Annotated in this window: 51 protein-coding genes and 1 other RNA gene (2 of these 52 running past the window's edge); 32 read left to right on the plus strand and 20 right to left on the minus strand. The window is 64.6% G+C overall.

Annotation, left to right across the window (positions count from 1 at the left end; translation table 11 throughout):
* Window positions 1-460: the 5' portion of a class I SAM-dependent methyltransferase gene (locus tag OSH05_RS20680; RefSeq protein WP_104217780.1), read on the minus strand. 293 nt of this gene lie to the left of the window's left edge; 460 of the gene's 753 nt are visible here — the first part of the coding sequence; its start codon is at window positions 458-460; its stop codon lies beyond the left edge, outside the window.
* A 319-nt stretch (window positions 461-779) separates the two neighbouring features.
* Here OSH05_RS20680 and OSH05_RS20685 point away from each other — a divergent pair, with 319 nt between their 5' ends.
* Window positions 780-2045, plus strand: a complete 1266-nt coding sequence (locus tag OSH05_RS20685) for a multidrug effflux MFS transporter (RefSeq protein ID WP_104217779.1) — start codon at window positions 780-782, stop codon at window positions 2043-2045.
* Window positions 2046-2051: 6 nt separating this feature from the next.
* Here OSH05_RS20685 and OSH05_RS20690 read toward each other — a convergent pair whose 3' ends face one another.
* The gene (locus tag OSH05_RS20690) at window positions 2052-3476 is read right to left on the minus strand and encodes a helix-turn-helix domain-containing protein (protein WP_104217778.1); all 1425 of its coding nucleotides are present in this window, start codon (window positions 3474-3476) and stop codon (window positions 2052-2054) included.
* A 161-nt stretch (window positions 3477-3637) separates the two neighbouring features.
* Between OSH05_RS20690 and aceA the strand changes: the two genes are divergently transcribed.
* From aceA to ligA, 3 genes are all read left to right on the plus strand, one after another.
* On the plus strand, window positions 3638-4927 hold the full coding sequence (aceA, locus tag OSH05_RS20695) for an isocitrate lyase (protein WP_104217777.1): 1290 nt from the start codon (window positions 3638-3640) through the stop codon (window positions 4925-4927).
* Between the two features lie 14 nt (window positions 4928-4941).
* Window positions 4942-5136, plus strand: a complete 195-nt coding sequence (locus OSH05_RS20700; protein ID WP_104217776.1) for a DUF4170 domain-containing protein — start codon at window positions 4942-4944, stop codon at window positions 5134-5136.
* An 89-nt stretch (window positions 5137-5225) separates the two neighbouring features.
* Window positions 5226-7664: an NAD-dependent DNA ligase LigA gene (ligA, locus tag OSH05_RS20705; protein WP_407660450.1), complete on the plus strand. Its 2439-nt coding sequence runs from the start codon at window positions 5226-5228 to the stop codon at window positions 7662-7664.
* Window positions 7665-7748: 84 nt separating this feature from the next.
* On the opposite strand, the gene OSH05_RS20710 is transcribed toward ligA, so the two are convergent.
* Window positions 7749-8258, minus strand: coding sequence for a PRC-barrel domain-containing protein (locus tag OSH05_RS20710; RefSeq protein ID WP_104217775.1), 510 nt, complete (start codon window positions 8256-8258; stop codon window positions 7749-7751).
* Between the two features lie 127 nt (window positions 8259-8385).
* Complete coding sequence (locus OSH05_RS20715; protein ID WP_104217774.1) at window positions 8386-10221, minus strand: aminopeptidase P family protein; 1836 nt, start codon at window positions 10219-10221, stop codon at window positions 8386-8388.
* 229 nt (window positions 10222-10450) lie between these two features.
* Here OSH05_RS20715 and OSH05_RS20720 point away from each other — a divergent pair, with 229 nt between their 5' ends.
* Window positions 10451-10669, plus strand: coding sequence for a hypothetical protein (locus OSH05_RS20720; RefSeq protein WP_207778704.1), 219 nt, complete (start codon window positions 10451-10453; stop codon window positions 10667-10669).
* A gap of 120 nt (window positions 10670-10789) precedes the next feature.
* Window positions 10790-12280, plus strand: coding sequence for an acetyl-CoA hydrolase/transferase family protein (locus OSH05_RS20725; protein WP_104217773.1), 1491 nt, complete (start codon window positions 10790-10792; stop codon window positions 12278-12280).
* 111 nt (window positions 12281-12391) lie between these two features.
* Here OSH05_RS20725 and OSH05_RS20730 read toward each other — a convergent pair whose 3' ends face one another.
* The 3 genes from OSH05_RS20730 to OSH05_RS20740 all read right to left on the minus strand — a co-directional run bounded on the left by OSH05_RS20730 (window position 12392) and on the right by OSH05_RS20740 (window position 17728).
* Window positions 12392-13258: a 50S ribosomal protein L11 methyltransferase gene (locus OSH05_RS20730; RefSeq protein ID WP_104217772.1), complete on the minus strand. Its 867-nt coding sequence runs from the start codon at window positions 13256-13258 to the stop codon at window positions 12392-12394.
* Window positions 13259-13381: 123 nt separating this feature from the next.
* Window positions 13382-15166, minus strand: coding sequence for a sulfatase-like hydrolase/transferase (locus OSH05_RS20735; protein ID WP_104217771.1), 1785 nt, complete (start codon window positions 15164-15166; stop codon window positions 13382-13384).
* A gap of 201 nt (window positions 15167-15367) precedes the next feature.
* The gene (locus OSH05_RS20740; protein WP_104217770.1) at window positions 15368-17728 is read right to left on the minus strand and encodes an ATP-dependent helicase; all 2361 of its coding nucleotides are present in this window, start codon (window positions 17726-17728) and stop codon (window positions 15368-15370) included.
* A 210-nt stretch (window positions 17729-17938) separates the two neighbouring features.
* On the opposite strand from OSH05_RS20740, the gene OSH05_RS20745 reads away from it, so the two are divergent.
* The 4 genes from OSH05_RS20745 to OSH05_RS20760 all read left to right on the plus strand — a co-directional run bounded on the left by OSH05_RS20745 (window position 17939) and on the right by OSH05_RS20760 (window position 24823).
* Window positions 17939-18196 (plus strand): GlsB/YeaQ/YmgE family stress response membrane protein, encoded by a 258-nt coding sequence (locus tag OSH05_RS20745; protein WP_104217769.1) that lies wholly within the window; start codon window positions 17939-17941, stop codon window positions 18194-18196.
* A 164-nt stretch (window positions 18197-18360) separates the two neighbouring features.
* On the plus strand, window positions 18361-19776 hold the full coding sequence (locus tag OSH05_RS20750; protein WP_104217768.1) for an FAD-binding oxidoreductase: 1416 nt from the start codon (window positions 18361-18363) through the stop codon (window positions 19774-19776).
* A gap of 63 nt (window positions 19777-19839) precedes the next feature.
* The gene (locus OSH05_RS20755; protein ID WP_266352982.1) at window positions 19840-23559 is read left to right on the plus strand and encodes an AsmA family protein; all 3720 of its coding nucleotides are present in this window, start codon (window positions 19840-19842) and stop codon (window positions 23557-23559) included.
* Window positions 23560-23638: 79 nt separating this feature from the next.
* On the plus strand, window positions 23639-24823 hold the full coding sequence (locus OSH05_RS20760; RefSeq protein ID WP_104217766.1) for an acyltransferase family protein: 1185 nt from the start codon (window positions 23639-23641) through the stop codon (window positions 24821-24823).
* Here the strand turns inward: OSH05_RS20760 and OSH05_RS20765 are convergent.
* The 5 genes from OSH05_RS20765 to fumC form a co-directional block, all read right to left on the minus strand.
* Window positions 24799-25014 (minus strand): ribbon-helix-helix domain-containing protein, encoded by a 216-nt coding sequence (locus OSH05_RS20765; RefSeq protein ID WP_104217765.1) that lies wholly within the window; start codon window positions 25012-25014, stop codon window positions 24799-24801. The genes OSH05_RS20760 and OSH05_RS20765 overlap by 25 nt on opposite strands.
* Entirely contained in the window at window positions 25011-25196 is a 186-nt protein-coding gene (locus tag OSH05_RS20770; RefSeq protein ID WP_104218199.1) for a DUF4169 family protein, read from the minus strand. The genes OSH05_RS20765 and OSH05_RS20770 overlap by 4 nt, the downstream gene beginning before the upstream one ends.
* A gap of 143 nt (window positions 25197-25339) precedes the next feature.
* Window positions 25340-25498 carry a hypothetical protein gene (locus OSH05_RS20775; protein WP_165801484.1) on the minus strand — a complete coding sequence of 53 codons (159 nt, stop codon included), beginning with the start codon at window positions 25496-25498 and terminating at the stop codon, window positions 25340-25342.
* Window positions 25498-25761 carry a type II toxin-antitoxin system CcdA family antitoxin gene (locus OSH05_RS20780; protein ID WP_104218198.1) on the minus strand — a complete coding sequence of 88 codons (264 nt, stop codon included), beginning with the start codon at window positions 25759-25761 and terminating at the stop codon, window positions 25498-25500. The genes OSH05_RS20775 and OSH05_RS20780 overlap by 1 nt, the downstream gene beginning before the upstream one ends.
* Window positions 25762-25823: 62 nt before the next feature.
* Window positions 25824-27212 (minus strand): class II fumarate hydratase, encoded by a 1389-nt coding sequence (gene fumC, locus OSH05_RS20785; protein WP_104217764.1) that lies wholly within the window; start codon window positions 27210-27212, stop codon window positions 25824-25826.
* Between the two features lie 211 nt (window positions 27213-27423).
* On the opposite strand from fumC, the gene OSH05_RS20790 reads away from it, so the two are divergent.
* Complete coding sequence (locus OSH05_RS20790) at window positions 27424-28314, plus strand: glycosyltransferase family protein (RefSeq protein ID WP_104217763.1); 891 nt, start codon at window positions 27424-27426, stop codon at window positions 28312-28314.
* 73 nt (window positions 28315-28387) lie between these two features.
* Here the strand turns inward: OSH05_RS20790 and OSH05_RS20795 are convergent, their stop codons facing one another.
* From OSH05_RS20795 to ssrA, 3 genes are all read right to left on the minus strand, one after another.
* The gene (locus OSH05_RS20795; protein WP_165801483.1) at window positions 28388-30055 is read right to left on the minus strand and encodes a Na/Pi symporter; all 1668 of its coding nucleotides are present in this window, start codon (window positions 30053-30055) and stop codon (window positions 28388-28390) included.
* A 158-nt stretch (window positions 30056-30213) separates the two neighbouring features.
* Window positions 30214-30738: an SspB family protein gene (locus OSH05_RS20800; protein WP_104218197.1), complete on the minus strand. Its 525-nt coding sequence runs from the start codon at window positions 30736-30738 to the stop codon at window positions 30214-30216.
* Window positions 30739-30783: 45 nt separating this feature from the next.
* Window positions 30784-31151, minus strand: a transfer-messenger RNA (tmRNA) gene (ssrA, locus tag OSH05_RS20805).
* A gap of 199 nt (window positions 31152-31350) precedes the next feature.
* On the opposite strand from ssrA, the gene OSH05_RS20810 reads away from it, so the two are divergent.
* On the plus strand, window positions 31351-32385 hold the full coding sequence (locus tag OSH05_RS20810; RefSeq protein WP_104217761.1) for a MerR family transcriptional regulator: 1035 nt from the start codon (window positions 31351-31353) through the stop codon (window positions 32383-32385).
* A gap of 13 nt (window positions 32386-32398) precedes the next feature.
* Here OSH05_RS20810 and OSH05_RS20815 read toward each other — a convergent pair whose 3' ends face one another.
* Window positions 32399-33040, minus strand: coding sequence for a TetR/AcrR family transcriptional regulator (locus OSH05_RS20815; RefSeq protein WP_407660434.1), 642 nt, complete (start codon window positions 33038-33040; stop codon window positions 32399-32401).
* A gap of 248 nt (window positions 33041-33288) precedes the next feature.
* On the opposite strand from OSH05_RS20815, the gene OSH05_RS20820 reads away from it, so the two are divergent.
* The 10 genes from OSH05_RS20820 (at window position 33289) to OSH05_RS20865 (ending at window position 42148) form a co-directional block, all read left to right on the plus strand.
* Window positions 33289-34506 (plus strand): multidrug effflux MFS transporter, encoded by a 1218-nt coding sequence (locus tag OSH05_RS20820; protein WP_104217759.1) that lies wholly within the window; start codon window positions 33289-33291, stop codon window positions 34504-34506.
* 113 nt (window positions 34507-34619) lie between these two features.
* Window positions 34620-35414: a thymidylate synthase gene (locus tag OSH05_RS20825; RefSeq protein ID WP_104217758.1), complete on the plus strand. Its 795-nt coding sequence runs from the start codon at window positions 34620-34622 to the stop codon at window positions 35412-35414.
* 84 nt (window positions 35415-35498) lie between these two features.
* Window positions 35499-36500, plus strand: a complete 1002-nt coding sequence (locus OSH05_RS20830) for a DUF4424 domain-containing protein (protein WP_104217757.1) — start codon at window positions 35499-35501, stop codon at window positions 36498-36500.
* A complete protein-coding gene (locus tag OSH05_RS20835; protein WP_266352892.1) occupies window positions 36497-37000 on the plus strand; it encodes a GNAT family N-acetyltransferase in 504 nt (167 codons plus the stop codon). Before OSH05_RS20830 ends, OSH05_RS20835 begins: the two co-directional genes overlap by 4 nt.
* A gap of 56 nt (window positions 37001-37056) precedes the next feature.
* On the plus strand, window positions 37057-37569 hold the full coding sequence (locus OSH05_RS20840; protein WP_104217756.1) for a TIGR00645 family protein: 513 nt from the start codon (window positions 37057-37059) through the stop codon (window positions 37567-37569).
* The gene (locus OSH05_RS20845; RefSeq protein WP_165801482.1) at window positions 37556-38080 is read left to right on the plus strand and encodes a dihydrofolate reductase; all 525 of its coding nucleotides are present in this window, start codon (window positions 37556-37558) and stop codon (window positions 38078-38080) included. The genes OSH05_RS20840 and OSH05_RS20845 overlap by 14 nt, the downstream gene beginning before the upstream one ends.
* Window positions 38081-38213: 133 nt before the next feature.
* On the plus strand, window positions 38214-39350 hold the full coding sequence (hflK, locus tag OSH05_RS20850) for an FtsH protease activity modulator HflK (protein WP_104217755.1): 1137 nt from the start codon (window positions 38214-38216) through the stop codon (window positions 39348-39350).
* A complete protein-coding gene (gene hflC, locus OSH05_RS20855; RefSeq protein WP_104217754.1) occupies window positions 39347-40279 on the plus strand; it encodes a protease modulator HflC in 933 nt (310 codons plus the stop codon). Before hflK ends, hflC begins: the two co-directional genes overlap by 4 nt.
* The gene (locus tag OSH05_RS20860; protein ID WP_104217753.1) at window positions 40276-40467 is read left to right on the plus strand and encodes a DUF2065 domain-containing protein; all 192 of its coding nucleotides are present in this window, start codon (window positions 40276-40278) and stop codon (window positions 40465-40467) included. The genes hflC and OSH05_RS20860 overlap by 4 nt, the downstream gene beginning before the upstream one ends.
* Window positions 40468-40600: 133 nt before the next feature.
* Window positions 40601-42148 carry a DegQ family serine endoprotease gene (locus OSH05_RS20865; protein ID WP_407660435.1) on the plus strand — a complete coding sequence of 516 codons (1548 nt, stop codon included), beginning with the start codon at window positions 40601-40603 and terminating at the stop codon, window positions 42146-42148.
* A gap of 149 nt (window positions 42149-42297) precedes the next feature.
* Here OSH05_RS20865 and OSH05_RS20870 read toward each other — a convergent pair whose 3' ends face one another.
* Entirely contained in the window at window positions 42298-43068 is a 771-nt protein-coding gene (locus OSH05_RS20870; RefSeq protein ID WP_104217752.1) for an alpha/beta fold hydrolase, read from the minus strand.
* 228 nt (window positions 43069-43296) lie between these two features.
* Between OSH05_RS20870 and OSH05_RS20875 the strand changes: the two genes are divergently transcribed.
* On the plus strand, window positions 43297-44259 hold the full coding sequence (locus OSH05_RS20875; protein WP_266352894.1) for an AraC family transcriptional regulator: 963 nt from the start codon (window positions 43297-43299) through the stop codon (window positions 44257-44259).
* Between the two features lie 195 nt (window positions 44260-44454).
* Window positions 44455-45582 carry an N-methyl-L-tryptophan oxidase gene (solA, locus tag OSH05_RS20880; protein ID WP_104217750.1) on the plus strand — a complete coding sequence of 376 codons (1128 nt, stop codon included), beginning with the start codon at window positions 44455-44457 and terminating at the stop codon, window positions 45580-45582.
* Here the strand turns inward: solA and OSH05_RS20885 are convergent.
* A complete protein-coding gene (locus OSH05_RS20885; protein WP_104217749.1) occupies window positions 45579-46121 on the minus strand; it encodes a GNAT family N-acetyltransferase in 543 nt (180 codons plus the stop codon). The two genes, solA and OSH05_RS20885, sit on opposite strands and share 4 nt — an antisense overlap.
* Window positions 46118-47017: a phosphoserine phosphatase SerB gene (gene serB, locus OSH05_RS20890; RefSeq protein WP_104217748.1), complete on the minus strand. Its 900-nt coding sequence runs from the start codon at window positions 47015-47017 to the stop codon at window positions 46118-46120. Before serB ends, OSH05_RS20885 begins: the two co-directional genes overlap by 4 nt.
* Between serB and miaA the strand changes: the two genes are divergently transcribed.
* The 5 genes from miaA (at window position 47016) to ilvC (ending at window position 52804) form a co-directional block, all read left to right on the plus strand.
* Window positions 47016-47930, plus strand: a complete 915-nt coding sequence (gene miaA / locus OSH05_RS20895) for a tRNA (adenosine(37)-N6)-dimethylallyltransferase MiaA (RefSeq protein WP_266352895.1) — start codon at window positions 47016-47018, stop codon at window positions 47928-47930. The genes serB and miaA overlap by 2 nt on opposite strands.
* 324 nt (window positions 47931-48254) lie before the next feature.
* Window positions 48255-50021 (plus strand): acetolactate synthase 3 large subunit, encoded by a 1767-nt coding sequence (locus tag OSH05_RS20900; protein WP_104217746.1) that lies wholly within the window; start codon window positions 48255-48257, stop codon window positions 50019-50021.
* 26 nt (window positions 50022-50047) lie between these two features.
* Window positions 50048-50587 carry an acetolactate synthase small subunit gene (gene ilvN / locus OSH05_RS20905; protein WP_104217745.1) on the plus strand — a complete coding sequence of 180 codons (540 nt, stop codon included), beginning with the start codon at window positions 50048-50050 and terminating at the stop codon, window positions 50585-50587.
* Window positions 50588-51085: 498 nt separating this feature from the next.
* Window positions 51086-51772 (plus strand): TetR/AcrR family transcriptional regulator, encoded by a 687-nt coding sequence (locus tag OSH05_RS20910; protein ID WP_104217744.1) that lies wholly within the window; start codon window positions 51086-51088, stop codon window positions 51770-51772.
* A gap of 12 nt (window positions 51773-51784) precedes the next feature.
* Entirely contained in the window at window positions 51785-52804 is a 1020-nt protein-coding gene (gene ilvC / locus OSH05_RS20915; RefSeq protein ID WP_104217743.1) for a ketol-acid reductoisomerase, read from the plus strand.
* A 77-nt stretch (window positions 52805-52881) separates the two neighbouring features.
* On the opposite strand, the gene OSH05_RS20920 is transcribed toward ilvC, so the two are convergent.
* Window positions 52882-53385 (minus strand): BA14K family protein, encoded by a 504-nt coding sequence (locus OSH05_RS20920; protein ID WP_104217742.1) that lies wholly within the window; start codon window positions 53383-53385, stop codon window positions 52882-52884.
* A 328-nt stretch (window positions 53386-53713) separates the two neighbouring features.
* On the opposite strand from OSH05_RS20920, the gene OSH05_RS20925 reads away from it, so the two are divergent.
* From OSH05_RS20925 to OSH05_RS20935, 3 genes are all read left to right on the plus strand, one after another.
* Window positions 53714-54619, plus strand: coding sequence for a PhzF family phenazine biosynthesis protein (locus OSH05_RS20925; RefSeq protein WP_104217741.1), 906 nt, complete (start codon window positions 53714-53716; stop codon window positions 54617-54619).
* Between the two features lie 47 nt (window positions 54620-54666).
* Window positions 54667-55089: a hypothetical protein gene (locus OSH05_RS20930; protein ID WP_104217740.1), complete on the plus strand. Its 423-nt coding sequence runs from the start codon at window positions 54667-54669 to the stop codon at window positions 55087-55089.
* Window positions 55090-55448: 359 nt separating this feature from the next.
* On the plus strand, window positions 55449-56395 hold the 5' portion of the coding sequence (locus tag OSH05_RS20935; protein WP_104217739.1) for a 2-isopropylmalate synthase. The gene runs 631 nt beyond the window's last position; the window shows 947 of its 1578 coding nt (coding positions 1-947); its start codon is at window positions 55449-55451; its stop codon lies off the right edge, out of view.

Below are 56395 nucleotides of genomic sequence, written 5' to 3' on the forward strand. Positions count from 1 at the left end.
CGATCCTTTCGAGGATATCGAGCCAGGGATTGCTGCCATCCTTCGCCGGCGAGCAGCCGCAGACCAGGATCGCGCCGTCGGGGAGCAGCAGTCGGTCGAGGACGGGCAGGCTCGTGGCCTTGTCCATCCAGTGCAGCGCGCGTCCGATGGTCACGAGATCGAAGCGACCGATATCTGCCGGAAGGTCTTCCGTCCGGCCGGCGAACAGTGGAAATTCCACATGCGCAGCCGTCGCGGCCTCGCGCGCGGCCGCCAGCATGGCCGGTTCCGGATCGACGCCGAGGATCGAGGCGACAAAAGGCCGGAAGCCCAGGGCGAGCATTCCCGGTCCCGTACCGAGGTCGATGAGCGCCTCGGAGCCCTGGAAGCCCAGTTGTCTGGCCACCGCGACAAAGAAGTTCGGCGGATAGGGTTCGCGATAAAGCGCGTAGGTCTCCGCCGTCGTTTCGAACCGTCCCATTGTCGCGTCCTTATCTCCATCTGGGACAGTCCTGGCTCAGGCCCGCGACCAAAGCGTGACGGCGCGGCGGATCTCGAGGATTTCATGATTCATCACGAAATATACGTCGCCAAAGATAACGTCGGTTGATCATAAGGCGGCCGTGTAATATCAACTGGTCTGATTGACATCGCTTTCTTCCTCGTTGTGATAGCCGTCACGGAACCGTCCGGTTTTTCGGCGTAGGAAGGACTTGGTACCGTGGGAGGCGGCGCCGTTGCGCCCGGTCGGTCCAGGACGAAGGGCCATTCTGCCATTCGTGAGAAAATTGAGAGCGTTGATGTCCATCCTCACCGCGGGCTCCACCGAGCGCGAAGCCCCGTCGCCGTCCTTCTTCGAATTTGTGCTGATGATCGCCTTCATGATGGCGCTCGGCTCGATGTCGATCGACAATCTGCTGCCGGCCTTCGACCCGATCGCTGCCGACTATGGCCTCTCGTCCGTGAATGAGGTGCAGCTCATTCTGACGGTCTACATGGTCGGCTTCGGTGTGATGCAGCTGTTCTACGGGCCGATTTCGGACGTCATCGGCCGGCGCCCGACGCTGATGATCGGGCTGGTCATCTTCGCCATCGGCAGTTTCATCGCGCTGTTCGCGCCCACCTTCGAGGTCCTGCTGTTCGCCCGGGCTATCCAGGGGATGGGAGCGGCGGCGACGCGCATCCTTTCCGTTGCCATCGTGCGAGACCGCTTCCATGGCCGTGAGATGGCGCGGGTCATGTCGATCGTCATGATGATCTTCCTGATCGTGCCGGTGTTCGCTCCCTCGATCGGCAGCTTCTTCCTGCTGTTCGGAAGCTGGCATGTCATCTTCGTCTCGATGCTCGTCATGGCGCTGGCGCTCGCCATCTGGTTCGGCCGCCGCATGCCGGAGACGCTGCATCCCGAATATCGCATGCCATTTTCTTTGAAGCGCATTGGCGCTGGCGCTATGCGCTGTGTCACGCTCAGGGCAACGTTCGGCTATGCCACCGCCATGGCGCTCATGTATGGCGCGCTCATGGGATATATCGCCTCCTCGCAGCAGATCTTCGAGACGGATGTCTATGGTCTCGGGCTGCTCTTTCCGGCCGTCTTCGGATCGATCGCGGCCGTGATGGGCGTGGCCGCCTATATGAATTCTAAGCTTGTCCGCCGGCTGGGCATGCGGCGTCTGTCGCATGCCGGTGTCTGCGGCTATCTCGTCTTTGCGTTCGCGCTGGTGGCGATGGCTGTTGTCTATGACGGCAAGCCGCCGCTGTTCCTCTTCATCCTTGGATTGGCTGGCTGCCAGTTCCTGTTCAGCCTTGCGATGCCGAATTTCAACACGATGGCGATGGAACCGCTCGGTGACGTCGCCGGCACGGCCTCGTCCGTCATCGGCGCTTATACGACGCTCGGCGGTTCCCTGATCGGCATGGTGATCAGCCAGAGCTTCAACGGTACGGTATTGCCCTTGTCGATCGGCTTCCTCGTCATGGGACTATTGGCATTCGCCCTTGTGCTCTGGACCGAGAAGGGGCGTCTTTTCCGCCCGCACAATCCCGACCCGCTGCCCGTCAAGTAGCGGAATTCAGGCCTCGGCCTCGCGCCGGCGCCTGGGGTCGAAACGGAACGGGACATTGCCGCGGATCCATTCGTCGATAAGGATCGGCCGCGCCGCCGGAGGCTCTGCCCGCTGCACGCAATCGGTGCGCTCGCAGAGCCGGCAGTTCGTCCCGATTGGAATCGGCTCGTCGGCGTGACCGTCCGCATAGGCAAGGCGCGCGGCATATTTCATCTCGCAAACGAGTCCTATGGCGAAGCGCGCCTCCCTCCTCGGCAGGGGTTGCGGCGTGCCGGCAACCGCCGAGGCGACCGAAAAGAAGCGGCTCCCATCCGGCATTTCCAGTTGCTGCGTCAGGATCGTGCTCGGCGTGCGGAACGTCTCGTGCAGATTCCAGAGCGGACAGGTGCCGCCATAGCGCGAGAGATGGAAGCGTCCGGAAGCGTGGCGCTTCGAGACATTGCCGGCGTCGTCGACCCGGATCATGAAGAAGGGCACGCCCTTGGCGCTCGGCCGTTGCAGCGTCGTCAGCCGGTGGCAGACCTGTTCGAAGCTGGCGCCAAATCGGCGCCCGAGCATGGCGATGTCGTAGCGCGACGATTCGGCCGCCGCGAAGAAACGGCCATAGGGCATCAGCACGGCCCCGGCGAAATAATTCGCGAGGAAGACGCGGAACATGCGCCGCGCGGTCGGGTCGATAAGCGCGCTTGCCTCCACGGCCGCGTCCAGCGCCGCCGCCTGTTCCAACGTGGCGAGTTGGAACGCCGCGCCGAAGGTGCGGCCCGAGGCTCCCAGCATTTCGGAAAGCAGCAGATGGCGGCGGTGGCGGTCGAAGCGGCGTAGCGCCCCGGTCATCACTTCGGACGGAACCACGCGGACGCGCACGCCATGCCGCGCCTGGAGGCGGGCGGCAAGGGCGGCGAAGAGGTCGGCGCCGGGCTCGCCCAATTCGGCGGCGAGCGTCTCGGCGGCCTCGTCGAGTTCGGGGAAATAGTTGCGGGCCGTCTCGATGGCGCTTCGGACCGCTTCCACCGGTTCGAAGGCCGGCACGGCCACGATGCCGTCCTCCGGGCCGCGCTGCGTCTGCTGATAGGCCTGGTAGAGCCGCTGCATGGCTAGCGCCAGGGAAGGACAGGTCTCGACGAGGTCGCGCATTTCCTGCGCTGGCACGGCGAGATCCTGGAAGATCGGATCGCGCATCAACTCGCTGACCTCGGCCAGGCTGCGGTCGTCCTCGCCGGTGGCCAGCATCTTGACGTCGAGGTCGTAGACATCGGCGAGGCGGATGAGGATCTGCGCCGAGACGGGGCGCTGGTTGCGTTCCATCAGATTGACGTAGCTCGGCGAGATGCCGAGGTCCTCGGCCATCTTGGTCTGGTTAAGGCCAAGATCGCGACGGAGCCGCCGTAGCTTCGGGCCTATGAACAGCTTCTTCTCGATGTCGTTTGTCATGATTTTACAATTCAACTGGTCTGACGGTCACAGCCTGACATCGCATCCCGAATTGCCGAGAAACTCATTGTTTCAGCGTCGTCTATTCGGCTAATTGATCCTGTCAACGGCATTACAGAGGCATTGCGAGGCAATGTCAAACGTTGACACGGAGAGGACCCATGTCACGGAATTTCGCAGAACTCGTCCCCAACCAGGCGCCTGGCCGCTTCGACGGCATCCGCCGCCCCTATGCCGCCGCCGATGTGGCGAAGCTGCGGGGTTCCGTCGTGGTCGCCCACACGCTGGCCGAGCGCGGCGCCGATCGCCTGTGGCGGCAGCTGCACGAGACGCCCTACGTCCATGCGCTAGGCGCCGTCACGGGCAACCAGGCCATGCAGATGGTCCGCGCCGGCCTGCAGGCGATCTATCTCTCGGGCTGGCAGGTCGCGGCCGACGCCAATACGGCTGGCGCGATGTATCCGGACCAGAGCCTCTATCCGGCCAATGCCGGTCCGGAACTCTGCCGGCGCATCAACAGGACGCTGCAGCGCGCCGACCAGATCGAACAGGCCGAGGGCAAGGTCTCGCGTGACTGGTTCGCGCCGATCGTCGCCGATGCCGAGGCCGGCTTTGGCGGGCCGCTCAACGCCTTCGAAATTATGAAGGCCTATATCGAGGCTGGCGCGGCGGCGGTTCATTTCGAGGACCAACTCGCCTCGGAGAAGAAGTGCGGCCATCTCGGCGGCAAGGTGCTGATCCCGACGGCGGCGCATGAGCGCAACCTCGTCGCCGCCCGGCTCGCGGCCGATGTCATGGGGGTTTCGACGCTGGTCGTCGCCCGCACGGACGCCGAATCGGCGCGGCTGATCACCTCGGATATCGACGAGCGCGACCGGCCCTTCATCGTGCCCGGTGAGCGGACGGCGGAGGGCTTCTTCCGCCTGAAGGAGGGAACCGGGCTCGATCACTGCATCGCGCGCGGGCTCGCCTTCGCGCCGCACGCCGATCTGCTGTGGTGGGAGACGTCGCATCCCGATCTCGGCGATGCGCGCGCCTTCGCCGAGGCGATCCATGCGAAATATCCGGGCAAGCTGCTCGCCTATAATTGCTCGCCCTCGTTCAACTGGCGGGCGAAGCTGGATCCGGCGACGATCGAGACGTTCCAGCGCGAGCTGGGCGCCATGGGCTACAAATTCCAGTTCGTGACGCTGGCGGGCTTCCATGCGCTCAACCACTCCATGTTCGAGCTCGCGAGCGGCTATCGCGACCGCGGCATGGGCGCCTATAGCGAGCTGCAGCAAGCCGAATTCGCCGCCGAGGCGACCGGCTACACCGCGACGCGACATCAGCGCGAAGTCGGCACTGGCTATTTCGACCAGGTGTCACTGGCGATCACCGGCGGCCTCTCCTCGACGACGGCCATGGCCGAGTCGACCGAGGCCGAGCAGTTCCTGACCGCAGCCGAATGAGAGGAGGCTTTGAAATGAACACGTCCCGTTTCTGGATCGTCGGCGGCGAATATGCCTCGATGACGTTCGACCGGCTGATCGAGGGCACGCAGCGCGTGCTCGGACCCTTCGGTGAACGCCGCGCCGCGGAGGATGCCTGGCGCCGGCTCTCCGAGGAGAATCGCAGCCAATGCCTGATGCGGTTCACCATCGCATCGGAACGTACCTGAACTCTGCACGAGCCGGGGATCCCCCGCACAATTCCACCGGCTCTTGCGAGGCGCCCGGTGGCACGGCATAGCTTTTCGACAGAGGAGCTATCGCCATGCTGCCGGATACGCCTATGGATCCAGACGTCGCCGCCTTGAGCGAAGCGGAGGCCGCTGCCGAGCATGCCGCGCTTTCGGCGCAGATCGCCGACGCCGATATCCGCTATCATCAGGAAGATGCGCCGACGATCTCGGACGCTGCCTATGACGCGCTCCGCCGTCGACTCAATGCGATCGAAGCGCGCTTCCCGGCGTTGAAATCCGCTGTCAGCACTTCGGTCGGCGCGGCACCGGCGGCGAAATTCGCCAAGGTTCAGCACGTCGTCCCGATGCTCTCGCTCGACAATGCCTTTGCCGACAAGGACGTCACCGATTTCATCGAGCGTGCCCGCCGCTTCCTGGGCTTTGACGCCGAACGGTCCTTGCCATTCACCGCTGAGCCGAAGATCGACGGCCTGTCGCTGTCGCTGCGCTATGAGGGCGGTAAGCTTGTCGTCGCGGCTACTCGTGGCGATGGCTATGAGGGCGAGAATGTAACCGCCAACGCGAGGACGATCGCTGACATTCCGAATGAACTGCCGGCCGGCGTGCCGGAGATCGTCGAGATCCGGGGCGAATGCTACATGGCGCATTCCGATTTCCAGGCGATGAACGAGCGCATGCTGGAGGAGGGCGGCAAGGTCTTCGCCAATCCGCGCAATGCCGCCGCCGGCTCGCTGCGCCAACTCGACTCGAAGATTACTGCCTCGCGCCCGCTGCGCTTTTTTGCCTATGCCTGGGGCGAGACGAGCGACATGCCGGCGGAGACGCAGATGGGCATGGTCGAAGCCTTCGCAGCCTGGGGCCTGCCGACCAATCCGCGCATGGTAATCTGCGCCGGGGCCGAGGACGCGCTCGCCTTCTATCACGCCCTCGAAGAGGATCGCGCCGGGCTTGGCTATGACATTGACGGCGTCGTCTACAAGGTCAACGATCTGGAACTGCAGCGGCGCCTCGGCTTCGTCTCGCGCTCGCCGCGCTGGGCGATCGCGCATAAATTCCCGGCTGAGCAGGCCTTCACGGTGCTGGAAGGCATCGATATCCAGGTCGGCCGTACAGGCGCGCTGACGCCGGTCGCCCGGCTGACGCCCGTCACGGTCGGCGGCGTTGTCGTATCCAACGCGACGCTGCACAATGAGGACTACATCAAGGGCATTGGCGCCGACGGGCTGCCGATCCGTGACGGCGTCGACATCCGTGTCGGCGATACCGTGATCATCCAGCGCGCTGGCGACGTCATTCCGCAGGTCGTATCGGTTGATCTCGCCAAGCGCCCGGCGAGCGCGGTTCCCTATGCGTTCCCGACCCGCTGCCCGGCCTGCGGGAGCCATGCGGTGCGCGAGGAGGGGGGAGCCGTTCGCCGCTGTACCGGCGGGCTGATCTGCCCGGCGCAGGCGGTGGAGCGCATCCGGCATTTCGTCTCGCGCCTCGCCTTCGACATTGAGGGGCTGGGCGACGAGAATGTTCAGCTGTTCTTCGAAGCCGGGCTGTTGAAGAACCCGGTCGACATCTTTCATCTGCACGAGAGGCGCGACGCGGCGCAGGCGGCGCTTGCCGAATATCGCGCCCGCCAGTCGGAGGAACGGCGCCAGCAGAAGGGCGCCGACGCCAAGGCGAGCAAGATCACCGAGAAGCGCTCCTTCGATGGCCTCGAGAAGCTCTTCGTCGCGATCGACGAGCGGCGCGCCGTTGCCCTCGACCGCTTCCTCTACGCCCTCGGCATCCGCAATGTCGGCGAATCGACGGCAAAGGCGCTCGCCAAGCGCTTTGTCGGTATCGGAGCCTTCCGCGAGGCCGTGGCCAATGCCATAGCCGGGTTGCCCAGCGATGCATGGCAGCGGCTGACCGAAATCCCGCGCGTTGGCGGGCTGACGCGGGACAGGCTCATCCAGGTGGCTGTCGAACTGCCCGAAGGGGAGCCGTCGCCGCTCGATGCCGAGGCCGCGCTCACCCGTGCCCGGCTCAACAAACCGGCGCGCGACAATCTCATCGCCCATTTTGGCGATGCGGTCGCAGTGATGCGCGCGGCATCCGAAGCGGCGGCGGGCCAGCCAGGCGAGGCCTTCCGCGATCTCGCCGCATTGGGCGATGTCGGCGAGGTTGCAGCCACCTCGATCGTCGAATTCTTCGCCGAGCCTCATAATGAGGCCGTCGTTTCCGGACTGCTCGAGCAGATCACCGTCACGGATGTCGCCCCGGCTGCGACCGGCGGCACGTTCGCCGGCAAGATCATGGTCTTCACCGGCAATCTGGAGAAGATGACGCGCAATGAGGCCAAGGCGACGGCCGAACGGCTCGGCGCCAAGGTTTCCGGCTCGGTATCGAAAAAGACGGATCTGGTCGTGGCCGGGCCGGGCGCCGGTTCGAAGCTGGACGAGGCGACCAAGCTCGGCGTTCGTGTCCTGACGGAAGATGAATGGCTGGCGATGCTCGCCGAGGCAGGCCCATAGCCGCCCGCCACGCTGGGCAATGTCCGCCCGTCACGAAAAGAGCCCCGCCAGGGCGGGGCTCTCCTTCGGGATGGTGACCTGGATTTACTGCGCCGGGGTTGCCGGGGTCGGCGCCGGGTCCATCGGTGCCGGTGTCGTCGAGCCGGTCGTCGAGACGTCGGCCGCGTCGAGCGGCTTGAATTCCGGTGCCGCGGTCAGCTCTTCCTTGGTCGTCGCGAGGCGGTACTTGACCGTGTTGCCGTCGGCGACCCGTTCCAGCGCCGTCGGGTTGATCGCGACGTTCTTCTCGCCGATGCCGAGGAAGCCGCCGACGCCGATCACAACTGCCTTCACCGTGCCATTGCTGGCGACGACGAGGTCGTTGATGTCGCCGAGATTGTCATCGGCGGGGCTGTAGACGGTCGAACCGATCAACCTGGCAGCCAACCAGTCGTCCGGCGCCTGAAGGGTGATGAAGCGCTCTGTCATCGCTGTGGTGGCGCTCATATCGGTGGTTGCAGCCGGCGCGGGTGCCGGGGTGGTCGCATCCTGGGCGAACGCGGGACCGGCCGCGAGGAAGCCGGCCAACGCAGTGGCCGCGAGTATCTTCTTCATGGTCGTAACTCCGTGTTTTGTCGTCACTATCGAGCGATTGCTCAGACAGGAAACGGAGTCGGATAAGCTCCGTTCCATCACGGAATATTTCTACATTTCTCCAAGCGTGATGGAACGGCAGTCGCCCTCATGCAACGACGGATTGCGTCGAGGCGAGCAAAAACTGGAGCGCCCGCCCGGTCAGCCGGGGCGCCAGAGCCTCCCGCACGCGCGCATGATAGGCGTCGAGCCACGCGATTTCGGCCGCGTTCAACAGCGCGGGCTCGACCAGCTTGCGGTCGATGGGAGCAAGCGTCAGCGTCTCGAACCCGAGCATCGGCCGCTCGCCGCCCTCGATCGGCTCCGGCGGATGGACGAGGATCAGGTTCTCGATGCGGATGCCATAGGCGCCGGTCTTGTAATAGCCTGGCTCGTTGGAAAGGATCATGCCCGGCTCCAGCGCGAAGGTGCCCGTCTTGGAGATCCGGGCCGGCCCCTCATGGACGGAAAGGAAAGCGCCGACGCCATGGCCCGTGCCATGGTCGTAGTCGAGACCCTTCTGCCAAAGCGCGATCCGCGCCAGCGTATCGAGCTGCGCGCCGTTGGTGCCGGCGGGAAAGCGCGCGGTGGCCAGCGCGATATGGCCTTTCAGCACCAGCGTGAAGCGCTGGCGCATCTCGGCGGTCGGCTCGCCGATAGCGATGGTGCGGGTGATATCGGTTGTGCCGTCGCGGAACTGCGCGCCGGAATCGACGAGATAGAGCGAGCCCGGCTCGATCTTGCGATTGGTCGCCTCGTTGACGCGGTAGTGAACAATGGCGCCGTCCGAACCGGCGCCGGAGATGGTATCGAACGAGATGTCGGCGAGCGGCATGCCGTCCTCTTCGCCGATCTCGGCACGGAAGGCTTCCAGCCGGCGCGCGGCGGCGATCTCGTCGAGTTCACCCGTCGGCGCTTCTTCGTCGAGCCAGGCGAGAAAGCGGGTCATCGCGACGCCGTCGCGATGATGGGCCCGGCGGCTGCCATCGAGTTCGATAGCGTTCTTGCGCGCCTTTGGCAGCGTCACCGGATCGCTGCCTTCGATCAGCGTGCCTTCGGCGGCGATGAGCGCGCGCAGCAACGCTGCCGGGGTCGTGTTCGGATCGGCGAGCACGCGGGCACCGGAGCCGCCGAGCCGCTCCAGATCGCCCAGGATAGCAGTTTCCTCGCGGATGTCGGCGAGATCGGCGAGCGCGTCGCGCACGGCGTTGGAGAGCTTGCGGCTGTCAATATAGAGCGTCGGCGGGCCGTCACGGGAGAGAATGGCGTAGGAGAGGGCGACCGGATTGTGCGGCACGTCGGTGCCGCGGATGTTGAAGGTCCAGGCGATCGAATCCGACTGCGCGATTACGGCCGCGTCGGCGCCCTTTTCGGCGAGGACAGCCTGCAATCGCTCGATCTTGGCGCGGGCGCTTTCGCCCGCCAGATCGTCGCCCTGTAGTGAAACGGCGCCGACCGGCGGGGCAGGGCGGTCGGCCCAGATCCGGTCGATCGGGTTTTCGTCGACGGGGACCAGTCCCGCGCCCGTGCCTGCGGCGGCATGCTCGAAACGGCGGAGCTCGGCAAGCGTCAGCAGCCTCGGATCATAGCCGATGCGGTCGCCCTGCTTCAGGCGGGGACGAATCCAGGCATGGGGCGGCGTTTCGATCAGGTGTTCCGGCGTGAAATCCGCGATTTCGATCTGCTCGCGCACTTGGAGCGTATAGCGACCATCGACAAAGATAGCCGCCTCGCCGGCCAGCACGATCGCCATGCCGGCCGAGCCGGTGAAGCCCGTGAGCCAGGCAAGCCGCTCGGCCGAGGCCGGCGTGTATTCGCCTTGATATTCATCGGAATGCGGGACGAGAAAGCCGGAAAGGCCGTGTTTCCCAAGCTCTGCACGCAGCGATACGAGGCGTCCGCCGATCGGCTGGGAGCGGGCCGGGGCGTCGAAGTTCTGGAACATGAGCTGGTCTTTCGGTCGCGAATCTTAACGAAACCTATCGGCACGCCTCTCCAGCGGCAATCGCGTCAACATCCTTGTTTGCAACGCGGCATGAATGTGGCCGTATCTTGTGCGATGCAAAAACCGCATGCCAGTCATTCCATTTGAGGCGGTGCTGGTAAGCGATTGGAGAGGCTATGTTGGTTCTCGGAAGGGGAGGGCGACAGCGCTCCGGCAAAAGGAATTCGAAATGATGGCTCGAGCATATGGCGAAATCGGCGTTGCAGCGGCGGGAAGCCGTGGCCACGGCGTCGTCCGGCGCGCCGTCGCTCGGATGAACCACGTTCGCGAGCGCTCCATGCCGCGCTATGTGAACGGGTACCAGCTCTCGCTCGACGATGCGAGCCTCGCGACCTTCGGCTTCGATCGCGAGACCCACGAGCGCGCGGCGTTCAGCAGCCCGCTCTGAGACAAATGCGGTTCTGGCCTCGGCGCGACAGCCCGTCGCGCCCGGCATCACGCTTCTGGCGTGCTTATCACCCTGGCTTGGTACTATGGTCCGGCAGTCTTATCGTCTGGCTGGACCGTCATGCTTCAGGATCGTATCCGCCTCGCCTCGCTGCGCGACAAGGTCATGTCGGCGGCCGAGGCCTCCCGCTTCATAAAGGACGGGATGACCGTCGGCATGAGTGGCTTCACCCGTGCGGGTGATGCCAAGGCCGTGCCGCTGGCACTGGCCGAGAGGGCGAAGACCGAGCCGCTCGGCATTACGCTGATGACCGGCGCCTCGCTCGGCAGCGGCGTCGACAAGGTGCTGACCGAAGCCCATGTGCTGAAGCGCCGCCTGCCGTTCCAGTCCGACCCCGTGCTGCGCGCCGCGATCAATCGCGGCGAAGTGATGTTCATCGACCAGCATTTGTCCGAGACGGTCGAACTCGTCCGCTCGCACCAGATGGGTCCGATCGACGTCGCCGTGGTCGAGGCGGCGGCGATCACCCGCGAGGGCGCGATCGTGCCGACGACCTCCGTCGGCAACACGGCGACCTTCGCGATTCTCGCCAAACAAGTGATCGTCGAGATCAATCTCGGCCAGCACACCGATTTCGAGGGCATACACGACATCTATATCCCGACGCGGCGCCCCTATCGCGAGCCTATCCCCGTCGTCGCGCCAGAGAGCCGCATCGGCCTGCCCTTCATTCCGATCGATCCGGCCAAAATCGTCGCCATCGTTGTCACCGACCAGCAGGACAGCTCCGCCGAGACAACGCCGCCAGATGACGACACACGGGCGATTGCCGGGCATCTGACCGAGTTTCTCTCCTCCGAGGTCAGGAAGGGACGGCTCACCAACCGGCTCGGGCCGCTGCAGGCGGGCATCGGCTCGATCGCCAATGCCGTTCTGACTGGGCTGATCGATAGTCCGTTCCATGACCTGACCATGTATAGCGAGGTTCTGCAGGACAGCACCTTCGACCTCTTTGATTCCGGCAAGCTCGTCTTTGCCTCCGGCTCGTCGATCACGCTGTCATCAGCCTGCCAGGCGCGGGTCTTCCCGAATATCGGCCAATACAAGAGCCGGCTGATCCTGCGGCCGCAGGAGATCTCGAACCATCCCGAGGTCATCCGCCGCCTCGGCATCATCGGTATCAACACCGCGCTCGAATGCGACATCTATGGCAATGTCAATTCGACCCATGTCGGCGGTACGCACATGATGAACGGCATCGGCGGCTCGGGCGATTTCGCCCGCAACGCCTATCTCGCCGTCTTCGTCACCAAGTCGCTGGCCAAGGGCGGCACGATCTCGCGCGTCGTTCCGATGGTGCCGCATGTCGACCACAATGAGCACGATGTCGACGTGGTCGTGACGGAGAACGGCCTTGCGGATCTGCGCGGTCTCGCCCCGCGCGAGCGCGCGGAGCTGATCATCGCCAATTGCATGCACGCTGATTTCCGCAACCAGGCGCGCGACTACTTCACCCGCGCGCTGAAGCGCGGCGGCCAGACGCCGCACCTGCTCAACGAGGCGTTCGAGTGGTACGACCGGCTCGAGAAGACGGGATCGATGAAGGGGTAGGGGCGTCGATCTTCCTTGAGCCCTCCCTTGGGGGAGGGATTGCTTCGCCTGTTCGGGAAGGTGCACATCCGCTGGGACGCCTCCCTCAAGGGGAGGGTCGGAGAGAAGCGCTCACCGCTCCAGAGTCAGCGTCAGCCAGCCTTCCATCTCGCCGGAGCGGGTGAGGCGCAATCCTTCCGCCTCATAGGCAGCGGTGACGGCCGGACCCTGCGCGACCAGCAGGCCGGAGAGCACGACGGTGCCGTCGGGGGTCAGGTGGCGCGCGATTTCGGGCGCGAGCGCGATCAGCGGGCCGGCCAGGATATTGGCGATGACGAGGTCGAACGGCGCGTTCGCCGCGAAGACGGGATTGCCGAAACCCTCGGCCGTCGCCGCCTCGATCAACGCGCCGACGCCGTTCAGTGCCGCGTTCTCTTCCGTCACGCGGGTCGCGATAGGATCGATGTCGGTGGCGAGCACGGTTTTGCCCCAGGCCTTGGCGAGCGCGATGGCGAGTACCCCCGTGCCCGTGCCAAGGTCGAGGATGCTCTTGAAGTCGCGCGCCGAGCAGAGGCGGTCGATCTCGGCCAGGCAGCCGGCCGTCGTGCCGTGATGGCCCGTGCCGAACGCCTCGCCCGCCTCGATTTCGATCGAGATGTCGCCGGGCTGGATCTTGTCGCGGTCATGGCTGCCATGAACGAGGAAGCGTCCGGCGCGCACCGGCTTCAGACCTTCCAGCGATTTCGCCACCCAATCCTCGTCGGGCAGCGGCGCGATCTTGAAGGCGGGCGCATTGGAGCCGAGCACGCTGGCGGCCAGCGCGTTCAGCGCGGCTGCGTCGGGCTTATCCTCGAAATAGACGTCGACGACCCAACTCTGATCGGCCTGCTCCGTCGTGGCCGCGGTCGGAAAGTCCAGTTCCTCGGAGGCGCCGAGCGCCTCGACCAGCGCCTGCGCGGCGGCTTCTGTGGCGACGGTGAGGGAGGCGATGAGGGTCATGGGATCTAATCCGAATAAGCAAACCGCTACATACCCCCGGCTCCATGAGGAGGGAAAGCAGATGAACTTGTTTCTCCCCCGTTCTAACCGGCGATCCGATCGATCGGCTGCAAGGTGACCCGCTCAGAACGCTCCGGCTTTGCGATAGGCGCCGACCGCCCGTGCTCGCATATCGCTGCACGACTTCGATTCGGTGTCTGAAAAGGGGCTTTCACTGACCGCTGTTTCATAGCTGGAGGCGCCTTTGAAGAAATCCTCTCCGCAGGCCGCGAACAGCGCAAGATTGGCCGGCAGATAGAGATCGTCTGCATCACCGGCCACGAAGGCGCTGAGGAGAGTCGGCATGAGCGAGAGTGGTAACGGTGTGGGTATGTCGAGAACGTTCGGGAGGCTGGAGTCGATTTTGAAAACCGTATGCTGGACCGATTCTTTCGTCCGATACGGCGTGAAATCAAATTTAGCCGTGTCGGTCCCCGTAAAGGTATGTGGCTGGTGGTCGCCATAGAGCGCGATGACAAAGGGGCGGCCCGTTTCCCGCTGCAGATCGGCGAGAAAGTCTCGAGCCCTGTCGAACGCAACCGCGGTATCTCGCATGCGCAGCATATATTCGTTGAGCTGGCAGTTGATTCCGAATGAGTCAGTACCGGCCAGCGTCGCAATCATCGTGTCGCCGGGCTTGAAGTGGAGGCACTCGTGCGGCGCGTGGTTCTCGGACGTCGGGATGAACGCAAAGAAAGGATTGGCGCGATCCGTTTTCATGCGCGCAACGAAGTCGTCGACCATTTGCAAGTCGGTCTCCCCGCCACCATCGCCTCTGCCAAGGTCGTGGCTATCGAGGAATGTGTTGAAACCATAATGGCCATAAGCACTGCGCGCATTAAAGAATTCGCCTGGCCATGAATAGAAGACGTACGTTTGATAGCCCTTGCTGCGAAGATATCTTGCAAACCCGCCTTTCACATAGGGCGACACCGATGCGTGGGTGTAGTATCCGAAATAACCGAATAATCGTGAATCAAGTCCGGTAACTGCTTCGAATTCGGAAACCCATGACCCGCCGCCGATCGGGATTATCTTCAACGGTCCCATCGCAACGGTCATAGAATCATGAACCAGAATTGTATTTGCGTATGGCTCAGCTAGATGAAAGGCGGTGTTCGGGTCAAAGGTCGATTCCGCCTGGATCAGGACGATGTTTGGAAGCTTGTCTTTATCGATTGTCGTTGGGCGGATGAATTGCCGGGCAAGCGCCATGTCCGCTTTGTTGATGCCGTCCGACGATGAATCGACGAACGCGGCGCGTGCCTCGGAATCGAGCCAGCGTGTCGCCAATAGGAACGGCACCAATCCGATGCGTCTTGAGAATTGAGTAACCCCATCTGGATTCCAGAAATTGGGGTCTGCGTTGGCAGCCCTGCCAAATTCATGGCTAGCTTCTACTGTGAATAGCGTCGCCGAGATCGACAAAACCCCAAATAGCGCGACCAGAGTGACCAAGGGCAGTTGTGGCTTCTCGGCAGCCTGGCGGCGACGCCAGCCTCGCAGCATTAGGCCGACTAGCGCGATCGCAATCAGGATCAACGCCCCCTTGATCAGCGCGACGGCCACGTGAGGAAGTCCCATGGCTTCCGCCAACCCCGCAGGATTGTCGAAAGAAATTCTAAGATCTGTGAAAGTTAACGGAAGATGCGTCCGGTCGATTTTGATGTCGTTCGTAAATACAAGAAAAGCAACAAGGGCACCTCCGATACATAGAAGCCCTAATGAAAGTCCGACAGGAGCTAGAAGTAGGATGACGGATGCGTATCCTGCGCACAAAAGCCATCCATAAGACAGAATGTCTAAAAACGGAACTGCCCAAGCGCTGGTAATAAAAAGCAATAATAGTGCAGCACTCAGTGCCCGCATTCCATCCCCCCGAGGAAGCCGAAGCACAGAGCTATTCACAGATTGACCGTCTATTCAACTGCAGGACGTCAAGTTGACGAGTCTCTAGCGATCAGGCTGCGCCCTTCGAAGACAGACATTTGGTAGCCTAGGTCTCCTGGGCCACAACCAGGAACGGATCATAAAGCCAAGTCGACAGTGCGGGTCCAGCACGACCACGCCTCACCCCCGCGTAACAAAACTATCCACCACCTTCTTCGTCCCTGCCTTTTCGAAATCTACCGTCAGCTTGTTGCCTTCGATCTCGGTGATCGCGCCATAGCCGAATTTCTGGTGGAAGACGCGCTCGCCGACCGAATAGTCGGATTGCGGTGTGGTCGATTTGGCGATGAGTTCGCCTTCGATCATCCGGGAGGCTGAATAGGACTGGCTTTTGGTGCCGGCCGTGCGGTTCTTCTGGGCGCGCTGCCAGCCGGGGGTCGAATAGGTGTTGGCGAAGGGGTCGGCGCGGTCGAACCGGCTGGCGCCGTAGTTGCCGACGCCGCCGACATTGTAGCCGCCATAGCTCGATGTCTGCTCGACGACCGCGACGTGCTTCTCTGGCAATTCGTCGAGGAAGCGCGAGGGGACATTGGATTGCCAGAGGCCGTGGATACGGCGGTTCGAGGCGAACCAGATCAGCGCGCGCTTCTTCGCCCTTGTGATGCCGACATAGGCGAGGCGGCGCTCTTCCTCGAGGCCGGCTCGGCCGCTCTCATCGAGGGCGCGCTGGTGGGGGAAGAGTCCTTCCTCCCAGCCGGGCAGGAAGACCGTCTCGAATTCGAGACCCTTGGCCGAATGCAGCGTCATGATCGAGACGGAATCGTTGTTCTCGGCCGAATCCCGGTCCATCACGAGCGCGATGTGCTCCAGGAAGGCTTCGAGCGACTCGAATTCGTCCATCGAGCGGATCAGCTCTTTCAGGTTCTCCAGCCGCCCCGGCGCATCGGCGGAGCGGTCCTGCTGCCACATCTCCGTGTATCCGCTCTCGTCCAGGATCGTCTCGGCGAGCTGCGTGTGCTTGATCGCACCAAGGTTGGAGCGCCAGCGCGCGATCGAGGCGATGAGGTCGCGCAGCGCCGTGCGCGTTCTAGCAGCGATTTCGGAAGTCTGCGTCAGTTCCTCGGCTGCCTGCACGATCGGAATCTGGCGCGAGCGGGCGTGGTCATAGAGCAGGCGTACCGTCGTCTCGCCGATGCCGCGGCGCGGCGTGTTGACGATGCGCTCGAAGGCGAGGTCGTCGGCCGGCTGCACGACGATGCGGAAATAGGCCAGCGCGTCGCGGATCTCGGCGCGCTCATAGAAGCGCGGGCCGCCGATGACGCGGTAGGGGAGACCGAGAGTGATGAAGCGGTCTTCGAATGAGCGCATCTGGAACGAGGCGCGCACCAGGATCGCCATCTCGTTCAGCGCATGACCGTTCTTCTGCAGCGCCTCGATCTCCTCGCCGATGGCGCGCGCCTCCTCTTCCGAATCCCAGGATGAGGCGACCTGCACCTTGGCGGCGTCGGGATCATTCGCGTCCGTGAACAGCGTCTTGCCGAGCCGGCCCTCATTGTGGGCGATCAGATGCGAGGCCGCGCCGAGGATATGGCCGGTCGAGCGGTAATTGCGTTCGAGGCGGATGACGACGGCGCCCGGAAAATCCTTCTCGAAGCGCAGGATGTTGTCGACCTCGGCGCCGCGCCAGCCATAGATCGACTGGTCGTCGTCGCCGACGCAACAAATGTTGCGCCGCCCCTGCGCCAGCAGCCGCAGCCAGAGATATTGGGCGACGTTGGTGTCCTGGTATTCGTCGACCAGCATGTAGCGGAAGCGCTCGTGATATTCCTTGAGTACGTCAGGATGCTCGCGAAACAGGCGCAGATTCTCGAGCAGCAGATCGCCGAAATCGCAGGCGTTGAGGACCTTGAGCCGCTCCTGATAGGCGGCATAAAGCCGGACGCCCTTGCCGGCAGCAAAGCCACCGCCTTCGCCGGGCGGAACATCCTTCGGTATCAGACCGCGGTTTTTCCACGAATCAATAAGACCGGCCAACTGCTTGGCAGGCCAGCGCTTTTCGTCGATGCCCTCGGCCTGGATCACCTGCTTCATCAGCCGGACCTGGTCGTCGGTGTCGAGGATGGTGAAGTTCGACTTGAGGCCGACGAGTTCGGCGTGGCGGCGCAGGATCTTGACGCCGATAGAGTGGAACGTGCCCAGCCAGTTCATGCCCTCGACCGAGGGTCCGATCAAATCGCCGATGCGATGGCGCATCTCGCGCGCCGCCTTGTTGGTGAAGGTGACGGCGAGGATCTGGCTCGGCCACGCCTTCTGGCTGGCGAGGATATGGGCGATCCGCGTCGTCAGCACGCGCGTCTTGCCCGTGCCCGCGCCGGCGAGCACCAGGACGGGACCCTCCGTCGTCTCGACGGCGAGGCGCTGTTCGGGGTTGAGCCGCACGACATAGTCAGGCGCAGCGGCCGGCGCGCGCGCGCCGAGCGCCCGGGCTGCTATGCCGCCGGGGCGGATGCCGGGCGCGGAGGGATCGGAGGAGGATGCCATCAGCGCTGCAGTCGATTCGAAGAAAGATTCATGAGAACAAATATGGACCGAGCGCCGCTTCGGTTCCAGCTTTGCGGCGATTTCGTCCCCGTCGTGGCGGGACGCCCCTTCGCCGGCAAGCCGATTGCCTTGACGATTTGTCGCAGCAGGCGAACTCTTTCATGGCGTTTCGCCCGCTTGGAGAGCGATTCGTTACAAGGAGGACTGCGCATGGACCTCACGGGGCTCGTCATTGCAATCATCATCGGCGCGATCGCGGGCTGGCTCGCCGGCCAGATCGTCAAGGGCGCCGGCTTCGGCCTCATCGGCAACATCATCGTTGGAATCATTGGCGCGCTTGTCGCCAGCTGGCTGTTTCCGACCCTTGGAATCAGTCTCGGCGGCGGCATCATAGGCTCGATCATCGCGGCGGCGATCGGTGCGATCATCGTGCTTGTCCTGTTGCGTTTCGTCCGCCGAGCCGCCTGAGGCTCCGCTTTTATGGTTCGCTCCGCCCGCGCCCGGGGGCGGAGCGCGTCAGGACCCTTCGACGCAAGCGGAAAAGTCGAGGAAGTCTTTGGCGCAGCAGGATGGTTTTGCTACCTTGCCCTTCGCGTGGCCGGCGGCCGCGAATTTCAGCGGAGGCATAGGCAATGGTTGTTTCGGCGCTGCGCAAGGATAGCGGGCGTGGCGAGGATGGGCTGCCCGGCGTTCTGGGTCAGCTGAAGGCCCGGTTCGGGGATCGCCTGTCGCAAGGGGCGGAGATCCGCCGTCAGCACGCGAACACGACGAACTGGCTGCCGAACGAGCCGGCCGATGCCGTCGTCTTCGCCCAGTCGACAGAGGAAGTAGCGGAAATCGTGCGCATCTGCGCCGAGGCGCGCGTTCCCGTCATCCCGTTCGGCACCGGCACTGGCCTTGAAGGCCATGTCAACGCCCCGAAGGGGGGTATCTCGATCGACCTCTTGGGCATGAACCGCATTCTCGCCGTTCGGGCAGAAGACCTCGATTGCACGATCGAGGCGGGCGTGACGCGACACCAGATCAACGACCATCTGCGCGACCAGGGCTTGTTCTTCCCGATCGATCCCGGTGCCAATGCCAGCCTTGGCGGCATGGCGGCGACGCGCGCCTCCGGCACCAACGCCGTGCGATACGGCACGATGCGCGACAATGTCATTAATCTGACCGCCGTGATGGCCGATGGCGCGATCGTCAAGACGACGGGAAGGGCCAAGAAGAGTTCGGCCGGCTACGATCTTACTCGGCTTCTTATCGGTTCTGAGGGAACGCTTGGAATCATCACCGAGCTGACCTTGCGCCTGCATGGCATTCCGGAAGCGATCGCAGGCGGCGTCTGCTCGTTCCCGACCGTCGAGGACGCCTGCAACGCGACCATCCTGACCATCCAGAGCGGCATCCCGGTAGCACGCATCGAACTGCTCGACGCGCTGATGGTCCGCGCCACCAATGATCTCTCCAAGCTCGGCCTCAAGGAGACGCCGCATCTGTTCGTCGAGTTCCATGGCTCCAGCGCCTCGGTCAAGGAGCAGTCCGAGCTGTTCGGCGAGATCGCGGCCTCGCTTGGTGGCGGCGAATTCGCTTGGGCCACCCGGCCGGAGGACCGCTCCAAGCTCTGGCATGCGCGCCATGAGGCCTATTTCGCGGCCAAGGGGTTGCGCGTCGGCGCTTCCGTGGTTGCGACGGATGTCTGCGTGCCGATTTCGCGGCTGGCGGAATGCGTCGCCGAGACGACGGCCGACATCGAGGAGAGCGGACTGATCGCGCCGATCGTCGGCCATGTCGGCGACGGCAATTTTCACGTCCAGCTGCTTATCGACATCGAGAATGCGGCCGAAGTCGCCGCGGCCGAGCATTTTGTCGGCCGGCTCAACGAGCGCGCCATCGCCATGGAGGGCACCTGCACTGGCGAGCACGGCATCGGCCAGGGCAAGCGCAAATATATGGAGCTTGAGCACCCGAGTGGATTGCCGATCATGCGGGCGATCAAGAATGCGCTCGATCCGCTCGGAATTCTCAATCCCTGCAAGATCTTTCCCGATCCATGATAGTTCCCGGTCCATGACGCGGCCGAGAGCGACGGAGAGGCTACCCTGAACAAGCTGTACCTGATCCTCGGCGGGTTCATCATTGCCGTCCTCGTGGCGGCGCTCGTCGTGCCCTGGTTCATCGACTGGAACGCCTATCGCTCGACCTTCGAGCGAGAGGCGGAGAAGATTCTCGGCCAGCCGGTCCAGGTTCTCGGATCGGCGGATGCCTCGCTGATTCCGACCCCGTGGCTGACCTTCACCGACGTCAAGATCGGCGGCACCGCGGACGAGCCGATGATGCGCGTCGCCCGCTTCTCCGTTCATGTCGATCTGATTCCGCTTCTGACCGGAACGTTCAGGGTCGTCGACATGACGATCGAGCGGCCGCAGCTTGACGTCACCATCAATGATGACGGCTCGATCGACTGGTTGAAGCGCTCCGAAGCCTCGAAGGCGCTCGATCCCGACGCCGTCAGCCTGCAGCGCGTCGAGATCACGGATGGTTCGCTTTCCTATCTCGACAGCCGCTCGGGCCGGGTCGTCGCTGTTTCCAACGTCAACGCCACGCTGGATGCGCGCTCGCTGCTCGGCCCCTGGAAGGTCGAGGGCGGGGCCGAGGTCGAGGGGAGGCAGACCGCTTTCCGCGTCGCGACGGGACGCCTCGCCGAAAACGGCACGCTGCGGGTCAAGGTCGAGGCCAATCCAGCCTCGGTCCCGATCGCTTTCGGCGCGGAGGGCGATGTCAGCCTCGATGACAAGGGCATCCTCTGGAACGGCGGCTTCTCGCTGGCGCGGATTGCCGCCGATGGCGACACCGCCAAGGGGCAGCCGCCCGGATGGCGGGCAAGCGGCAAGTTCGATCTCCGGCCCTCTATGTTGCTCGTGCCGGAACTGGCCCTGGTCGCCGGGCGGGAGGATCGCCCCTATGGCCTTGCCGGCTCGGCATCGATCGATCTCGGCACCGCGATGCGCTTCGATGCGGTACTGAAGTCGCGGCAGCTCGACCTCGACCGGGCCATCGGCAAGGGCCCGAACCAGCCGGCCAATATCGACCAGGCCATCGCCTCGCTGGTGGGAGCGCTTTCCGGCCTGCCGACGCCATCCATCCCTGGCAGGATCGGCTTCGATATACCCGGCGTCATCGTCGGCGGCTCGGTGATCCAGAACCTGCGCTTTGACGCCTCGACGGTGAACGGCGGCTGGAAGATCGAGGAGTTCGGCGCCGATCTTCCCGGCCGCACGCGGCTCACCGGCGACGGCGTATTGCGTAGCGCCCCGGTGCCGAGCTTCGCCGGCGGTGTGCGACTCGCTTCCGACCAACCGTCAATCTTCGCGTCCTGGTGGCGCGGCGGCGACGAGGCGAACAGCAGGCCGCTCCAGCCTTTCGATATGTCGGGACAGCTTTCCGTTTCGCCGCGCGCCTTCGATATCTCCAACGTGTCGGCCAAGCTGGGCGGATCGAGCCTGCGCGGCAGTCTTCGCTGGGAGACCGGGACCAATGGCGGTCGTCGCGATCTTGCCATCGACGTCAAGGCAGATCGCTTCGACTATGACCAGATCGCCGCGTTGACCGGGATCTTCGCCGGCCGCAACCCATCCGATCCGGGCGGGATTGCTGATGCGATCTCTATCAAGATCGCGGCCGGCACGCTGGTCGCCGACGACACGATATTCTCGAAGGTCTTCGCCGATGGCAGCTACGCAAACGGTATATTGAACGTTCGCAAGCTGACGATCGAGGATGTCGCCGGCGCTTCGGTCGCCGCGGACGGCCGGATCGAAGACCTTGCCACCGCCCCGAGCGGGCAGGTCTCGGTGACGCTCAAGGCCGCAGCGCTTGGCGGCGTCGCCGATCTTGCCCTGCGGCTCTTGCCAAACACGCAGCTGTCCCGCTGGCTCACCGTCGCCTCGGCAGATCTCGGTCCGGCGGATCTGCAGGCGAATGTGACGGCTCAGGCGGTGGACGGCGGCACCAATGCCAATCTCAGGCTGAATGGCAGCCTCGCGGGAACGACGTTAGATGTGGCGCTGGGCTGGAACGGCCGGCCAGCCGATTGGCAGAGCGGCGTCGTCAAGGTTTCCGCGCTGGTGAAGAATGATGATTCCAGCCAGGTGCTGCGGCAGGTCGGTTATGCCAGTCCGCCTCTGGGCGTTGCTGGGCCCTTCATTCTCAAGATGGAGCCCGGGGGTGGCGGCGCGTTGGCCGATGGCGTTCCGGTCGCCTTTGGCGGCACCTTCGCCGGGCTCGACTACAGTTTTGACGGGCGGCTCGGTGTCGACGTGAATGCGAAGCTGGCCGCTCATGGCAAGCTCGACCTTTCTGGCAATGATCTCAACCCGGCGCTCGGCCTGGCTATCGGCGGCCTGCCGAGTGCCGAGCCGGCGCGGCCCTTGGCGCTCACCGCAGCGGTCGACGTCGCCGGTACCGGCGTCCAGGCGACTTTCCGCGATGCGAAGATCGCGGGTTCGCTTGCGAGCGGCAGCGTCGAACTTGCGCCTGTGGCCGGGCGCTGGCAGCTTTCGGGAACCGTCGACCTCGACAGCGCCGATCTCGCCTTTCCGACACGCCTTGCGCTCGGCCTCCCCGCCGATGGGGACGATCTCTCAGGTCCGTGGTCGAAGACTTCGTTCGGGACGCCGACGATCGACGGCTTCGACGTCGCGCTGACGTTCAACGCTGACCGCCTTGCCGTCGCCGATGGCTTGACGCTCGCCAACGCGGCGCTCGGCGTCAAGATTTCGGGCGGTCGCGCGGAACTCCAGCTGACGAAGTCCGACCTCGCCGGTGGGACGGCGAATGGCTCACTCTCGATCCAGAATCCGGGCGGCGATGCCAGTGTTGCGGCGCAATTCTCGGTGCAGGGCGCCGATCTTGCCGAACTCGCCTGGCAGCGCGACGGCCGCTCGGTCGCGGATGGCAAGATGGACCTGTCGGGACAGGTCCAGGGCTCCGGCCGATCCATGGCAGGGGTCGTATCCAGCCTCTCCGGCAGCGGTTCGCTGAAGATCGGCGCCGGCACCGCGCGTTTCGTCAATCCGGCTGCCTTCGGGTCGATCCTCCGGGCCGCCGATGCGGGGCGTGATCTCGGCGAAGCCGAATTGAAGAAGCTGTTCGCCGGCTATCTCGATGCCGGTACGCTGCCGTTCCAGCGGATCGAGGGCGCCTTCACGGTCGGCGCCGGCACGATCCGGGCCCAGAACCTCGAAGTGGCCACTGGCGGCGCGACCATCGTCGGCGGTGCCACGATAGATTTGAACGCGGCGACCCTGAACAGCCAGTGGACACTTACCGTCGATCCCGGCGACGATAAGGTTGCGGGCGTCGTCCCACAGGTCGGCCTCGTGTTTCGCGGCCCGTTCGAGGCGCCGGAGCGGATCGTCGATGTGTCGCCGCTCACTGGCTATCTGCAGATCCGCGCGTCCGAGCGCGAGAACGAGCGCATCGAAAAGCTCGAGGCCGAGATCCGCGAGAAGGAGAAGCTCGACCGGCTGATGCGCTTTTTCCGCGAGGACGCGGGCCGCCGGGCCGCCGCCGCCAAGGCGGAGCAGGACCGGCAAGCGGCGGAGGCGGCCAAGGCCGAGGCGGACCGGGTTGCGGCGGAAGCCGTCGCGAAGGCGAAGGCAGAAGCGGATCGCAAGGCCGCCGCCGCGGCCGAGGCCGTGAAGAAGGCTGCTGCGGCCAAAGCGGAAGCCGACCGCGCAGCGGCAGCTAAGGCTGCAGAGGCGGCAAAGGGGCCGAGCCAATCGCCTGGATTCGACGTGCCGGCGGGCGCGCTCGCTCCGTCTCTGCCTCCTAACTGAGAGTAAGCGAGATGGGGGCTACATCAACTCAGTTCATAGCTCGCGCGCAGCGAGAGGCGGTCGCCCCTCGGATTCTCTCATGAGCGCCGATCCGACCCTTCGATCGGCCAGTGGATTCGCTGCCGACCCGGGACGGCGTCTTTTCGGCCTCGACCTACTCCGCGCCGTCGCGATCCTGATGGTGGTCTATATTCACGGCGGATATCTGATCGAGACGATTGTCCCGTATTCGCTCTACATCTGGCCAACCGTCGATGGTGTTTCGCTATTCTTCGTTCTGAGCGGCTATCTCATCGGCAGGATCTTGATCCGGTCTTTTGTCGAAGTCCCTGCAGATATGCGCTCTCTGACCCATTTCTGGATTCGGCGCTGGTTCAGGACCCTGCCGAACTACTATCTGGTCTTGACGATACTGGTCGTCCAGGTGCTGGTATCCGGCAGCGTTCTGCCTCGCGACTGGCCGCTATATTATGTCTTTGGTCAGAATCTCTTCAGTGTCCATCCAGATTTTTTCCCAGAGGCGTGGTCCCTGGCGATCGAAGAGTGGTTTTATCTTCTGGTCCCGATGCTGTTGCTCGTCATACTCAAGGCCGTGCCGAGTGCGGAGCAGCGCGCCCGGCGCTTTCTGCTCGCCATTTTCGCTATCATCATCGCGGTGACCGTGGCGCGCACCATCGTGGTCTTCAGCGGCGATGTCGCTGACTATGGCAGCTGGGATTCGCTTGTCCGCAAGCGCGTCTTCACCCGGCTCGACGCCATCGCGATTGGGGTGCTCGGAGCCTACGCAAGCCTTTACTGTAAGGATTTCTGGTTTCGTTCGAGAATTCCCGGCGCAGTGACGGGACTGATCCTGGTCGTCGTGGATCGCTATTTTTTCATGACGAACGATTTTTACGGTGCTTTCGTCTCTTTGACGGTGCTGCCTGTTGCTACACTATTATTGTTGCCTATGCTTACCTCGATGCGGGCGAGCAGAGGGGCTGGTCCATGGCTCATCGGTTGGATTAGCCGGCTGTCCTACTCGATGTATCTGGTGAACCTGACGCTCGTGCAGGGCGTCCTCATGCCCATGTTGTTCGGACCGACGGCCGAGGCCAGCCCGCCGCTTCTCCGGTATTTCGTCTACTGGGCGATGACCATCGGTATTTCCTGGGCGCTCTATCGGTTCTGGGAGTTCCCGATGATGAACCTGCGCGATCGCTTCCCCGAGCCTGTCGTGCATGATACGCCGGGCTCGGCTCAGCCCGGTGCGCGGGAACGATAGTTCGCAAGGGTCGCAACCCGCAGCGCCGAAGATAAATTGACGCCGTCCTCCCGCCGGCTGTCGACCTCTGCTACCAGTGCCGCGAGGCTGATCGCCTTGGCGGCGGCGATTTCCTTCAGAGCATCCCAGAAGGGTTCCTCGATCGAGATCGACGTCCGGTGTCCGGCGATGGAGAGCGATCTTTTCTTCACGGCGCCCCATCAATTTTGTGGCCGTCAATATGGCGCGCGGCCTTCTCAGCCTCCGCTTTGGCCTTGAGCTTCTCGGCCTTGGTACGGCCGAACTTCACCCGGTTCGCTTCGGCCTCGGTCGTTTGATCGCGTTTCGCCTTGGCTTTGCGGGCGCGGTTCAGGTTGATGAGTTCGGCGGACATGTCAAAACCCCAGGAAAAGCAGATCGAGCCCGGCCCTGATTCGGTCCTGATCGTGTTCGAGGCGACCGGCATATTGCCCGATCTCGGATCGCGATATGGCAGAAAGGCGGTCGATCTGGAGCCAATATTCTCCACTGCCGAAATCAACCTTCAGGCGCAGCCGGTCGAGGACCAAGGCGATGCGGAATGTCGGTCAGCGGCGCCACCACGCGTGTGTCAAGCTGGTCGGACAGATCATGCTGTAGAAGCACGACGAGGCCCTCATGCGGCGCCTTCAGCCAATGGACGTCGAGTTGACGCATCAGAACAGCCGGAGACGGGCGGACCAGAGGCCATTCCGGGCCAGTTCGGCATTCGCCTCGTCGATGGCTTCCCGGTCTTCTTCGCGCCAGCGATCCGCGCGCTGCTGCCGGTGCTCCGCCTCAAGGGCGCGTTCCAATACCGCCGAGATGTTCGTGCCGAGAGCCTTCGCCTCATCGACGAGATCGGCGCGCACCGAAACGTTGACCGCTCGCTTCGCCTTCGGAAGCTTGCGATTCTCGGAACGAGCCGCTGCATTCGCCATGATCGACCTCATGCGTAGGATCCATGCGCATGATGTGCCTTGGAATGAGAGGATTCAATCCCTCACTTCGGCCCGATCATGTCCTCCGGCCGCACGATCGCGTCGAATTCCTCCTCGGTGACATAGCCGCCGCCGACGGCTTCCTCGCGCAGCGTCGTGCCGTTCTTGTGCGCGGTCTTGGCGATCTTGGCGGCGTTGTCGTAGCCGATCTTCGGCGCCAGCGCTGTCACGAGCATCAGCGAGCGCTCGACGCCGTGGCGGATATTGTCGAGGCGCGGCTCGATGCCGACGACGCAATTGTCGGTGAAGGAGATGGCCGCGTCCGCGATAAGGCGCACCGACTGCAGGAAGTTGTAGGCCATCACCGGATTATAGACGTTGAGCTCGAAATGACCCTGACTGTCCGCGAAGGTCAGCGCGGCATTGTTGCCGAACACCTGGACGCAGACCTGCGTCAGCGCCTCGCACTGTGTCGGGTTGACCTTGCCCGGCATGATCGACGAGCCGGGCTCGTTCTCGGGCAGGGAGAGCTCGCCGAGGCCGGCGCGCGGGCCGGAGCCCAGCAGGCGGATGTCGTTGGCAATCTTGAACAGCGAGGCGGCGACGGTGTTGATCGCGCCATGGCTGAACACCATCGCGTCATGAGCCGCCAGCGCCTCGAACTTGTTCGGGGCCGTGACGAAGGGAAGGCCGGTGATGTCGGCGATCTTCTCGGCCACCTTCTCGGCAAAGCCGATCGGCGCATTGAGGCCCGTGCCGACGGCAGTGCCGCCCTGGGCCAGCTCCATCAGCGCCGGCAGCGTCAGTTCGATGCGGTGGATGCCGTTCTCGACCTGCTTGGCGTAGCCGGAGAACTCCTGGCCGAGGGTGAGCGGAGTCGCGTCCTGCGTATGGGTGCGGCCGATCTTGACGATGGCGGACCAGGCCTTCGCCTTCGCGTCGAGCGCGGCATGCAGATGCTTCAGGGCCGGGACGAGCAGGCGGACGACCTCCTCAGCGCCGGCGATGTGCATCGCCGTCGGATAGGTGTCGTTCGACGACTGGCTCATATTGACATGGTCGTTCGGATGGACGGGCTTCTTCGAGCCCATCACGCCGCCAAGCGCCTCGATTGCCCGGTTCGAGATCACCTCATTGGCATTCATGTTCGACTGCGTGCCCGAGCCCGTCTGCCATACGGCGAGGGGGAAATGCTCGTCGAGCTTGCCGTCGATCACTTCCTGGGCCGCCGAGACGATGGAAGCACCGATCGCGGGGTCAAGCCGACCGAGTTCCATATTGGCTTCGGCGGCCGCGCGCTTGACGATGCCGAGTGCGCGAATGATCGCGGTCGGCTGCTTTTCGATGCCGATCTTGAAGTTGCCGAGCGAGCGTTGCGCCTGGGCCCCCCAATAGCGGTCGGATTGAACTTCGATCGGGCCGAACGTGTCGGTTTCGATGCGGGTCGTCATGGCGCCTGTCAGCTTTCGATGGAATTCCGCGAGGTGCCGGCTCCGGCAGTGGCGGCTGGCCGACGGGCGTCTCTACCATGCGGCTCCGATCGCTGCCAAGTTCTGGCATCGTCGCAACGGCCCATGTTGCCCTCCAGATCGCGAAACGCTACGAAGCGTCAATGATCGTGAGCGAAGCTCGCGATTCAATTTCGATCGTGCGGAAGGCTCGATGCGGGTCAGTGGTTTCAGCTTTATCCGGAATGGCTCCCGCCTCAACTATCCCTTCATAGAGAGCATTCGCTCGGCCCTGCCGATCTGCGATGAATTTGTGATCGCTGTCGGAGCCGGTGACGACGATACGCGCGAGCGCATTGTGGCGATCGGCGATCCGAAGATCCGCATTATCGACACGGTCTGGAACCCGATCCTCAAGGAAAAGGGTTTCGTGCTGGCGCAGCAGAAGCTGACCGCGCTCTATAATTGCACCGGCGACTGGGCCTTCTACATCGAGGGCGACGAGGTCCTGCATGAGGAAGACCAAGCCGCGGTTCTGGCTGCCATGGAACGGCATGTCGATGATCCTCGGGTTGAGGCGCTGTGGTTCGACTACGTCCATTTCTATGGCGATCCGAACTGGGTCGCGCGGGGGCACAGCTATTATCCGCGCGAGGCACGGATCATCCGCAACACGATCCGCATCACCACGACCGATTCGCTCTACTTCGTCGTCCTCGACCACAAGAAGAGCGGCCGCTACCCGCGCGCAGCCAGCGCCGGGGCGCGCCTCTTTCACTATGGCAATTGCCGCTCGCCAATCGCCATGTGGGAGAAGCGGCGCGCCATGCAGAAGCTCTATGCCACCGGCCATGAGGGTGAGGTGGCGCCAGCCGAGAATTTCGGACGCCAGCAGGCCTATACGATGGATGCCCGGCTGGTCGGTCGCTTCGAGGACACGCATCCGGCCGTTATGGCCGACTGGATCGCGGCGCAGGAGGGCGATCCCTATGTGCCGTTCCAGCGCGGCCATCTGACGGGCCGCGAACGGCGGAATCTGCTGGGACTGCAGATCGGGAACTTCCTGCCGATCGATTTCGGCAAGAAGCACTACAAGCCGATCTGAACCGGCCGAGTCCGGCGATCTGGCGGCGTCGACGTTTCAGCATGGCGTCGATCCTGGCCACGCTGGCGCGGGTTCAATCCAGCGCATTGACCGTTTGCGGGGCCGCATCCAGCCGGCTCGAACCCGTCGCGCTTTCGTTTGCTGCCGCCTCTGAGGAAGCCTGATCCCCATCAACGGACGGTCGCAGCGCGATGGCCAGGCGGTGGACCAGCCATATGGCGCGTTCGAACTGGCTCGTGGCCAGCACGAGGCGCTGCGTGTCGGCCTCGGCTCCGTGCGCCGAGGCCGCAAGCTGACGGCGGATCCGGTTGAGATGTTCGCTTCGATCCCCGGTCAGGCCGATCAGCCAATCGAAATCCTCGGCCTCGCTTCCCGCCGTGTCGGCGAGATGGATGACTATGGCGCGCAGTGATTCCGAGAGGTTGAAGGCGAGCGCCGGGGCCGGCCGAAGGGTGGATATCAGGGCCGAGAATTCGGCGAGCGTGTCCTGCAGCGCTCGCAGCATCTCCAGGTGTGATTGCTGGGCGAGCGCCGTATCGAGATCGCGGCTTGAGAGACCACGGCGGATCAGGTCGATCACAAATGCGTCCGTCGTTTCGGCGACGGCCTTGCTGCCGCGCCAGAGCACCTGCAGTCCCGCCGCGCCGACAGGCGTGGCCGTGTCCAGATCTGGCAGGAGATTGGGGAGGCGATGGATCAGGCCTTCGATCTCCGCTGCCGAAAGTTCGAGGGCGCCGGACGGATCTGCGGCGGCGTCCGGATCGACGAATCGCGGTCGCGACACGTCGTCCTCGAGCGTCGGCGGGCTGAAGCGCATTGCGAGGCGTGCCACGGGCGAGCGCAGAATGGAGACGGGGAGGGCGCCGCAAAGCTGGAGCAGCAGAAAGAGCATCGACACGGCGCGTGCCGCATCGCTATGGCCCAACTGGAGGAAGAAGGCCGTCGGGTCGAGGCCGAACATCGGCGCCGCCAGATAGGCCACAAGCAGGAGCCCGGAGCCGAGGCCCTTCACCATGATATGGACGAGGCAGAGTTGCCGGCCGACGCCCATCAGGCCGCCCGACGCGACCAGGGTCGCAAGTCCCGATCCGAAATTGGCGCCGACGACGGCGAAGTAGCAACTGTCTATGCCGATGACGCCTGCCTTCAACGCGGCGAGCACAAGGATCGTCGCGGTCGAGGAGGATTGGGTGACGAGCGCAGCAACAAGGCCAAGTGCGAGTGCGCTCATGGGTGTCAGGCCGGCCATCCAGTCGGCGAAGGTTGCGCCATCCAGCGCGTGCGGCGCCGCCTTGATGAAATCGATGCCGAGGAACAGCAGCGCCAGTCCGAGGGCGATGCTCATCCAACCACGCGACGCCGCTCGCCGGTCGAAGCCGAGTTGGAAGCCGATGCCGACGAGGCCGACCAGGAAGAGCACGGCGAGATGGAAATTGACCGCTGCCAGAAGAACGAGCGCCGAGGTCCCGACATTGCCGCCGGCGACGACAGGAATGGCCTCACGCGTCGATAGGGCTCGGGCGCGGACGAGATTGCCGGCGATCACAGCCACGGCATTGCTCGACTGCGTCACGGCGCCGGCCAGCACTCCTGCTGAGAAGCCCGCGGCTATGGTACGAGTCGCTGCCTTGAGAAGAACGCGGATGCGCCGGCCCATGGCCCGCTGCAACTGCGACGACATCAGCCGGAGGCCGATGAAAAGAAGGCCGAGGCCGGCCAGGCATTCACCAAGGCTGAGCACGAAAAGGCTCTCGCAACGAGCAGGAAAGGCACGCCGGCTTCGATCCGCACCGCACCGCCCATGGGCGGTCAGACTTGGATCGAATCGCTCCGGCGAACCCATAAGGGCCACCTGGGTGATGACAGTCTTATGACAGGGAGCTCGTTTGCCGGACGCGTTCAGTTCTTCTTGCGGAAGGCGTCGAGGCGGACGATCTGGGCTTCGCCGGGGCGTTCCTCGCTCACCGCCGGTTCGGGCTCGGCTGCTTCCGGCGCGGCGTCAAGCACCAGAGATGAATTTTCCAGCGCCTCGATCTCGCGGTCAGCCTCGTCAGCCTCTTCGCCGGCCTGTGCCGATTCGAATTGCAGGCCGAACTGGACGGAGGGGTCGAGGAAGCTCTTCACGGCGGCGAATGGAACGAGCAGGCGCTCGGGCACGCCGTTGAAGGAAAGGCCGACCTCGAAGGAATGTTCGCTGACCGAGAGGTCCCAATATTGATGCTGGAGGACGATCGTCATGTCCTCGGGATATTGGGCCAGCATTCGTGTCGAGATGCGCACGCCGGGGGCGCGGGTCTCGAAGGTGATGTAGAAATGGTGCTCGCCGGGAAGACCCGTCTTCGCCACTTCGGCCAGGACCTTGCGAACAACGCCGCGGAGCGCGTCCTGGGCCAGAATGTCGTAGCGGATCAGATCTTCGGGCATTTTTCTATCCGTCTTGCGGGCGGCGTTCCGGCCGCCAGTCGCGAAAGTGGAGGCTTCTGTTGCCAGGTGCCTCCGAACCCCGCCTTACAGTGCTACCCGCAAGGACTTCAATTTCGGTACTGGAACCGCTTACGCGGCAACAGCCACCGGAGCATAGTTGTCATTCGCAACTATAGGTTTGGTCCGATATCGGCGGTACCATGCCGAGCAAAAGAACACCCTTTACGCCCTCGTCGATCCTATTTCGCCCCCGCCGGAGACCACCCGCTTGTTCGCGGTGGCCGATGGGCTCGGGTGGAGGCGCCGGGTACCGCCCCCGGGTCCGATAGGTTTATTTCGGTGACCGTTTATCGCCATAGCCGGCTTGCGCCGGCAGAGGAGATATAGGGGATCGGGAGCGGAGTGAAAAGGGATGCGGCTGACCAATCGCCGTGTTGGTAGGCCTTTGTCTTTGCCGACCGAAGGGCTCGGCCAAATGCCGGGCTCGCCCAATGTCTCGTCAGGCGGTAGCGCGGCGCCGGTGAGCCTATTTCGGCGTCGCACGGCCCGACTTGACCCGGCCCCTGCGGCCGGCCCGATAAGGATGGCGGTCCGTAGCCGAAGAGGTGATTCGTGCGCTCTCCCGCCCCATTCCTGAGCCCTTCCCAAGCTGCCAGGCAGCTTGGCGTTTCCCCCAAGGCCCTGCGGCTCTACGAGCAGCGCGGTCTGGTAACGCCGGCCCGCACAGCGGCCGGATATCGCGCCTACGCGCCCGCCGAGATCAATCGAGCCGCCGAGATTGTCGCCTTGCGCAGGCTGGGGCTTAGCCTCGCACAAGTGGCGAGGGTGTTGGGTGGCGACGCCGAAGATCTGGGGCCGGCACTCGCCAACCATCAGAAGACGCTGGAGGACCGTGGCCGCGAACTGGCCGTCACGGTGGAGAAAGTGAAGCGGCTGCGGGCCGATCTTGCCCAGGGAAAAGCGCCGGCGGCAGGCGAACTTTCCCGCCTGCTGGGGACCCCGGCGAAGGCCGGTGTAGCCCTCGAGCTTCCATGGCCCTGGGGCGGCGAGCGCTTCGAGTTGCATGACATCCGGGCGCTGAACTTCATCGTCGGCCCGCTCGGCAGTGGCAAGACCCGTTTCGCCGAGCGGTTGGCACAGGCGTTGCCCGGGGCGACCTTGCTCGGTCTCGACCGGGCGGCGGATGGCGGTGCGGCGGCGAGGGCGCGGATGGAGGCCGATCCGAGCCTTCGATCGCGAATCGACGCCAGCCTGACCTGGCTCGTCGGGGAGGGCGCCATGCGATCCGAAGCCCTCGTCGCTCTCCTCGCCGGGCTGGAGGCCGCAGAGCCGACAGCCGTGGTCGTCGATATGGTGGAGCAGGGGCTGGACCATGCCACCCAGGAAGCGCTGGTGGCTCACCTGCGCCGGCGAGAAAGTCCGGCCCGTCCGCTGTTCCTGATGACGCGCTCCAGCGCGATCCTCGATCTGGCGGCGGTCGGCGCCGATGAGATCATCCTGTTCTGTCCGGCCAATCACAGCCCGCCTACCGTGGTCGCTCCCTATCCCGGCTCGCCCGGTTACGAGGCCGTCGCCACTTGCCTTGCCTCGCCCGACGTGCGGGCTCGGACCGAGGGCGTCATCGCCTGGCGGCCTCGGACGGCGTAGCGAGCGGCCGTGGTTATTGCGCCAGCATGGCGGACTGGACGGACGCCGAGTCATCGCGGCGCGGTCCTGCGGCGGTGCCGAAGGCTGCCAGAAAGGTGCGCACGCCGGTTCGCGCCGCAGCATGCATTTCCGCTTCGGTGGGCGCGCCGCCGAAGAGAGTGATCATCTGGATGTCGGCATAGATGAGCGCCATGAACTGGCGGGCGGCGCGTTCCGGATCGTCGATCCGGAGCAGGCCGGCATGATCAAGGCCGGCGAGGCGAGCGCCGATCAGCGCCCAGGCCTTGCCGGGCCCGTCCTGGCGCCAGGTAGCGAAGAGCTCCGGATAGCGCTCGCCCTCCGCCTCGATCAGGCGGCGCAGCGCCTTGCCGTCGCGGTTGCACAGGCAATTGCGGATGAGACGCAGCGCGAAGTCCGCGAGTTCGGCCTCCAGATCGATGGGTCGATCGGGAAAGCTGGCTATCAGCTGATAGAGGCCGGCATTGGAGCGCTCCGTGAGGTCACGCACCACGGCGAGGAAGAGCTGCTCCTTGTCGCCATAGTGATTATAGATGGTCTGCCGCGAGACACAGGCGCGCGCCGCGATGCCGTCGATGCTGGTCGCGGCATATCCTTCCCGCGCGAACGACTCCTCCGCCGCTTCCGTGATCGACAAGCGCTTGGCGCATTGCCCATAGGCGGAGACCCGTGAAGAATTTGCGTCGCGTGAAATTTTCATGACCGAACGATAGGGGGGCTTGACGTTTTAGACAAGAGTGTCCAAAAATCTGGACAACAAAACCTATTGGGTGAGCGACGCGTTGCGTCCCGCTGCCTCCGCCCATGGATCCTGCACCACCTCAATCGGTCTGCGACAGCCATCGGCGCTGCGCGGCCGATTTTTCGCTTCGAAGGAATTTCTCCATGGACCGCTCTGTCTTGCGATTCGCCGTCGTCCTCGGCCTGCTGAGTGCCATCGGGCCCTTCGCCATCGACATGTATCTGCCAGCCCTGCCTTCGATCGGCGCAGATCTCAAGGCCGATAATACCGCGGTCCAGATGAGCCTGATGGCCTTTTTCCTGTCGCTCGGTTTCGGCCAGTTGGTCTATGGCCCGGTCTCCGACATGGTCGGGCGCAAGCCGCCGCTCTATTTCGGCCTCGCCCTCTTCATGGTCGGCAGCATCGGCTGCGCGCTGTCGCCGTCGATCGACGTGCTGATCGCCTTCCGCTTCGTGCAGGGGCTCGGCGCCTGCGCCGGCATGGTCGTGCCGCGCGCCGTGGTGCGCGATCTGCACACCGGCGCCGAGGCGGCGCGGCTCATGTCGCTTCTGATGCTGGTATTTTCCGTCTCGCCGATCCTCGCCCCGCTCTCGGGCAGCGCCGTGATCGCGCTCGCCGGCTGGCGCGGCGTGTTCTGGGTCGTGCTCGGCGCGGCGGTTCTCGGCGTCGTGCTGCTCGCTCTGGCGCTGCCGGAAACGCGGCCGGTCGCCGAGCGGCGCGAGAGCAGCATGACAGGAGCGATCCAGGCCTATGGCTACCTGCTGCGCGACCGGCATTTTCTCGGTCTCGTCTTCATCGGCGCGTTCGGTATAGCGAGCTTCTTCGCCTTCCTGGCCAATTCCTCCTTCGTGATGATCGAGCACTATGGCCTGACGCCGACGCAGTACAGCTTCGCTTTCTCGGTGAACGCGGTGTCCTTCATCGGCGTCTCGCAATTCGCCGGCCCGATCGGGGCGCGCTTCGGAATGGTGCCGATGATGCGCTGGGCCGTCCTTGGTTATGCGGCCACGATGGTGCTGCTGCTCGCCCTGTTCCTGCTCGGCATCAGCGCGCTGCCGGTCCTGCTGGTGCTGCTGTTCGTCGGCTTCGGCTTTCTCGGCCTCGTCATCCCGAGCTCGGCCGTGCTCGCCCTCGATGCGCATGGCCCGATCGCCGGTACGGCCTCGGCGCTGATGGGCACGTTGCAGTTCGGTGCCGGCGCCGTCGTCATGGCGATCGTCGGGCTGTTCTTGAATGGAACCGCCCTGCCGATGGTGGTGGGCATCGCTGGCGCCGCGCTGGTCTCGCTGACGCTGACGCAGCTGACGCTCGGCGGCGCGGCCGGTCGGCGCCTCAGAGCCCAGGAAGCCCCGGCAGAATAGGCGCGCCGCGCCTTATCGGCCGGCCCCGGCTGGGGGTAACGAATGGCGGAGGGCGCTCCGGCGCCCTTTTCCTTGTATGATGCGACGACGATTCCGCGAGCGGACCGCAAGCCATGCGCCAATATCTCAACCTCATGGATCTCGTGCTGAAGACGGGCGCGGTCAAAACCGACCGAACCGGCACCGGCACGCTGTCGATCTTCGGCCATCAGATGCGCTTCGATCTCGCCGACGGGTTTCCTGTCGTGACGACCAAGAAGCTGCATCTGAAGTCGATCATCCACGAACTGCTCTGGTTCATCCGGGGCGACACGAACGTCCGATATCTTCGCGATAATGGCGTGACGATCTGGGACGAATGGGCCGACGAGAACGGTGATCTCGGCCCGGTGTATGGCGCGCAATGGCGCTCCTGGCCGGCGCCGGACGGCCGCAAGATCGACCAGCTTGGCGAGGTCATCGAGGCGATCCGCAAACGCCCGGATTCGCGCCGCCTGATCGTCTCGGCCTGGAACCCGGCCGAAGTCGACCAGATGGCGCTGCCGCCCTGCCATATGATGTTCCAGTTCTACGTCGCCGATGGCCGGCTCTCCTGCCAGCTCTACCAGCGCTCGGCCGACATCTTCCTGGGCGTGCCGTTCAACATCGCCTCCTATGCGCTGCTGACGCTGATGGTGGCGCAGGTCTCCGGGCTTGAGCCGGGCGACTTCGTGCACACGCTCGGCGACGCGCATCTCTATTCCAACCATCTCGACCAGGCGCGCGAGCAGCTCTCGCGAGAGCCCCGCGCCTTGCCGGTCATGAAGCTCAATCCGGCGGTGAAGCGGATCGAGGATTTCCGGTTCGAGGATTTCGAATTGGTCGGCTACGAGCCGCATCCGGCGATCCGGGCGAAGGTCGCGGTGTAGGATCGATCTGTGGCGACCGTCACATCGGCGGGGTGGACTGCGTTATAGATCGAGGCGTGGATTCCCCGCGACCCGAGGATCGTCATGCGCGCCGCGCCTTTTGCTCTTGCCGCCTGCCTTCTCGCCGCCCCGGCTTTCGCCAATGATTCGACGGCGGAACTGGGCGCTGGCGGTCTCGCTTATGTGACGACCGAGGCGGTGCAGATGAAGTCGGAGGACCTGTTCATCTCGATGGACGAGGTGAGGGTCCGCTATGCGTTCGAGAATGTTTCGGACCAGGACGTGACCTCTCTCGTCGCCTTCCCGATGCCGGACATCAAGGGCGACGTCGATTTCATGGAATCGGTACCGGTCGATGATCCGCTCAATTTCCTCGGCTTCCGGACAACGGTCGACGGCCAGCCGGTCGAGGCAAGCGTGCAGCAGCGCGTGACCTCGCTCGGCATCGATCAGACGGCCTATCTGACGTCGCTCGGCATTCCGCTCGCCCCGCAGAACCCAGCGACGCGGGCGGCGCTCGACAAGCTTCCGCCCGAAAAATGGGAGGAGTTGATCCATCTTGGTCTGGTCGCCGTCGACGAGTTCGACCAGGGGCAGGGCTGGGAGAAGCATCTGGCACCGATGTGGCTGCTCCAGACCGCCTATTACTGGCAGCAGACCTTCCCGGCGAAGAAGACCCTCATCGTGGAGCATATCTACAAGCCGAGCGTCGGCATGACTTCGGGCGTGACCTTCGCCTCGCCAGAGAGCCGCAAGGAGGCCTTCTTCCAGGACTATGAGCGCAAATATTGCATCGACAAGGCGTTCCTTGCCGCGACCGACAAGGTCATGGGGCAGGGTTCGGGAAGCGACTATATGATGGAACACCGTCTCGACTATATCCTGACGACGGCGGCGAACTGGGCCGGCTCGATCTCGAAGTTTCACCTGACCGTCGACAAGGGCGCGGCGGCGAACCTCGTATCGTTCTGCGGCGACGGCGTGAAGAAGACAGGACCGACGACGTTTGAGCTGAGCGCCGACGACTACTATCCCGAGAAAGACCTGCACATCCTGATCCTGGCCCGGCCGGAGACGACGCCGTGAGCCGCGCCGGGGTGACAATTCGTCCGGCCCGGCCGGGAGAGGCGGGACTGGTGCTCGATTTCGTCCGCGCGCTCGCCGACTACGAGAAGCTGGCGCATGAGGTCGAAGCTGACGAGGCGGCGATCGATGCGGCGCTGTTCGGCGCGGCGCCGCGCGTCTTTTGCGACATCGCCGAATGGGCTGGCAAACCGGCCGGCTTTGCGCTCTGGTTCTATTCCTACTCCACGTTTCGCGGGGCGCACGGGATCTATCTGGAGGACCTCTTCGTCCACCCCGAATTTCGCGGAAAAGGCATCGGCAAGGCGTTGCTGCAGCATCTGGCGCGCCGCTGCGTCACCGAGGGATTGGCGCGCTTCGAATGGCAGGTGCTCGACTGGAACACGCCGTCGATCGCCTTCTACGAGGCGCAGGGGGCGAGGCGCCATCCCGAGTGGCAGCGCTGCCGGCTCGACGGCGAGGCGCTTTTTGCCTTTGCCGGCACGGAGCCTCTGGCGGTCTGACGCGAAAGCCGCCATATGCTGGCCGCTACGACAGACCCCATATCCGGAGCCTTGCCGTGAAGAAAGTCGAAACTTGGATCGAGAGCGTGCTGCTCGCCAGCCGCTGGATCCTTGTCGTGTTCAATTTCGGCCTTGCGGCGGCGCTTGCCGTCTATGCCGTCTCCTTCATCTTCAAATTCATCAAGGTCGTGCAGGGCGTGTTCGTTCTCGATGAGAGCGAAATGATCCTGTCGATGCTGAGCCTGATCGACGCCACGCTCGTCGCCAGCCTCATCCTGATGGTTATGATTTCGAGCTACGAGAACTATGTCAGCCGCCTCGACAATGCCGAGGTGCAGCTTTCCTGGCTCGGCAAGCTCGATGCCGGCAGCCTCAAGATCAAGGTCGCCTCCTCGATCGTCGCGATTTCGTCGATCCACCTGCTGCAGGTGTTCCTGAATGCCGACCACTATGACAACAACAAGATCATGTGGTTCGTCATCCTGCACATGACCTTCGTGATATCGGCACTGCTGCTCGGCGTGCTCGACCGCATTACCTCCAAGGGCGATTCGCATGGAAAACCGTGACCCGCTGCGCATATCGCTGATCGCGGCGGTCGCCGACAACGGCGTCATCGGGCGGGACGGCGCCATGCCGTGGAAGCTCTCGACCGATCTTCGCCGGTTCAAGTCGATCACCATGGGCAAGCCGGTGATCATGGGGCGCAAGACGTTTGAATCGATAGGCCGTGCGCTGCCGGGCCGGATCAACATCGTAATCAGCCGGCGCGGATTTCAGGGGGCAGGCGACATCGTCGTAGTGCCGACGCTGGATTCGGCCGTCTCGGCCGCCATCGCCGCCGGGGCGGCTTCCGACATGGTCGAGGGGGTCGTGATCGGCGGCGGCGAAATCTACCGCGAATTCATGCCTCAGGCGCGGCGGCTCTACATCACCCATGTCGCGCTCTCGCCGGATGGCGACGCACATTTTCCGGCAATCGATCCGTCGACATGGCAGGTCGTTTCATCCGAAGATGTCCCGGCCGGACCAGGCGATACGGCGGCCAGCCGTTTCGTCGTCTATGAGAAGGCCGCCTGAGCGCGGTTATCGTTGACAGTCGAGCGGGCGCACCCCACTTCTGGCGTCGCTGCCCGCACTGCGGTATGGCCGGACGGTGGTGCTTCCGTGAGAAGCGCCGCCCGACCGATAGAACGCGATCGAAGGAGAAGAGATGCCCTGGAGCAACCAGACGGGCGGCGGTGGCGGTTGGAAGGGGGGCGGCAATAATGGCGGCCCCTGGGGACAGGGCCCTCGCAGCAGCGGACCCAATCCGCCGGACCTCGAGGAGCTTCTTCGCCGCAGCCAGGACAAGCTGAAGCGTGTGCTTCCCGGTGGTGGTGGCGGTTCGAGGGGGGCCTTCAACCCCGTCGTGGCGCTCATCGTGCTTGTCGCCGTCGTCGCCTTCCTCGGCTACAATTTCTTCACCTTCCGCGTCGACGCCAACCAGGTCGGCCTCGTGCTGCGCTTCGGCCAGTTCGACCGCCAGGTCGGCCCGGGCCTCTCCTTCCGCCTGCCTTATCCGATCGAGACCGTCTATACGCCGTCGGTCACCGAAGTGCGCCAGACGACGGTCGGCTCCATTCCCGGCGCTTCGGGCGGCCGCGATGCCTCCGCCGAGAGCCTTATGCTCACCGGCGACGAGAATATCGTCGACATTGATTTCTCTGTGCAGTGGGTGATCAACAACGCCCGCGACTACCAGTTCAACGTCCAGAACGTGGAAGGTACAGTCAAGGCGACGGCGGAGAGCGCCATGCGCGAGGTCATCGGACGTTCCGATGTCGAGCGCGTGCTCACCGAAGAGCGCCTCGGCATCCAGACCCAGGTCCAGGACCTGATCCAGCAGCGGCTCAACCAGTATGGAGCCGGTGTGCAGATCACGCAGGTCCAGTTGCTCAACGCCAGCCCACCGCCGGAAGTCATCGATGCGTTCCGCGATGTGCAGGCGGCCGAGCAGGATCAGGACCGTCTGCGCAACGAAGCGCAGACTTACGCCAATCGCGTTCTTCCGGGCGCCCGCGGCCAGGCTTCGCAGATCGTCGAAGCCGCCAATGCCTATCGTGACCAGATCATCGCGATCGCCAAGGGTCAGGCCGATCGTTTCGTCAAGGTCTACGAATCCTACAAGGTCGCCCCCGACCTGACGCGTCAGCGCATGTATCTGGAGACCATGGCCAACATCCTCGCCAATTCCGACAAGGTGGTCATCGACGAGAAATCCGGCAACGGTGTCGTTCCCTATCTGCCGCTTCCCGCGCTCACAGGCGCTCCGGCCCCATCGGGCGCTAATGCGGGAGTGAAGCCATGAAGGGCGGAATTTTCGGCGGCCTCGGCGTCGTCATCCTGATCGTCCTCGCCGTCCTCGGTTATACGAGCCTCTTCGTCGTCGACCAGACGCAGCAGGGTCTCGTGCTGCGCTTCGGCCGTCCGGTGCGCGTCGTCGAAGAGCCGGGGCTCTACTTCAAGGTCCCGCTGGTCGACAATGTGGTGTTGATCGACAATCGTCTGCTCGACATCGACTCGCAGCCGATCGAGGTCATTGCGCGCGACCGCAAGCGTCTCGTCGTCGACGCCTTCGGTCGCTATAAGATCGTCGACCCGCTGCTGTTCTACCAGGCGGCCGGCTCGATCGATGCGGCAGAGCAGCGCCTCGCCGTGATCCTGAACTCGGCCATACGCGGCGCGGTTGGCCAGATGGACTTCTCCAACATCGTTCGCGATGGTCGTGCGGGGCTGATGGACAGCATCACGCGGCAGGTCAATGCCGAGGGTCAGCGTCTGGGCATCGACGTCGTCGACGTGCGCATTCGCCGTGCCGATCTGCCGGCGGCGAACAGCGCCGCGGTGTTCCAGCGCATGCAGACCGAGCGCCAGCGCGAGGCGACCGACATTCGCTCGCGCGGCGAGCAGGAGGCGAAGACGATCCGCGCCCAGGCCGACCGCCAGGCGACCGTCATCGTCGCCGAGGCGAACCAGCAGGCCGAAGAACTGCGCGGCGACGGCGATGCCCAGGTGAACCGCACCTTCGCGGCCGCCTACGGGCAGGACCCGGATTTCTTCGCCTTCTTCCGCTCGATGCAGGCCTATACGGATGCGTTCAAGGGGGACACGACCCGGCTGGTCATCTCACCGGATTCGGCCTTCTTCCGCTTCTTCAAGGACCCATCGGCGGCTGGAGTCAATCGTCCGGCACCTCCGGTCGCGGCGCCTGCCGCCCCGGCGGCCGCCGCTCCATGATCGATCTGGTCGCGGCTATCGGTCTTGTCCTCGTGATCGAGGGCGCCTTTTATGCAGGGCTGCCCTCGGTCGCGAAGGCCATGATGCGTCAGGGGGTCGAGGCCCCCGACCAGACGTTGCGGCTTTGCGGCCTCGCGGCACTCGCCCTCGGGGTGGGTGTCGTCTGGCTGGCGCGCGTCTCGGCCTGACGCTTTCGCGCTCGATTGAAACGCGCCTTTCTCCGACCTAGTTTTCCTTTCATCTTTTCGGGCAAGATGCGCCGTGCCGCCTGAGGAGGCGTCCAGCCGTCCCGCATGGCGCGGGGCGAACAGGGAGAGACCGATGCAAGCGTTTGCGAGCCGCCCTGTCGACGACGGTGCGACGAGGCGGCGGGGCGGGGGCATGGCGTTGCTGCGCCGCGCGGCGCTGGCGGTCTTCATCGCCACCGGCTTTCCGGCAGCTGCCTTCGCGCATGGACCCGACTCGGTCGCCGATCTTGCCGCCGGGCTGCTCGATTCGGTCGTCAATATCTCGACCTCGCAAACGGTCGAGGGAACGCGCGGCGGACCGGTGCCCCCCTCGCCGGAGGGGCTGCCGTTCCAGGAATTCTTCAACGAGTTCTTCAAGAAGCCCAAAGGCAAAGACGGCGCCGCAGAGCCGCCGCCGCGCCGCGTCCAGTCGCTCGGCTCGGGCTTCGTCGTCGATGCGTCCGGCATCATTATCACCAATAATCACGTCATCGAGGATGCCGACGAGATCGTCGCCAATTTCTCCGATGGCTCGAAGCTAACGGCGACGCTGATCGGCAAGGACGAGAAGAGCGATCTCGCCGTCCTTCAGGTCAAGCCGAAGCCAGGCAAGCCGCTCAAGGCGCTGAAATTCGGCGATTCCGACAAGATGCGCGTCGGCGACTGGGTGATGGCGATCGGCAATCCGTTCGGCCTCGGCGGCACGGTGACGCTCGGCATCGTCTCGGCGCGTAACCGCGACATCAATTCCGGCCCCTATGACAATTTCATCCAGACCGACGCCGCCATCAATCGCGGCAATTCGGGCGGGCCGCTGTTCAACATGGAAGGCGAGGTCATCGGCATCAATACGGCGATCATCTCGCCGTCGGGCGGCTCGATCGGCATCGGCTTCGCCATCCCCTCCGATGCTGCCATCCATGTCGTCGACCAGTTGCGCCAATTTGGCGAGACGCGGCGCGGCTGGATCGGCGTGCGCATCCAGCAGGTCACCGACGAGATCGCCGACAGCCTCTCCATGGGCTCGCCGCGCGGCGCGCTTGTCGCCGGCATCACCGACAAGGGCCCAGCCGACGAGGCGAAGCTGGAGCCGGGCGACGTCATCATTTCGTTCGACGGCAAGCCCGTGACCGAGATGCGCGATCTGCCACGCCTCGTCGCCGATGCGATGATCGACCAGACCGTCGATCTGGTGGTGGTGCGCAAGGGCGCGGAGCTGACGCTGCAGATCAAGGTCGGCCGCCTCGCCGAGGCCGAGCCGGCAGCCGACGACGCGGCGCCCGCGCCGGACAAGGAAACCCCGCCCGCGCCGGAGCCGCCCAAGTCGGAGCAACCGGCTGAGGCCCCCGTGCTGGGGCTGACGCTGGCCGAGCTGACGGCGGACCTGCGCGAGCGCTATTCGGTCCGCCCCGAGGTCGAGGGCGTCGTGGTAACCGACATCGCCGCCGGCAGCAGCGCCGAGGAAAAGGGCATCACGGTGGGCGAAGTCATCGTCGAAGTGGCCCAGGAACCCGTTGCCAAACCGCAGGACGTGACGGCCCGCATCGACCAGCTCAAGAAAGACGGCCGCAAGCTGGCGCAACTCCTCATCGCCAGCTCGACGGGCGAATTGCGGTTCGTGTCGCTGGCACTGGATCCGTAGGGGCGCTCCAACCCGCCCCTTGAGGGAGGGTCAAAACCGCGAGAGCGGATTTGGGGAGGGGCTCGCTTCGGCGAAAGACTGATTTTCGACTCCAGCCACCGCCGGGAGCGGGGGACGTTGCCTCCCGGCGATGGCATTGATCTCTGCGATCAGTTGGCGCCGGCAGCGGCCTCGATGACCGCGGCGACCTCGGCGGCATGAGAGGCCAGCGAGGCGTGGCTGCCGTCGACTTTCGTCACCTTGGCATTGATGCGCCCGGCGAAGAATTCCTGCGCATGCGGGTCGAGAACGAGGTCCTTCGTGCTGAGGACGTACCAGCTCGGCTTGTCGTGCCACGCCGCGACGGTGGCCGGTGCATCGAACGCGGTGTGGTTGATCGGCATCTGGTGAGCCGCCAGATGCTCGCCGACCGCCTTGGGAAGGTCGCCAGCGACGGCGCCCGGGAACACCGCCGGGTCGATCGTCAGATAGCCCTTGCTGTCGGGACGGATCGCCGCGGTGCCCGGCGTGGCCGGCCCGCTCGCCGCCAGGGCCGAAACGCTTTCGCCCTTTTCGGGTGCGAAGGCCGAGACGTAGACGAGCGCCTTGACCTTGGCGTTGTCGCCGGCCTCTCCGATTACAACGCCGCCCCAGGAATGGCCCACGAGAACCACCGGCCCGTTCTGTGCGTCGAGCACGGCTTCGGTGGCGGCCACATCGTCGGCCAGCGAAGTCAGGGGGTTCTTGACGGCCGTCACGGTGTAGCCCTTGGCGGCGAGGATGGCGGCGACGCCGTCCCAGCTCGACTCGTCCACGAAGGCGCCATGCACGAGAACGATGTTCTTGATGGTGTCCGCCGGCAGGGTCGCCGCGGCGAAGGCCGGGGCGGCGCCCAGCATGGCAGTCGAGAGCATCAGGGCGGACATGAGAAGGGTCTTCATTGTCAATCTCCAGGTCAGGCGCTTCGGCGCCGGTTCATGTCGGGTCGGACTGTCTGCAATATCCTGAGGAGTGCCTTCCGTTGTTCCGCAACTCCGGCTATCCTCACTATTACTCTGATTTGTTTGACTTAATCCGTTTCCGAAGACGCCCCTAACCTAGGATGTCGTGCCATGAGTGACCATGACCGGGACCCCGCAATGCATGCTCGATCGTCCAGAGTTGCGAGCATGCTGGCCGCCCGGATCGACCTGCTCTCGCAAATGCTCGACCTGGTAAGGCTGCGCGGCGAACTGGTTTTCTCGATCGATCTCGCCCACCCTTGGGCGCTGCGCTTCCAGCCGGGATCTGCCTATTTCTTCGTTGTTCTCGAAGGAGGGCTCACCGTCGAGGTGGCCGGGGAACCGCCCGTCGAGGCGATAGCGGGAGACCTGGTGATGCTGCCTCGCGGCGTCGGCCACGTCCTGACCGATGGCGGCGGCGCGGATCCGGCGAACGCCGACCACATGATGGATGCGCAGTTCACGAACGAGCGCTTCGGTCTCCGCCATGGCGGCAACGGGCGGCCGACCCGGCTCATCGGCGGCGCGTTCCATTTCGAGAGCACGGCCGTGCCTTGGGTCGTCTCGGCGCTGCCCGCCGTCATCCATATCGAGAAGTCGGGTGGACAGACCGGGGGATGGCTCGAGGGACTGGCCCATTTCATGATGATGGAAGCCCAGACCGTCTATCCGGGCTCTTCGGTCATGATCTCCCGACTCATCGATGTGCTGATCATCCGCGTGATCCGGACATGGGCGCAGACGAGAAATCCTAATGACGCTGGATGGCTGGGCGCATTGGCCGACCCGCGCATCAGCCGGGCTCTCAAATGCATCCACGACGAGCCGTTTCGGACGTGGAACGTCGCCGACCTCGCGAGCGCCGTCGGAATGTCCCGCTCCAGCTTTGCCGACCGCTTCTCGCAACTGGTCAAGGAGGGGCCGCTGTCCTACCAGACCCGTTGGCGCCTGACGCTGGCGCACGGGTTGCTACGACAGGCCAACGCACGCGTCGGCGATGTGGCGCGGCAGGTCGGATACAATTCCGAAGCAGCTTTCAGCCGCGCCTTCAAGTCCCAGTTCGGTGTACCACCCGTCGATCTCAGGGCAACCGGTCAAGGTGCCAGGTTACCGTTCACCGGAACGCAATAGCCAGGATCTCTTTCCGGGGTGAATGTCGCACCGGATGACCGCTCTTGGCATAGAGAGACAAATCTTGCTCGCACCACAGATGGCCAGAAGACGGTCGTTTTCAGAGCGGCCCACCAGGCCATCCACCCCCAACTTGCCCTGGCGCCCAAAACCCGCTCACATATCTCTTAAGCCCCCACTAGGACCCCACCCACCATGCCCCACCCCTACGACGTCATCGTCATCGGTCTCGGCGGCATGGGTTCCGCCGCCTGCTGGCAGCTGGCGCGGCGGGGGCTTCGGGTGCTGGGGATCGAGCGGTTCGACATCGGGCATGCGATGGGATCGTCGCATGGGCTGAACCGCATCATCCGTCTCGCCTATTTCGAGCATCCGGCCTATGTGCCGCTGCTGAAGCGCGCTTATGAACTCTGGCGCGAGGCCGAGACGCTGACGGCCGAGCAGCTTCTGTTCATCACCGGCTCGATCGATGCCGGGCCGGCGGGGAGCCGGGTTGTCGAGGGGTCGCTTGCCACCTGTCGCGAACATGGGCTGGCGCATGAGCTGCTGGACGCGGCCGAGACGCATCGGCGCTTTCCCGGCTATTGCCTGCCGGCGGGCAATCTCGCCGTGTTCCAGCCCGATGGCGGCTTCGTCGCGTCGGAGCGGGCGATCCTGGCGCATCTGTCGCTCGCGGTTCAGGCCGGCGCGGTGATCCATGGCCGCGAGAAGGTGCTCGCCGTCGAGCCGGGGAATGGCCGCGTCATGGTCGTGACCGAGGCCGGGCGCTATGAGGCGGGGCGGGTGGTCGTCGCGGCCGGCGGCTGGATTTCCGATCTGGTGCCGGCGCTTAAGGGCAAGGCGGTGGCCGAGCGGCAGGTGCTGGGCTGGTTCCTGCCGAAAAAGCCGGAACTCTTTGCGATGGAGCGCTTCCCCGTCTCCAATGCGGTGTCGGATGCCGGGCATTTCTATCAGTTCCCGATCTGGGGCATTCCGGGCTTCAAGATCGGGCTCTATCACCATTTGAACCAGACCGGCGACGCGGAAACGCTGTCGCGCGTCCCGACGCCCGAGGACGAGGCGGTGCTGCGCGCCGGCATGGCGGCGATGTTCCCGGAGGCGAACGGGCCGGCGCTTCGGCTGTCGGCCTGCCTGTTCACCAATACGGAAGACGAGCATTTCGTGCTCGATACCGCGCCGGGCGCGCCGGAGATCATCGTCGCCTCGCCCTGCTCGGGGCACGGGTTCAAGTTCGCCTCGGTGATCGGCGAAATCCTCGCCGATTTCGCGACCGGCAAGCCAAGCCCGTTCGATCTGTCGCTGTTTAAGATGGGCCGGCTCTAGCGGACGAACGCGGCCGCCTTAAGCCGGTAGAGCACATGCGGACGCAGGGGATGGCCTTCCGGGATGGAGGGGTGGTCGAAATCGTCGGCCGGGTCGCGGCGCATGCCGAGGCGCTCCATCACGCGGCGCGAGGGTTCATTGCCGGTGAAGGTGAAGGCGACGATCTCCGGGAGGCCGAGCTTGCCGAAGCCATGCGCCAGCCAGGCGTGCGCCGCCTCGCTCGCATAGCCCTTGCCCCAATGGCGCTCGGCGAGGCGCCAGCCGATCTCGACCGCCGGAGCGGAGGGCATGTCCGCCTTGACGGGCGCGATACCGACGACGCCGACCAGATCGCCGCTGCCTTTCTCCTCGACAGCGAGGAAGCCGTAATCCTCGCCGCCGAGGGCGGTGATGCGCTCCATATAGGCCGCCGTCTCGTCGCGGCCGAGCATCGCCGGGAAGAAGCGCATCACATGCGGATCGGTGTTGATCGCCGTGAAGGGGTCGAGGTCCCGGTCTTCCCAGGGCCGCAGGATCAGCCTTGCAGTTTCCGCTCTCATCGCACGAACTCCGCCCGCCGATAGCCCTGAGCGAAGAGGAGGGCGGTCAGGTCGTTGTGGTCGATGCGCGCATCGGCCTCGGCCGCGACCTTGGGCTTGGCGTGATAGGCGACGCCGAGGCCGGCAGCGCCGATCATGGCAAGGTCGTTGGCGCCGTCGCCGATCGCCAGGGTCTCGTGCCGCGACAGCACGAAGCGGCGGGAGAGTTCCATCAGTGCGGTCAGCTTCGCCTCCTTGCCAAGGATCGGCTCGGTCACCGTGCCGGCGAGGTGATCGCCCTCGACGTCAAGAATGTTGGCGCGGTTCTCGTCGAAGCCGATCTGTGCCGCCACCGGGCCGGTGAACAGCGTGAAGCCGCCCGAGACCAGCGCCGCATAGCCGCCATGGGCCTTCATGGTGCGGACCAGTTCCGGCCCGCCGGGGGTCAGGCGGATGCGCTCCGCCAGTACCTGGCCGACGACACCGACCGGCAAGCCCTTCAACAGGGCGACGCGCTCGCGCAAGGCCGGCTCGAACTCGATCTCGCCGCGCATCGCCCGTTCGGTGATCGCGGCGACATGGGCCTTCAGCCCGGCCATATCGGCGAGCTCGTCGATGCATTCCTGGCCGATCATGGTCGAGTCCATGTCGGCGACGATCAGGCGCTTGCGGCGCTGGTCGAGCCGCTGCACCACGACATCGACGGGTCTTTCGCCAATGGCGGCTTCCGGGCGAAAGCCGGCGAGCCCCGTTTGCGGCAACAGCACGTCGCAGGCCTCGCCCTCGGCCAGCCAGTCGGCGGTCGCCCCCGGCAGGGCGGAAAGCGCCGCCTCGACGGTCGCGGCCAGCGCTGCCGCCTGCTCGGGGCGTGCTATGAACGTGGCGACCAGCGGGGCGGAAGCAGCGGAAGCGTTCATGGAAGACCTTGAGATCGGGAGACGCCTGGAAAACGGGAGAAACCCGCGCGCCGTCCTGATAGCCGGGCCGACCGCGAGCGGCAAGTCGGCCTTCGCGCTTCGCCTCGCCGAACGCGAGAACGGCGTGATCGTCAATGCCGATTCGATGCAGGTCTATGCCGAGCTCGCCATCCTCTCGGCCCGGCCGACACCGGAAGAGGAGGCCCGCGTTCCGCACAGGCTCTATGGCCAGGTCCCTGCTTCGACACGGTTTTCCGTCGCGGCGTGGCGGGAGGAAGTTGCGCGGATCCTGGCGGAGATCTGGAACGAAGGCCGCCTGCCGATCCTCGTCGGCGGTACCGGGCTCTATTTCAAGGCGCTGACGGAAGGGCTTTCCGCCGTGCCGCCGATCCCGGAAGCGCTGCGGCTGGAACTCGACCGGGCCGCGAACGAGGAAGGCGTCCCGGCGCTACATGCCCGCCTCGCCGGCCTCGACCCCGACGCGGCGCTCCGTCTCGCGCCGAACGACCGCACGCGCGTGCTGCGCGCGCTGGAAGTCGTCCTCGCCACCGGCCGGACGCTCGCGGCGTTCCAGGCCGAGCCAGCCCTGCCGCCGCTCATCGCTCCGGAAGACGCGGCCCGCATCGTCCTCGAACCGGACAGGGCGGTGCTTTATGACCGTATCAACAAGCGCCTGGACGCGATGGTAGAAGCCGGCGCGCTCGAAGAGGCAAGGGCGCTGCTGGCCCTCGGCCTCGACCCCAACCTGCCGGCCATGAAGGCGATCGGCGTCACCGAATTCGGCGGATACCTAGCCGGCAAGGTCTCACTGGACGCCGCCATCGTCGAGGCCAAGATGCAGACAAGGCGCTACGCCAAACGGCAGGGGACTTGGTTCAGGAACCAGATGGGGGATTGGGGAAGGGTGGGGTAACGGGGAGGCGCGCTGGTCGCATCCGGCGCATCGGCTAATTTCCGCAAATCCAAGCGACCCATCCGCGCAACTTTCTTACGTCGCGCCCCTTGACCCCTCGCTAACTTCCGCGTATTTGTCCCGCAGAGTTCAAATGGAGACGTCCGGACATGATCCGCGTCGGCACGATCGTAGTACTTAGGGAGCGCACTGCCTGATGGCCTGACAGCCGTCACGTTTGGTAGTGCGCGTATCGGGCCCCCAGAAGGGGCCTTTTTTATTGCCCTGGTGACAATGACGAACAGACGGATGCGGCGGAGCCGGTCCGGATACGGAGCGTAAGCGATGACACGGCAGATGACGGGCGCGGAAATGGTCGTCCAGGCGTTGATCGACCAGGGAGTCGAGCACCTCTTCGGTTATCCCGGTGGCGCCGTTCTCCCGATTTATGACGAGCTTTTTCAACAGGATAAGGTCCAGCACATCCTGGTTCGCCAGGAGGGCGGGGCGGGTCATGCGGCCGAGGGCTATGCGCGCTCGACGGGCAAGGTCGGCGTCGCGCTGGTCACGTCGGGTCCCGGCGCAACCAATATGGTGACGCCGCTCACCGACGCGCTGATGGATTCGATCCCCATGGTCTGCATCACGGGCCAGGTCGCGACGCATCTGATCGGTTCGGATGCCTTCCAGGAGGCCGATACGGTCGGCATCACCCGGCCCTGCACCAAGCACAATTGGCTGGTCAAGGACGTCAACGATCTCGCCCGCGTCCTGCATGAGGCGTTCTATGTCGCGCGGTCCGGCCGTCCGGGTCCGGTCGTCGTCGATGTTCCGAAGGACGTGCAGTTCGCGACCGGCACCTATCAGGGGCCGGCCCGCGTCGAGCACAAGACCTATCATCCGCAGGTCCGCGGCGACGAACGCGCGATCCGCGCGGCTGTCGAGCTGATCGCCAAGGCAAAGAAGCCGATCTTCTATACGGGCGGCGGCGTCATCAATTCCGGCCCCCAGGCTTCGGCATTGCTGCGCGAACTCGTCCGCGCCACCGGCTTCCCGGTCACGTCGACGCTGATGGGGCTCGGCGCCTATCCGGCGTCGGACCGGCAGTGGCTGGGCATGCTCGGCATGCACGGCACCTTCGAGGCCAACAATGCGATGCATGATTGCGATGTCATGATCGCGATCGGCGCGCGCTTCGACGACCGCATCACCGGCCGTCTCGATGCGTTCTCGCCGGGCTCGAAGAAGATCCAGATCGATATCGACCCGTCCTCGATCAACAAGAATGTCCGCGTCGATATCGGCATCGTCGGCGATGTCGGCCATGTGCTGGAGGACATGCTCCGCATCTGGCGTGAGGGCAAATATACGGCCGATGCGGCGGCGGCGAAGAGCTGGTGGTCGGAGATCGAGCGCTGGCGGGCGCGGAAGAGCCTCGCCTATCGCCAGGTCAGCGAGACGATCATGCCGCAATATGCGATCGAGACGCTGTTCAACAAGACGCGCGGTCACGACACCTACATCACGACCGAAGTCGGCCAGCACCAGATGTGGGCGGCGCAGTATTTCGGCTTCGACCAGCCCAATCGCTGGATGACGTCGGGCGGCCTCGGCACGATGGGCTATGGCCTACCGGCGGCGATCGGCGTGCAGGCGGCGCATCGGGATGCGCTCGTCATCGATATCGCCGGCGACGCGTCCATCCTGATGAACATCCAGGAGATGTCGACGGCGATCCAGCACGAGCTGCCGGTCAAGGTCTTCATCCTGAACAACCAATATATGGGCATGGTCCGGCAATGGCAGCAGTTGCTGCATGGCAACCGGCTGTCGCATTCCTATACCGACGCGCTGCCGGACTTCGTGAAGCTGGCCGAGGCCTATGGCGGCATCGGCATGCGCGTCGAGAAGGCATCGGATCTGGAAGCCGGCATTGACGAGATGATCGCGGCGAAGCGGCCGGTCCTGTTCGATTGCCGCGTGGCGAACCTCGCCAATTGTTTCCCGATGATCCCTTCCGGCAAGGCGCATAACGAGATGTTGCTGCCGGAAGACGCGACGGACGAGGCGATTGCGAACGCGATCGACGAAGAAGGCAAGGCGCTGGTCTGAGCCGGCAGGAAAGCGGAGAAAATACCATGCAGCCCGGATCCGTCTACGCGATCAAGGAAGGCAAGGACGCCGTCGAGACCCACACGCTCTCGGTGCTTGTCGACAACGAGCCGGGCGTTCTAGCCCGCGTCATCGGCCTGTTCTCGGGGCGCGGCTATAATATCGACAGCCTGACTGTCTCGGAGACCGAGCACGAGCGCCATCGCTCGCGCATCACGGTCGTCACCAGCGGTTCGCCCCAGGTGATCGAGCAGATCAAGGCGCAGCTTGAGCGCATGGTGCCCGTCCACCGCGTCATCGACCTGACCGTCAGCGGCAAGGCGATCGAGCGCGAATTGTTGCTGATCAAGGTTCGCGGCGTCGGTGATCACCGCAGCGAGGCGCTTCGCCTTGCCGAAGCCTTCCGCGCTCGCGTCATCGACGCGACGACGGAGAGCTTCGTGTTCGAACTGACCGGCAAGACCGACAAGCTCGACCAGTTCATCGTGCTGATGCAGCCGCTCGGCCTCGTCGAAGTCTCGCGCACCGGCGTCGCGGCGATCGTGCGTGGGCCGGAAGCGATGTGAGGGCGGTTTGCTTGCTTTCCAATCGCTTTCATGTGCGGGCCGATCGATTGGGAGATCTTGAGTGTCCTGCGCCCGTTGTGAGCAACTATCGATACCGCAGCTCATACGCACGCCCGGTGAACTGACCCGGGTAGCAACGAGGGTGCAGGGCGCACTGAGCGATGGCATCTTGACCCAGAATCCGGGCGCTGTGTCAGCAAGTCTGACACCGTTCCAGGCCGTCGACCCTCATGGTCCCTGGGTCGATTTGCTCGACTATCGTTTCGGTTGCTCAACGTGTGGGCAGTCTTTCCGTCTTCATGTGGAGACTTATCACGGTAGCGGCGGGGAATGGGCGCCGGACGGCGACTAACGGCCGCCCGAACACGCGTTCATCAGCTTGACGCCTCCCTGACGGGGCGCTATCAAGCTCCGAACCGTACGGTACGGTACGCTGCAATGCAGCTTGACACGGTCAAGCCTCGGGCGGATATGAACAGCGCCGTTACAGCGACCCGGATGGATCCGGCCGAGCCCACTGGGGCCGAGGCGGGTGCCTACTCCCCCCGCCAGAACGCCGTGCTCGAAAGCGCGCTCTCCCTGCTCGTCGAGGGTGGTGAGAAGGCGCTGACCACCGCCGGTGTCGCGCGGGCGGCGAATTGTTCCAAGGAGAGCCTCTATAAGTGGTTTGGCGATCGCGACGGGTTGCTTGCCGCGATGATCACCTTCCAGGCGGGCAAGGTTCGCGCCGAGCCCCGGCCATCGGGTGCGAGCGGGCAGGCGGCGCTTCGCGGCCAGCTCATTGGCATCGCCGCCAATCTGCTGCGGGTCCTGGCCGGCGACGTCTCGCTGGCGCTGAACCGGCTCGCGATCGGGCAGGCGCGGCGGGACGAGGCGCAGCTTGGCAGGCTGGTGCTGGACCATGGCAGGCGGCCGATCGAAGCGCGGCTTTCCTCGCTGCTGGAGGAGGGCCGCCGCGCCCGGCTGCTCGAATACGACGATACGCGCGAGGCCTACCGCACGCTTTACGGCCTCATCGTGCGCGACATGCATGTGCGCCTGCTGCTCGGTGACGGCGAAGGCGCGGAAGACCCGGCTGCGCAGGCGCAGCGGGCGATCGATCAGTTTCTGCGCCTCTTCGGCGCTGAACGAACGACCGGACCGGTCCCGGAGAGGACCGGCGCGGGAAACGAACGGACGGGATGAAAGGACAAAGCTATGCGCGTTTATTACGATCGTGATGCCGATTTGAACCTGGTCAAGGCGAAGAATGTCGCCATCATCGGCTATGGCAGCCAGGGCCGGGCCCATGCGCTCAATCTGAAGGATTCGGGCGCGAAAAACGTCGCCGTGGCACTCCGCCCCGGTTCGACGACCGCGCTCAAGGCCCAGGCCGATGGCTTCAAGGTCATGTCGGTGCCGGAAGCGGCGAAGTGGGCCGATCTGATGATGATGGCGACGCCGGACGAGCTCCAGGCCGACATCTACAAGAACGAAATCGCGCCGAATATCCGCGACGGCGCGGCGATCGCCTTCGCCCATGGCCTTAACGTTCACTTCGCGCTGATCGAGCCGAAGAAGACCGTCGACGTCGTCATGATCGCGCCGAAGGGCCCGGGCCACACCGTGCGCGGCGAATATCAGAAGGGTGGCGGCGTGCCGTGCCTCGTCGCGGTGGCGCAGGACGCTTCCGGCAACGCGCTCGAGCTCGCGCTCTCCTATGCCTGCGGCGTCGGCGGCGGACGCTCGGGCATCATCGAGACGACGTTCCAGGAAGAATGCGAGACCGATCTGTTCGGCGAGCAGGTCGTGCTCTGCGGCGGCCTGGTCGAGCTGATCCGTGCCGGCTTCGAGACGCTGGTCGAGGCGGGCTATGCCCCCGAGATGGCCTATTTCGAGTGCCTGCACGAGGTGAAGCTGATCGTCGACCTCATCTATGAGGGCGGCATCGCCAACATGAACTACTCGATCTCGAACACGGCCGAGTGGGGCGAATATGTCTCGGGCCCGCGCATCATCACCTCGGAGACCAAGGCCGAGATGAAGCGCGTCCTGAACGACATCCAGACCGGCAAGTTCACCTCGGACTGGATGCAGGAATATCGCGCCGGCGCCGCCCGCTTCAAGGCGATCCGTCGCAACAATGATCGCCACCAGATCGAAGAAGTCGGCGAGAAGCTGCGCGGCATGATGCCGTGGATCGGCAAGAACAAGCTGGTCGACAAGGCGCGCAACTAAGCCGGACCGTCACATGAAACGAAGCCCCGCGGGAGCGATCCCGCGGGGCTTCTTTATATTGCCGTCATGCCGAACGACTACGGGCCGACGCAGCGATAGGCGCGGCCGTCATAGCCGGTGAAGGTATCGGTTGACGGGTTGTAGCTGCGGTAGCGGCCTTCGCAGAAGGCAACGTGCTCGCGCCAGCCGGTCGCGCCATAGGGCGGTGCGACTTCATACCCGCCATTATTGTTGTTGGCGATCGCCGCGCCGACACCGAGGCCGATGATCGCGCCAGCTGCCGCCGCAGCGCCGGGATTGCCGTACCAGCCGCCATAATAGCGCGGGCCACCGCCCCAATAGCCGCCACGCCATCCGGGTCCCCAGCCGGGGCGCGCGCCCCAACCCGGGCCACCCCAGCCGCCGCGAGGCGGGCCGCCGCGCCAGCCCGGGCCACCACGCCAACCGGGACCGCCTTGCCAGCCTGGCCCGCCGCCCCAACCGGGGCCGCCGCGCCATTGCGCCGATGCGTCAACGGTCGTCGCGGCGACGGCTGAGAATCCCAGTATCGCTGCGAGAGCAAGAGAAGCGATACGCTTCATGGCCAGTCTCCTTTGCTTTGATCCTGCCGGAACCGAGCAATCCAAGTTTGCATCAAGTCCAAGGCGGCGGAGTGAAGAAACCATCGTCTTCATGGGTGTCATAAGACTGCCTTCTGACCTTCGTCCCGTTCACCTCGAACCAGGTGATCGCGACCGGATGGTCGTCGTTTCGAAGGTTCATCGGACGATCCTTGGTTCCGTTCTAGCTCGGTTCACCTGAACGGCTGCTGAACGTTCAGTTAGGTTCGAAACGTTTGCATTGCTATGGCGACGGTCACAGAGGCGCTGTGCTATCAGGGGCGGCGATCGGTCCTTGACGAGGTTCTTGATGTCCCGACCCTATGCCATCCTCGACGTGTTTTCGGACGCGCCGCTTGCGGGCAACCAGTTGGCCGTTGTGCTGGATGCCGGCGGACTGGACGACGCGCAGATGCAGGCGATCGCCGCGGAGTTCAATCTGGCCGAGACCGTGTTCGTCCTTCCCGCCGAACGGCCGGGTCATCGCGCCAGGCTGCGCATCTTCTCGCCGGCCAGCGAATTGCCCTTCGCCGGTCACCCGACGGTGGGAACCGCTGTGCTTCTGGCGATCGAGGATCGCGGCGCCACACCCGGAGTGTCGGACGTGATGCTGCTGCTTGAGGAGAATGTCGGCCCGATCCGCTGCGTGGTCGCTTTCGACGGCGAGCGTTCGGGCCATGCAATCTTCGACGCGCCCGAACTGGCCCGGCCCTTGGACGTTCGCCTGGACCGGGAACGCGCCGCAGCGGCGCTCGGGCTTGCCGCTTCGGAGATCGGCTTCGAGAACCACGAGATTTCCGCCTTCACGGCCGGCGTGCCCTATTGCTTCGTTCCGGTGCGAAATCTCGCGGCGATCGCGAGCGTCGTGCCGTTGCCGCAATATTGGGCCGATGCCTTCCCCGCCAAGACGTCGGTCTATCTATACACGCGTGAAACCGAAGGACTGCTCCGCGCCTTTCACGGCCGCATGTTCTGGCGCGCGCCGGCTTTCGTCGAGGATCCGGCGACCGGGTCTGCCGCGGCTGCCTTCGCCGGTGTCGTCCAGAAGTTCGACCAGCCGACATCCGGCTCGCATCGCCTGACGATCGAGCAGGGCTTCGAAATGGGTCGCCCGAGCCTGATCGACCTTGAGATCGACATCGCCGAAGGTCACCTCCGCGCCGTGCGCATCGGTGGCGACGCGGTCATCATCGCGCGTGGGACGCTCTACGTCTGACGGTGACCTCGTGCTAAGCTGGAACAGTTCCAGCATGGGGGGATCGCATGAACGTCGTGTTGCTGTTTCTGCATTTCGTCGGCCTCGTCATGGGTTTCGCCGGCGGTATCGGTTCCGCGGTGACCATGCGCTTCGCATCGGGCGCCAGCGCGGAAGGGGCGGCGGCCTTGAAGCGCCTGCCGCCGGCCTTCGCCAAGATATCCGCCTACGGCCTCGTCATTCTCTGGATCACTGGTCTCATCCTGATCTGGAGTGTCTATGGCGGGCCGCAGAACCTGCCGGGCCTATTCTGGCTGAAGATCGTCTTCGTGCTGATCCTGACGGGGCTCAATGGCTGGCACCATGCCATCTATGCGCAGATCCGGCGAACCGGCGATCCGTCACGCGGCGAGCGGCTGAAGATCATCGGACCGGCGAGCGGGCTCAGCGCCTTGCTGGCCATGGCTGTTGCGGTGATCGTCTTCAACTGAGCCACCCGCGGGGACCTCTGTGATCGCAGGCCCGCGTATGGGCTTGCCTTTTGGCGGTCAGGATTGTTAAGAGTGCTCACGTCCTTCGTGGACAGAGGGTCGTGGCCTGGTGCCCGGTCTTTCGGAGTCGATATGAGCGTTTGGGTTTCATCGATCATGCCTTTGGCGGGACCTCTGTCCTGCGGGCGCGGTCGTGCGCCCGCGCCTGCCTCCCGCGACGGCCTCCTTCTTCTTAGCTGCCCCTGAGCGCCGACTGGTCGCACGCGACCGGGCCTTCAGGGGATGAGCCGACCAGCAGACCGACCAAGGCTCGCAGTCCGAAGCTCCATGAGCCGACTGCTCGAAGAAAGACCCACCCGATGACCACTACTGGTTCCACCACCGCTGACACCTCGTCCAAGGACAAGATCGTCATTTTCGACACGACGCTGCGCGACGGTGAACAATGCCCAGGCGCCTCGATGACCTATGAGGAAAAGCTGGAAGTCGCCGAGCTGCTCGAAGCCATGGGCGTCGACGTGATCGAGGCCGGCTTCCCGATCGCCAGCCAGGGCGATTTCGAGGCTGTGCAGGAGATCGCCCGGAGAGCCGGGCCGGACGTGACCATCGCCGGTCTGGCCCGTGCCATTTCCGGCGATATCATCCGCGCCGGCGAGGCCGTGCGCGTCGCCAAGCGCCCGCGCATCCATACCTTCGTCTCGACCTCGCCGATCCATCTGGCGCACCAGATGAAGAAGAGCGAGGAGCAGGTCCTCGACATCATCTCGGCAACGGTGGCGCAGGCGCGCAACCTCGTCGATGACGTCGAGTGGTCGGCGATGGACGCGACCCGCACGCCGATCGAATATCTGATCCGCTGCGTCGACGCGGCGATTAAGGCCGGCGCGACCACGATCAACCTGCCGGACACGGTCGGCTATGCCGTTCCCGACGAATATGCGTCGATGTTCCGCACGGTCATCGAGCGTGTGGCCAATTCCGACAAGGCGATCTTCTCGACCCATTGCCATGATGATCTGGGCTTGGCGGTTGCCAATTCGCTGGCGGGTGTCGCTGGCGGTGCGCGGCAGATCGAGTGCACGATCAACGGCCTCGGCGAACGCGCCGGCAATGCGGCGCTGGAAGAGGTGGTGATGGCGATCCGCACGCGCGGTGACTATTACGCCTATCGCACAGATGTCGAGACGACGATGCTGACCCGCGCCTCCAAGCTGGTTTCGGCCGTCTCAGCCTTCCCGGTGCAGTACAACAAGGCCATCGTCGGACGGAATGCCTTCAGCCATGAGAGCGGCATTCACCAGGACGG

The organism is Kaistia algarum (assembly GCF_026343945.1).
GTDB classification, from domain to species: Bacteria; Pseudomonadota; Alphaproteobacteria; order Rhizobiales; family Kaistiaceae; genus Kaistia; species Kaistia algarum.

Excerpts from the sequence above, each read along its gene's own strand:
- OSH05_RS20685 (WP_104217779.1), top strand. The coding sequence starts at position 780 with ATGTCCATCCTCACCGCGGGCTCCACCGAGCGCGAAGCCCCGTCGCCG.
- OSH05_RS20690 (WP_104217778.1), bottom strand. The coding sequence starts at position 3,476 with ATGACAAACGACATCGAGAAGAAGCTGTTCATAGGCCCGAAGCTACGG.
- aceA (WP_104217777.1), top strand. The coding sequence starts at position 3,638 with ATGTCACGGAATTTCGCAGAACTCGTCCCCAACCAGGCGCCTGGCCGC.
- OSH05_RS20700 (WP_104217776.1), top strand. The coding sequence starts at position 4,942 with ATGAACACGTCCCGTTTCTGGATCGTCGGCGGCGAATATGCCTCGATG.
- OSH05_RS20710 (WP_104217775.1), bottom strand. The coding sequence starts at position 8,258 with ATGAAGAAGATACTCGCGGCCACTGCGTTGGCCGGCTTCCTCGCGGCC.
- OSH05_RS20715 (WP_104217774.1), bottom strand. The coding sequence starts at position 10,221 with ATGTTCCAGAACTTCGACGCCCCGGCCCGCTCCCAGCCGATCGGCGGA.
- OSH05_RS20720 (WP_207778704.1), top strand. The coding sequence starts at position 10,451 with ATGATGGCTCGAGCATATGGCGAAATCGGCGTTGCAGCGGCGGGAAGC.
- OSH05_RS20725 (WP_104217773.1), top strand. The coding sequence starts at position 10,790 with ATGCTTCAGGATCGTATCCGCCTCGCCTCGCTGCGCGACAAGGTCATG.
- OSH05_RS20730 (WP_104217772.1), bottom strand. The coding sequence starts at position 13,258 with ATGACCCTCATCGCCTCCCTCACCGTCGCCACAGAAGCCGCCGCGCAG.
- OSH05_RS20735 (WP_104217771.1), bottom strand. The coding sequence starts at position 15,166 with ATGCGGGCACTGAGTGCTGCACTATTATTGCTTTTTATTACCAGCGCT.
- OSH05_RS20740 (WP_104217770.1), bottom strand. The coding sequence starts at position 17,728 with ATGGCATCCTCCTCCGATCCCTCCGCGCCCGGCATCCGCCCCGGCGGC.
- OSH05_RS20745 (WP_104217769.1), top strand. The coding sequence starts at position 17,939 with ATGGACCTCACGGGGCTCGTCATTGCAATCATCATCGGCGCGATCGCG.
- OSH05_RS20750 (WP_104217768.1), top strand. The coding sequence starts at position 18,361 with ATGGTTGTTTCGGCGCTGCGCAAGGATAGCGGGCGTGGCGAGGATGGG.
- OSH05_RS20760 (WP_104217766.1), top strand. The coding sequence starts at position 23,639 with ATGAGCGCCGATCCGACCCTTCGATCGGCCAGTGGATTCGCTGCCGAC.
- OSH05_RS20770 (WP_104218199.1), bottom strand. The coding sequence starts at position 25,196 with ATGTCCGCCGAACTCATCAACCTGAACCGCGCCCGCAAAGCCAAGGCG.
- OSH05_RS20775 (WP_165801484.1), bottom strand. The coding sequence starts at position 25,498 with ATGCGTCAACTCGACGTCCATTGGCTGAAGGCGCCGCATGAGGGCCTC.
- OSH05_RS20780 (WP_104218198.1), bottom strand. The coding sequence starts at position 25,761 with ATGGCGAATGCAGCGGCTCGTTCCGAGAATCGCAAGCTTCCGAAGGCG.
- fumC (WP_104217764.1), bottom strand. The coding sequence starts at position 27,212 with ATGACGACCCGCATCGAAACCGACACGTTCGGCCCGATCGAAGTTCAA.
- OSH05_RS20790 (WP_104217763.1), top strand. The coding sequence starts at position 27,424 with ATGCGGGTCAGTGGTTTCAGCTTTATCCGGAATGGCTCCCGCCTCAAC.
- OSH05_RS20800 (WP_104218197.1), bottom strand. The coding sequence starts at position 30,738 with ATGCCCGAAGATCTGATCCGCTACGACATTCTGGCCCAGGACGCGCTC.
- OSH05_RS20820 (WP_104217759.1), top strand. The coding sequence starts at position 33,289 with ATGGACCGCTCTGTCTTGCGATTCGCCGTCGTCCTCGGCCTGCTGAGT.
- OSH05_RS20825 (WP_104217758.1), top strand. The coding sequence starts at position 34,620 with ATGCGCCAATATCTCAACCTCATGGATCTCGTGCTGAAGACGGGCGCG.
- OSH05_RS20830 (WP_104217757.1), top strand. The coding sequence starts at position 35,499 with ATGCGCGCCGCGCCTTTTGCTCTTGCCGCCTGCCTTCTCGCCGCCCCG.
- OSH05_RS20845 (WP_165801482.1), top strand. The coding sequence starts at position 37,556 with ATGGAAAACCGTGACCCGCTGCGCATATCGCTGATCGCGGCGGTCGCC.
- hflK (WP_104217755.1), top strand. The coding sequence starts at position 38,214 with ATGCCCTGGAGCAACCAGACGGGCGGCGGTGGCGGTTGGAAGGGGGGC.
- hflC (WP_104217754.1), top strand. The coding sequence starts at position 39,347 with ATGAAGGGCGGAATTTTCGGCGGCCTCGGCGTCGTCATCCTGATCGTC.
- OSH05_RS20860 (WP_104217753.1), top strand. The coding sequence starts at position 40,276 with ATGATCGATCTGGTCGCGGCTATCGGTCTTGTCCTCGTGATCGAGGGC.
- OSH05_RS20865 (WP_407660435.1), top strand. The coding sequence starts at position 40,601 with ATGCAAGCGTTTGCGAGCCGCCCTGTCGACGACGGTGCGACGAGGCGG.
- OSH05_RS20870 (WP_104217752.1), bottom strand. The coding sequence starts at position 43,068 with ATGAAGACCCTTCTCATGTCCGCCCTGATGCTCTCGACTGCCATGCTG.
- OSH05_RS20875 (WP_266352894.1), top strand. The coding sequence starts at position 43,297 with ATGCTGGCCGCCCGGATCGACCTGCTCTCGCAAATGCTCGACCTGGTA.
- solA (WP_104217750.1), top strand. The coding sequence starts at position 44,455 with ATGCCCCACCCCTACGACGTCATCGTCATCGGTCTCGGCGGCATGGGT.
- OSH05_RS20885 (WP_104217749.1), bottom strand. The coding sequence starts at position 46,121 with ATGAGAGCGGAAACTGCAAGGCTGATCCTGCGGCCCTGGGAAGACCGG.
- miaA (WP_266352895.1), top strand. The coding sequence starts at position 47,016 with ATGGAAGACCTTGAGATCGGGAGACGCCTGGAAAACGGGAGAAACCCG.
- serB (WP_104217748.1), bottom strand. The coding sequence starts at position 47,017 with ATGAACGCTTCCGCTGCTTCCGCCCCGCTGGTCGCCACGTTCATAGCA.
- OSH05_RS20900 (WP_104217746.1), top strand. The coding sequence starts at position 48,255 with ATGACACGGCAGATGACGGGCGCGGAAATGGTCGTCCAGGCGTTGATC.
- ilvN (WP_104217745.1), top strand. The coding sequence starts at position 50,048 with ATGCAGCCCGGATCCGTCTACGCGATCAAGGAAGGCAAGGACGCCGTC.
- OSH05_RS20910 (WP_104217744.1), top strand. The coding sequence starts at position 51,086 with ATGGATCCGGCCGAGCCCACTGGGGCCGAGGCGGGTGCCTACTCCCCC.
- ilvC (WP_104217743.1), top strand. The coding sequence starts at position 51,785 with ATGCGCGTTTATTACGATCGTGATGCCGATTTGAACCTGGTCAAGGCG.
- OSH05_RS20920 (WP_104217742.1), bottom strand. The coding sequence starts at position 53,385 with ATGAAGCGTATCGCTTCTCTTGCTCTCGCAGCGATACTGGGATTCTCA.
- OSH05_RS20925 (WP_104217741.1), top strand. The coding sequence starts at position 53,714 with ATGTCCCGACCCTATGCCATCCTCGACGTGTTTTCGGACGCGCCGCTT.
- OSH05_RS20930 (WP_104217740.1), top strand. The coding sequence starts at position 54,667 with ATGAACGTCGTGTTGCTGTTTCTGCATTTCGTCGGCCTCGTCATGGGT.